This window comes from Paenibacillus sp. FJAT-27812, assembly GCF_001273905.1.
Classification (GTDB): domain Bacteria; phylum Bacillota; class Bacilli; order Paenibacillales; family Paenibacillaceae; genus Pristimantibacillus.
In genome coordinates this window covers 1,808,840-1,866,510 of record NZ_LIGH01000001.1, presented here as the reverse complement: position 1 = coordinate 1,866,510, position 57,671 = coordinate 1,808,840, and the positions used below count along the sequence as shown (strand labels likewise).

Sequence of the window (57,671 nt, the reverse complement as noted above, 5' to 3'; positions counted from 1 at the left end):
TTTAAACCACTAAAGTAAGTGAAGGTGATTATATATGTCCAAACCAAAAGTTTTTGAGAAGCCGACAGGCGTTAAAGATTATTTGCCAAGCGCGGTAGCGAAGCTGCGTCATATAGAGCGTCAGGTGCTGGCCTGCATGCAGGGCTGGGGCTATGAGCAAATTATTACACCAACGATGGAATATTACGACACGGTAGGCGTTGCCAGCTCGACATCGGATCAGAAGCTGTTCAAGCTGCTTAACAACCGCGGAACGACGCTAGTACTGCGCTCCGATATGACGGCGCCTATTGCCCGTGTTGTATCCTCACTATTGAAACAAGCCGATTTCCCGCAGCGCTTGTCCTATCACTCGAACGTGTTCCGCGCTATTGAGGAAGAGGCTGGCCGCGAGGCGGAGTTTTTCCAAACGGGTGTAGAGCTGGTCGGCGATTCATCGGCTGAAGCGGATGCGGAGGTCGTCGCTCTTGCGATTGCTTCTTTGAAAGCAGCTGGCGTCGAACGTTTCAAAATAGCGATCGGGCATGTCGGCTTCCTGAACGGATTAATGGAAGAAGCTCTCCCGGGCCGGGTAGAAGCACAGGAGCAGCTTAAGAGCTGCTTGCTCGGACGTGATTTTGTAGGCTATCGAAAGCAGCTGCGTGAGCTGTCTATCGATGAGTCGGTACAGCAGGAGCTTGAAGGTATTTTGCGTTTGCGCGGCGGCCAGGAGATCTGCGATCAGGCGTTGCAGCTAAGCGTAGACGATAACGCACGCTCATCGATTCGCCATCTATGCGAGATTTGGGATGTGCTGAAGGCGTACGGCGTATGCGAGCATGTACTTATTGATTTAACGATGATTGGGGATTTCTCTTATTATACAGGCATGACATTCGAAGGGTACGCTGCTGATCTCGGATTCCCGGTAGTTAGCGGCGGACGTTACGACAACCTGCTGGCACAGTTCGGCAGACCTGCGCCTGCAACGGGATTCGCGCTGAAGACGACGCGTATTTTGGAGCTGCTGGGCGATAAAGCGGAGAATGAAACTGAGCGTACGCTAATTGTTTACGATACTGCGGGCCGCGGAGAAGCGCTTGTCAAAGCGCAGGAGCTGCGCGCGCAGGGCGTTAGCGTAGTAACGGAGCGTTCGGACGAGAACGGCTCTTTAATAGATGGATTGAAATCGAAGGAGCGGGGCTCGTTTACGCATAAAGGCGTAAATTATACGGCTTTGCTGACGTTTAACGGGAATGGAATTAAAGGAGGCAGCGCCACATGAGCGGAGAGACTAGGGATATTTTGAAAGTGGCGATGCCGAAGGGCCGCATTTATAAGGTGGCATCGAAGCTCTTTCGCGAGGCGGGACTGCCGATTCCGAGTGATTTTGATGATACGCGCAAGCTGATCATTGAACTGCCAGAGGTAGGCATGGAGTTCATTATGGCGAAGCCGGTTGACGTGCCGACTTATGTGGAATACGGCGTAGCGGATATCGGTATCGTCGGCAAAGACGTGCTGATGGAGGAAAATAAGGACGTTTATGAGCTGCTTGATCTGGGCATAGCCAAATGCCGCATGTCGGTTATCGGCATGCCGGATTGGAAGCCAACGATCAACCCGCGCGTTGCGACCAAGTACCCGAATGTAGCGTCCGCTTATTTCCGCGAGCTTGGACAGCAGGTTGAGGTGATTAAGCTGAACGGCTCGATCGAGCTTGCGCCGATGATCGGCCTAGCGGACCGTATCGTCGATATGGTGGAAACGGGCCAAACGCTGCGGGAGAACGGGCTGGTGGAAATGGAATCGATCTTCGGCATTACGAGCCGCCTGATTGCCAATCGCGTAAGCTACCGGATGAAGAACGAAGCGATCCAGAGTCTTTGTGATCGGCTGCAGGCGACGTTGGCGGGACGGGTTTAAGGCTTAGTTAGAGCGAGTGACTTGGAAAGATCGGATGCGGTAACGAGCTAGGGATAGCGATAGATATTAAGTGCAGGGCGAGTATATGGAAGGAGTGGATGATATGCGCATTATGCGAGCGGAGCAGTTTGGATTGAAGCGCGAGGTGGAGTATGGAACACCGGAGCAAAATGAAGCGGCCTTAAGGATCGTCGCAGACGTAAAGGCCGAGGGGGACGCGGCGCTGCTCAGGTATACGGAGCAGCATGACCGCGTTAAGCTGGACGCGGCGTCGCTGCGCGTGACGCAAGAGGAGATTCAGGCGGCGTATGCGCTTGTCGACGCCGACTTCCTCACGGCGATTCGCGAAGCGGCCGTGAATGTTCGGACTTTCCACGAGAAGCAAATGCGGACCTCGTGGATGGATCTGCAGCAGGACGGAACGCTGCTCGGGCAAATTATGCGACCGCTTAAGCGGGTCGGCGTATATGTGCCCGGAGGCAAGGCGGCTTATCCGTCGTCCGTGCTGATGAACGTAATTCCGGCACAGGTAGCCGGCGTGCCGGAGATCGTTATGGTGACGCCGCCTGCAACCGGCGGCACGGAGGGCATCGACCCGTATATTCTCGTTGCCGCCGCGGAAGCGGGCGTCAAGGAGATGTACCGGGTCGGCGGCGCACAAGCCATTGCCGCGCTTGCGTACGGCACGGCGAGCATTGCCCCGGTCGATAAAATTTGCGGACCGGGCAACATTTACGTTGCGCTGGCTAAGCGCGCCGTATTCGGTGCCGTCGATATCGACAGTATCGCCGGGCCAAGTGAAATCGTCGTGCTTGCTGACGATTCAGCAGATCCCGCGTACGTAGCCGCGGATTTGCTGTCGCAGGCAGAGCACGATGAAATGGCGTCGGCGATTCTTGTGACGCCGTCGCAGCAGCTTGCGGAGGCGGTTGCAGCGGAGGTGGAGCGGCAGCTGTCCACTCTGCCGCGCCAAGACATTGCCCGCAGCTCCATAGACAGCTACGGGGCGGTGCTGCTCGTCGATTCGCTTGAAGCGGGAATCGACGTCGTGAACCAGATCGCGCCAGAGCACCTTGAGGTGCTGACGGTTGATCCGATGCGTCTGCTTGGCTACATTCAGAACGCGGGTGCTATTTTCCTCGGGCCTTACAGCTCGGAGCCGGTTGGGGATTATTTTGCAGGGCCAAATCACATCATTCCGACAAATGGCACGGCACGCTTCTCTTCGCCGGTCAATGTCGATGATTTTCTTAAAAAATCTAGCCTGATCTACTACAGCAAGGAAGCTCTGCTTGCCAATGGCGAAAAAATTATGACGCTGGCGCGCCACGAGGGATTGGAAGGCCATGCCCGCGCGATTGAGATCCGTCTGGAGAAGGAACGGGAATAGCGTCTCCCACAGCAATCGCAGGCTTTTAAGCGCCAAACAGCAACCAAAATAAAACACATCCAAGGAAGAAGGAATGAAAGTGTCGGAAAATCGGGTACGCGAGGCATCAGTGGCACGTAAGACGAACGAGACGGATATTAAGCTTAAATTTGCAGTCGACGGAACAGGCGAGACCAAAATTGATACGGATGTGCCGTTCCTTAACCATATGCTCGATCTGTTTACAAAGCATGGTCAGTTTAATCTAGAAGTTGAAGCACGCGGCGACATCGACATCGACGATCACCACACGGTGGAGGACATCGGCATTTGCATCGGACAAACGCTTCGCGAAGCACTAGGCGACAAACGCGGCATTAAGCGTTATGCCAGCGTATTCGTTCCTATGGATGAGGCGCTTGCTCAGGTTATTATCGACGTCAGCAACCGTCCGCATTTTGAATACCGTGCAGAATATCCATCGGCTCAAGTGGGCAGCTTCTCCACGGAGCTTGTACATGAGTTTTTGTGGAAGCTGGCGCTTGAATCGCGCATCACGCTTCATGTCATCGTACACTATGGCCAAAACACGCATCACATGATTGAAGCGGTGTTCAAGGCGCTTGGCCGTGCGCTTGACGAAGCAACGAGCATTGATCCTCGCGTACAAGGAGTGCCTTCGACGAAAGGAGTGCTGTAGCATGATTGCGATCATTGATTACGGCATGGGCAATTTGCACAGCGTAAGCAAGGCGGTTGAACGTCTCGGTTACGAGGCGGTTATTACGGATAATCCGGAGACGATCGCGGCAGCAGACGGCGCTATCCTGCCGGGCGTCGGCGCCTTTGGCGATGCCATGCAAAATTTGCGCGAAACGAAACTTGATGAGGTAGCCAAAGCATATGCAGCCTCCGGCAAACCGATGCTGGGCATTTGCCTTGGCATGCAGCTGCTTTTTAGCGAAAGCGAAGAATATGGCAAAAACGAGGGCTTGAACTTGCTTCCGGGCAAGGTGCTCCGTTTTGCCGGCGATTATAAAATTCCGCATATGGGCTGGAACAAGCTTTCGTTCCTGCAGGAGCAGTCGCCGTTATTTAACGGCTTGACCGAAGGGCATGTCTACTTCGTCCACTCCTTCCACGCGAAGCCGGAGCTCGCTTCCGATCTGCTGGCGACAACGGACTATTACCAGCAGGTGACCGCTATTGTCGGTCGCGGCAATGTTTACGGCATGCAGTTCCACCCAGAGAAGAGCGGCGAGCTCGGGATGCAGCTTCTGGGCAATTTTCTTGCGCTTACAAGCAGCCAAGGCTAAAGCGCTTATAGCTGCATCAAGCCGCATTAAGCTGCAAGCTGGATCAACTTATTCAATAATGGCAGACATATAGATGAGGCCCGTTTAACGGGCATAAAGGAGAGGGCAACATGCTGGCGAAACGTATCATTCCGTGTCTAGACGTGAAGGATGGCCGCGTCGTGAAAGGCGTTAACTTCGTGAACTTGCGCGATGCGGGCGATCCCGTCGAGCTGGCGGCTACCTATGACCAAGAGGGCGCTGACGAGCTCGTATTTTTGGACATTTCGGCTTCCGTCGAGGGACGCGCTACGATGATTGAGGTTGTTAAGCGGACAGCGGGAGAAATCACGATTCCGTTTACAGTAGGCGGCGGCATTTCCCATGTCGATGACATGAAGCGGCTGCTTCGCGCAGGCGCGGACAAAATCGGCATAAACACGGCGGCTGTATTAAACAAAGCGCTCGTGCAAGAAGGCTCGCGCAAGTTTGGCTCGCAGTGCATCGTGGTGGCCATTGACGCCAAGTTTAATGCTGAGTGGGGCGAGTGGGAGGTTTATACGCACGGCGGACGCAAAACAACCGGCATCAAGGCGCTGGAGTGGGCGCGTGAGGTTGAGAAGCTTGGAGCGGGCGAAATTTTGCTGACGAGCATGGATGCGGACGGGACGAAGGACGGCTTTGATATTAAGCTTACGCAGGCGGTATCGGATTCGCTTGGCATACCGGTTATCGCTTCTGGCGGCGCGGGAAGAGTCGAGCACTTTAACGATGTGTTCCAACAGGCGCATGCGGATGCGGCGCTGGCGGCAACGATTTTCCACTATAAAGAAATGACGATCCGTGAAGTGAAGGATGATTTGCGGTTGAAGGGAGTAGAGGTACGATGACGGAAAACAACCAGAACGAGCTGAGCTCAAAAATCAAATGGGATGACGCAGGGCTTGTGCCTGCCATTGTGCAAGACGCGCAGAGCAAAGAAGTGCTGATGATGGCTTATATGAATAAGGAGTCGCTGCAGCTTTCCGTGGAATCCGGCGTAACCTGGTTTTGGAGCCGTTCACGGGGCGAGCTTTGGAACAAAGGAGCGACAAGCGGCCATACGCAGCGAATCGTCTCGATGGCTTACGACTGTGACGGCGACACGCTGCTAGTTAAGGTGGATCAAAAAGGTCCTGCTTGCCACACGGGCCGTTATAGCTGCTTCTTCAATCCGGTTGAAGTCAGCGGAAACGCAGAAGCTTCCTCAGAGGCTGCGGCTGCATCTAGCGACCGCTTCGCTACGCTGGGACAGCTGGAGGGCGTTATCGCAGAGCGTTACGCAGAGCGCCCGGAGGGCTCTTACACAACCTACCTGTTCGACAAAGGGGTAGATAAGATTTTGAAAAAGGTTGGCGAGGAAGCCTCGGAAGTCATTATCGCAGCAAAAAATAAAGATAACGACGAGCTTCGCAGCGAGGTTGGCGATCTTATTTTTCACCTGATGGTACTGCTCCGCGAGCGCGGATTGCCTTTTGATGATGTCATTAGCGAAATCAGCAGCCGCCATGGAAAGCCAACGACGAACAAAATGAGATAGTTGTACGTTTATCTTTAAACTACACCTGTCCCAAAATCCATAAACCTCAAAAATCCATGTAGAAAGGCCGGTACGCACATGTTTATCGATTACCATACCCACCACGCACGCTGCGGTCATGCCGTCGGCGAGCTAGAGGAATACGTTAAGAAGGGGATAGAGATCGGACTCGTGCAGCTCGGCCTTTCCGATCATATGCCGCTGCTGCATGTTGATCCGGCCGCTTATTATCCCGAAATGGCAATGCCTATGGATGAGCTTCCTCGTTATGTGGAAGAATGCCTTCATCTCAAAGAAAAGTATAAAGGGCAAATCGACATCCGCGTTGGCCTCGAAGGCGATTATATTGAAGGCTGCGAGGAGCAGATCGCATCGATCGTAAACGCATATCCTTGGGACTATGTGATCGGCTCGGTTCATTTTCTAGGGGAATGGGATATTACCGATTTCCGTCAAACGGGCGGCTGGGAAGGCCGCGACCGCATGGCTGTGTATGAGCAGTACTATGATGCGGTCGGTAAAGCCGCTGCGACCGGCTTCTATGATTACATCGGGCATATTGACGTGATTAAACGTTTTGGCTATCAGCCGGAGGGGGATGTCACGCATTTGGAAAATGCTGCGCTTGAAGCCGTTAAGCGGAGCGGGGTGGCGATTGAGCTGAATGCTTCCGGGCTTCGCACGCCTGCCGCCGAGATGTTCCCAAGCCGCAGAATGCTGGAATATGCGCGGCAATTAGGCATTCCGCTGACGGTTGGATCGGATGCTCACCAGCCCGAAAGGCTGGGCCAATATCTGGATCAAGCGTACGCTGTGCTCAAAGAAGTCGGATATACGCAGCTAGCGACATTTAATTGTCGAAAATTAGTGATGATTGATTTTTGAAATATTGCAAATTCCATGTATAATATAGATGATCAAACAAGCTTTGTCGAATGATCCGACAAGGACGAGTACTTGTTCCGTAAAATTAATTGGTTTTAACGCTCAGGAGGGTATCATGTTAAGCGACAAGGTGCGTATTTTTTCGGGTTCGTCTAATCCGGTATTGGCTCAGAAAATTAGTGCGGAGCTTGGTCTGACGCTAGGCGCGATCAAGATGTCCCGTTTTAAAAGCGGTGAGATTTACGTGCATTACGAAGAAACGATTCGGAATTGCGACGTTTTCCTCGTGCAATCATTCTCGCATCCGATCAACGAGCATTTTGTCGAATTGCTTGTTATGATTGATGCGGCGAAGCGTGCTTCCGCAAGAACGGTTAACATCATCATGCCGTATTACGGCTATGCGCGTCAGGAGCGCAAAGCAGCACCAAGGGAGCCGATTTCAGCGAAAATGCTGGCGGATGTGCTCACGACAGTTGGAGCGAACCGCGTTATCACAATCGACCTACATGCTCCAGCTATTCAAGGCTTCTTCAACATTCCAGTCGATCATATGACTGCGCTTGATCTAATCAGCGATTATTTGAAGTCCAAAAACATCAAGAACCCGGTTGTCGTATCGCCGGATGCAGGCCGTGCTTCAACTGCAGAGAAACTAGCGAACTACTTGGATACATCGTTTGCGATCATGATCAAGAAACGTCCAGCTCACAATGAATCGGTTATTACACACGTAATCGGCGATGTCGAAGGCCAGACTCCGATTATTATCGAGGATCTGATTGACACGGGATCTACGATTGTCAACGTTGTTGAAAGCTTGAAGGAGCGCGGTGCAGAGGATGTATACGTATGCGCTACGCACCCGTTATTCTCCGGCTCGGCTATTGAGCGTTTGGATCATCCCAATATTAAAGAGGTCATCGTTACCGACTCGATCAGCTTGCCTGAATCGACGCCGGAACGGTTCAAAGTGCTTTCCGTTGCGCCGCTTCTCGCTGAAGCGACACGCATTATTTTGGAAGGCGGATCCATCAGCACGTTGTTCAAAAGCAATGGCGTTTAAGCGTTCGGCTTGATTGCTTAGCATGCGAAATGAATAGTATTGCCGCGAAAATCGCGGGTGGCGCTTCTGCCATCCGCGATTTTCCCACATTTCTTTCGTGTTCTGTTGGGTATGGCTATGGTATAATCGTAGAAAATCGGAAGTAACGGGAGGTGCCTTGCCAGTGAAAGAGAAGAAACGTGTTGCCGTAGATCAACAGACGAAAGTCATACCGGTTCAATGGGACGCTACGTTTTTTTTCGAACGTGCGGTTCGGTCGCTTGATCGATTCCATTATGACAAGGCACTTAAATATTTTCGTCGCGCCGTAGAATACGAGCCGGAAAACCCGGTAAACCATTGCAATATGGCAGGCATTCTTTCTGAGCTTGGCAATTATGAAGAGTCGAATCGTATTTTAGGGTGGATTGTGGATGAGCTCGATCCTACCATGACGGAGTGCCATTTCTATATGGCGAACAATTTTGCCAATATGGAGCAATATGAAGCGGCCGAAGGCTCGCTTATTAAATATTTGGAAGAAGATTCGGAAGGGCAATTTCTTGATGAAGCGGAAGATATGATGGACCTTCTGCATTTTGAACTGGAGCGCCCTACGCGTCTGACGAACATAAAATCGCGTGAAGGCATGGTCGAGCATGACCTGGCCCGTACGCTTCTTGAAGAAGGCAAATTCACCGAGGCTGTTCGCATATTGGAAAAAATAATTGAAGGCCAGCCGGAGTTTCTGGCTGCGCGCAACAACTTGGCGTTAGCCTATTATTACATGGGCATGTTCGATAAAGCCATGGATACGATTCATGAGGTGCTGGAGATCGAATCCGGCAATTTGCATGCGCTGTGCAACCTTGCTATTTTCTATCAGCACAAGAATGATGAGCAAAGCTTGCAGCCGCTTGTTGAGCTGCTTACGAAGACGGTTCCGTTTCATCAGGAGCATGTGTTTAAACTGGCAACCACTATGGGCATCTTAGGAGAGCATGAAGCTGCTCATAAGCACTTCACCAGGCTGCTGAAAGATTCAGAGCTGACCCAGGATCCTAGCCTGTTTCATTATGCGGCTGTCGCCGCTTGCAATATCGGGCGTTATCAGGAGGCCGAGCGGCTGTGGAAGCAGACGATCAAGCTCGATCCGACATCGGGCATTCCTCATTATTATATGGAGCAGCTGGAGCTTGTCCGCAGCGGAGAGCATACCGCGTCCATTAGCTACCACTACCATCTGCCGTTTGAAGAGCAGTTCAAGCTGTGGGAGAAGTCCTCGGACGGCATTCCCGATCATCTCAAGCGTGATCCGCTCGTTCGCTCGTCGTTCTTCTGGGCTTTGCGCCACGGCGACCAGCATACGAAGCTGCAGGTCATCCAAGCGCTTGGCATGATTGCCGACAGTGAAGTGAAGGATGTGCTTCAGACTTTCCTGCTGGAGCGGGACGAGGATGATTATTTAAAGCGCATTGCCATCTTCGTACTGCGTACGATGGGTGTTCAAGAGCCTTTGCGAGTGGTGCTCGAAGGGAAGGAAACGGTCATCGAGCCGAACCGCGTACCTTCAAGGCTGCCTGTGTGGGAAGATAAATGGCAAGCTGTAGTTGAAACGGCTCTGGGCCGCATGAGCAAGCAATATGATTTGGTTCAGCAGCATGATTTGATGACCTTGTGGGTAGAATTTCTGTCGCGCGTGTATCCGGACGTTCCGAAGCTGACCAAGCCGGAGGGCTGGGCTGCTGCTTTGGAATACCTAACGGCGAAGATGCACCGGCGGGCGATTTCCTATCACGAGGTTTCGGTACGCTATGGCACGTCGATTGCTACAGTCAGCAAAAACGTCAAGATGATTGACGAGGTTTGCGGCATCAAAGAGAAGATGAAATCCATTAGCTCTGTATTCGCTACACAGGAAATGCAGGACGAATAAACTTTTACGAGGTGAATGTTATGTACAAATCCATTATTATCGGTACCGGCCCTGCCGGACTTACAGCGGCTATCTACTTGGCTCGCGCCAACATGAGCCCGCTTATTATTGAAGGTCCTGAGCCAGGCGGACAGCTGACGACTACGACCGAGGTTGAGAACTTCCCTGGTTTTCCGGAAGGCATTATGGGTCCTGAGCTTATGGAGAATATGCGTAAGCAAGCGGAGCGCTTTGGCGCTAAGTTTATTACGGGCTGGGTAAACAGCGTGGATATGTCCGAGCGTCCATTCAAGCTTCAAGTGGAAGGTCACGGCGAGCTGGTAGGGGAGAGCATCATTATCTCGACTGGCGCATCGGCAAGATATCTTGGCATTCCAGGCGAGAAAGAAAATGTCGGACGCGGCGTCAGCACATGCGCAACTTGCGACGGATTCTTCTTCCGCGGCAAAAAGATCATCGTTGTTGGCGGCGGCGACTCCGCGATGGAGGAAGCAAGCTTCCTTACGCGCTTTGCCTCGAACGTTGAGCTTGTTAACCGCCGGGATGAGCTTCGCGCTTCCAAAATCATGCAGGACCGCGCTCGCGAGAACGAAAAGATCAGCTGGAGCCTGAACCGTACGCCGGTTGAGGTTGTAGCAAGCGGGATGGGCGTTACCGGACTTAAAGTTCGTGACAATACGACAGGCGAAGAGGATGTTATTGAAACGGACGGCATTTTCATCGCAATCGGCCATACGCCGAATACGAAGTTCCTTGCCGGACAAATCGATACTGACGACCATGGTTACATTGTCGTGAAACCGGGCACTTCCGAAACGAACGTACCGGGCGTATTCGCATGCGGCGACGTGCAAGACAGCAAATACCGCCAAGCGATCACAGCAGCCGGAAGCGGCTGTATGGCAGCTCTAGACTGCGAGAGATACCTTGAAGGCGCGATTACTCATGACTGGAGCAAATCGCTTTAATTGTTGGCGAACAGCTTCATAGGATACAGAGGAGGCTATACCAGCAGAGCGATCTGCTTGAGGGTATAGCCTTTTCAATAGCCGAGAGCGCTTGATTTGCAAGCATTCCGCTATCTTGACCAGAGGGTTAAGGTCGCTTATAGTGTTACAGAGAAGATTAACATATTGATGAGGTGGACTAGTGATGTCTGAAAAGATTTACGTTGGGGTCGATGTCGGCGGAACTGCTATTAAGGTAGGCATTTGCAATGCGGATGGACAATTGCTTCATACGTATGAAGGGCCGACGGAGGCGAGTAAAGGAACGGACACTATCCTTCAAAATATTGCAAAGTACGCGCAGCAAATCGTAGCTGAATCAGACTATGATTGGGAGCAGGTTGACGGTGTAGGCGTCGGTATTGCGGGCTTCCTTGACATTCCAAACGGAATAGTGAAATTTGCGCCAAACTTGAAAATTGAGAACGTCAATTTGAAAGCTTATTTGGAGCAAGAGCTGAACAAAACGGTTAAAGTAAATAATGATGCGAATGTTGCCGCACTTGGCGAAGCTTGGGGCGGAGCGGGTAAAGGCATAGGGCACTGCGTATGCTACACGCTCGGAACAGGCGTAGGCGGCGGCATTATTATAGAAGGTAAAATTGTTGAGGGCTACATGGGAATGGCAGGAGAGCTTGGGCATATGGCAATTGTGCCTGATCTGGAAGCTATTCAGTGCGGCTGCGGGAAAATGGGCTGCTTGGAAACCGTATCATCAGCGACAGGCATTATCCGTATGGCGAAAGACGCTGTTGAACGCGGCGACCGCACATCGCTTTCGCAGGTAGAGGACATTATGGCGAAGGACGTTCTGGATGCGGCGAAAGCCGGAGATGAAGTTGCAACGCGCATCGTTAACCGCGCAGCTTATTATTTGGGCAAATCGATGGCCATGATCGCGATCGTGCTTAACCCGCAATATTTCATTATTGGCGGCGGCGTTTCGAAAGCGGGAGACTTCCTATTCGATCAAATTCGCGAAGTATTTGAAAAATACACGCAAGATCAAGCCAAAGAGAACGTGAAAATCGTTGCGGCTACGCTTGGCAACAACGCTGGTGTAGTTGGCGCGGCTGGACTTATTCTAAGAGGTTAATTGGATAAATAGGCTTGCATTCGCGAGCCTTAGCATATTCTTATGATGTAGGCTTGCATTTGCAAGCCAAGGCATATCCTTACGAAGTAGGTTTGCGTCCGCAAACCTTTTGGGAGGTTTATTCATGGAAACGACAGCAGCAGTAGCAAAGCTTGTCATTATAACCGGGATGTCTGGCGCGGGCAAGACCATTGCTGTCCAAAGCCTGGAGGATCTCGGTTTCTTCTGCGTAGATAATTTACCACCCGTACTTATACCTAAGTTCGCAGAGCTGATAGAGCAGTCGAATGGCAAAATCGGAAACGTGGCGCTCGTTATTGATTTGCGTGGACGTGAATTTTTCACGGCGCTGTCCGAATCGCTTGCTTATATCAAGGAGCATTACACGCTCAGCTGCGAAATTTTATTTTTAGATGCAACCGATGCGGTGCTTGTTCAGCGGTACAAAGAGAGCCGCCGCCGGCATCCGCTCGCTCCGGACGGAATGCCGCTTGACGGCATTCGGAATGAACGCCGCTTGCTGGAGGATTTAAAGGGCTGGGCGTCGCAGGTTATCGATACGAGTATTTTGAAGCCGGCTCACTTGAAGGAACGAATTATTTCGCACTTCACGAATTTGGAGCAAAACAGCCTTTCCATCAATGTAACCTCCTTTGGCTTCAAATACGGCATACCGATTGACGCTGACCTCATCTATGACGTTCGCTTCTTGCCTAATCCGCATTATGTCGAGCATCTGCGCCCGAATACCGGTCAAAACCCCGATGTGTACGAATACGTCATGAAATGGCCTGAAACACAGCAGTTTCTTACAAAGCTCCTAGACATGCTGCAGTTCCTTATTCCGCTATATCGCAAGGAAGGGAAAAGTCAGGTTGTTATCGGTATTGGCTGCACGGGCGGCAAGCATCGTTCCGTTGCCATTGCTGAATATCTGGGACGCATGCTCGGCAGCAGTGATACGGAACGCGTGCGTGTCAGCCATCGCGATGCCGAGCGTGACAAGCATTGACGGGGTGATAGAATGCAGAGTAGACACAAAATTATGAGACGTCCGAAGATTGTCGTCATAGGCGGCGGTACCGGACTCTCTGTCATGCTGCGAGGGCTGAAAGAGAAGCCGCTCGATATTACGGCTATTGTGACGGTTGCCGACGATGGAGGCAGCTCGGGCATTTTGCGCAATGAGCTGCAAATCCCTCCGCCAGGCGACATTCGCAACGTGCTTATGGCACTGGCTGACGCAGAGCCTTTGTTAACGGAGGTTTTGCAATATCGTTTCAAAACGGTTCCAGGGCTTGCAGGACATAGTCTAGGCAACCTAATGCTGGCAGCGATGACTGATATATCTGGAGACTTCGTCACCGGTATCCGAGAGCTTAGCCGCGTCCTTGCGGTTCGAGGGCGGGTGCTGCCCGCAGCGGGGCGATCAATCGTGCTTAAAGCGGAAATGGCTGACGGCTCCATTGTGACCGGAGAATCCATGATTCCGAAAGCGGGCAAAGTGATCAAGCGGGTGTTTTTGGAGCCGGCTGACGTAGAGCCGCTGGAGGAAGCGGTTGAAGCGATCGAGCAAGCAGACGCAATATTAATTGGACCGGGCAGCTTGTATACAAGTATTATTCCGAATCTGCTCGTTCCTAAGCTTGCGAGTGCGATTGTCGAATCGGAAGCCGTTAAGCTATTTGTGTGCAACGTGATGACGCAGCCCGGCGAGACCGATAATTATTCGGTTGGCGATCATTTGGATGCGATTCATTCCCATATCGGCCATCATTTATTTGATTATGTAATCGTGAATGACGGTGAAATTCCGCCGCAGATCGAAAGCAAATATGCGGAGCTTGGCGCGAAGGCCGTTCATCTAGATCTGGATGCGGTGACGCAAAAGGGTTATGAGGTCATTGCAGACCGCCTTGTTTTATTCCGAACTTTTTTGAGGCATGATGCCGAACGTTTAAGCCATCATATATATAAGCTGGTTGAGAATTGGATGTTACGAAAGAGGTGATACACAATGTCATTTGCGGCACAAACAAAGAAAGAGCTGACATTAATTGAAGCGGACAGCTGTTGTGAGCGAGCGGAGCTATCTGCACTCATACGGATGAATGGTTCGGTTAGCGTGTCTAGCCGCAAAGTCGTTTTGGACATCTCAACGGAAAATGCCGCCATAGCCAGAAGAATTTACTCCCTGCTCAAAAAGCATTATGAGCTGCATGTTGAGCTGCTCGTCCGCAAGAAGATGAGGCTCAAAAAAAATAATGTCTATATCGTCCGTATTCCGGCAGGCGTACAGGAAATATTGAGCGAGCTAAAAATTGTATCCGAAGGCTTTATGTTCAACCTTGGCATCGACAAGGAAATCATTCGGAAGCCATGCTGCAAACGTTCCTATTTGCGCGGCGCGTTCCTAGCGGGCGGTTCCGTCAACAATCCGGAAGGCTCCTCTTATCATTTGGAGATTTCGTCGATGTACCAAGAGCATTGCGAGTCGCTCGTCGACCTTGCAAACAAATTTGATCTAAACGCTAGATGCATTGAACGTAAAAAGGGTTTTATCTTCTACATCAAAGAGGGCGAGAAAATAATCGAGCTCCTCAATATTATTGGCGCGCATCAAGCTTTATTCAAGTTTGAGGATGTCCGAATCATGCGCGATATGCGAAATTCGGTAAACCGAATCGTCAATTGCGAGACAGCCAATCTGAACAAAACGATTGGAGCAGCCGTTCGTCAGATCGAGAACATTAAGCTGCTGCAGCGTGAAGTCGGTTTGGATAGCCTGCCTGATAAGTTGAAGGAAGTAGCCGAAATCAGGCTGCAGCATCCGGATATGAATCTGACAGAGGTTGGTGAAATGCTAAGCGGAAAGGTCAGTAAGTCAGGCGTAAACCACCGTTTACGTAAAATTGATGAACTTGCGGAAAAAATCCGTGGGGTCTGAGCTTTTATGCTAGTGCATGAACTGGTATAATGATATAATAATTCAAAATGACTTAATTTAAAAAAGATAAGAAGGCCAAACTATACTTATCTTTGACCGGAAAAGAGCTTTTGCAGCCAGAAGACGGCAATTAGAGCCGTTAACGCTTTTGCCGCATGCTAATGATTGAGTAAAATATAGGGGGTATGGTTTCCATGACAAGGCTTCCGGTTGTTGTTCGTCTTAAGACGGGACTTCATGCAAGACCTGCAGCATTATTCGTACAAGAAGCGAACAAATTTTCCTCCGAAGTATTTGTAGAGAAAGACGACAAAAAAGTGAATGCGAAATCCATAATGGGAATTATGAGCTTAGCAATCAGTTCTGGCACTGAGGTATCCATTAGTGCAGAGGGTTCGGATGCAGAACAGGCTGTAAACGCTTTAGTCGCTTTGGTAAGCAAAGAAGAGTTGGAAAACCAATAAGAAAAAGGGAGAAGTCACGCAGGTTCTTAACGAGCTTGCGGCGACAGCTCTTTTTTTTGTTGAAAAGCGTACAAAAAAACAAAAAGAGCAGGTCTGGAGATTTCTCCGTCGACCTGCTCTTTTTGTTGTGATACTGAATGTCGATTATGCCAGCTTCTCGATGACTTTATCGACCAAGCCGTATTCTTTGGCTTCAGCTGCGCTCATGAAGTAATCGCGATCCGTATCTTTCTCGATACGCTCAAGCGATTGTCCGCTGCGCTCTGCCAAGATGCCGTTCAGCTTGTCGCGCATGCCGATGATGCGTTTCGCGCGAATGGCGATATCGCTTGCTTGACCTTCTGCGCCGCCAAGCGGCTGGTGAATCATGACTTCGCTGTTCGGAAGCGCGTAGCGTTTGCCGATTGCGCCTGCCGTAAGCAGGAAAGCGCCCATGGATGCGGCCATGCCGACACAAATGGTGGACACGTCCGGTTTAATGTACTGCATCGTATCGTAGATAGCCATGCCTGCCGTAATCGAGCCGCCCGGGCTGTTAATATAAAGAGAAATGTCTTTCTCAGGGTCGTCTGCTGCCAGGAAAAGCAATTGAGCGATGATGGAGTTAGCCACAACGTCATTTACACCTGATCCTAGAAAAATAATGCGGTCTTTCAATAGGCGAGAGTAAATGTCATACGCACGCTCACCTCGATTGTTTTGCTCAATAACCATAGGAACGAAATTCATATCCAACGTAAGCCCCCTCCTCAAAAACAATGAATGGTTAAATCGTATTCTCATAATAACGGATGAAAAGTCAAAAGTCAAAGATAGTCAAACAAGTCCGTCAATCCAATAAAAAAACCGTTCCAGCGTATAGGAACGGTTAGTCTGTATCATTATAGGAGTTGCAAGCCTGATCGGCTGATTAGTTGTAATGGCGCGCCCGCAAGGAATCGAACCTAGATCTCAGCCTTCGGAGGGCTGCGTCATATCCATTGGACCACGGGCGCATGTGCATAAAATAGTCGCAAAAATGATTATATGACATTACAGATGGTAAAGCAAGGGGCGTTCAAAAATTAAATTTGTGAAAAATGTGACGGAAATCGTTTTCATAAGCAAAACGGCTCTTGCTTCAATCGAGTATTTCCGATAAACTAAAGGTGGGACTTGAAATGATACCGCGGGACATATTGAGTCCAACGTGTTTAAGCCGATACGCTAGAGGCCGATGGAGTGAAGGATGAGAGATGCGTCAGATCGTTGAACTGCAGCAGCAGCTTGTGCCTGATCTGCTTGACGTCATGAAGAAACGGTATTCGATATTGCATCAGGTGATGTTGTCGGATTTAATCGGGCGTCGCACGCTAGCGTCGACATTATCGATGACGGAGCGCATGCTTCGGGCAGAGACCGATTTTCTGAAAACGCAGGGACTGCTCGAGATTCACTCGGGGGGCATGCGAATTAGCGATTCAGGCAAGCTTTTATTAGAACAGCTTGAGCCTTTCTACAAGACGATGTTTGGTTTATCCGAGCTTGAGGAGACGATACGCAGCCATTATGGGCTTTCGCAGGTCATCATCGTAGCTGGAGATTCCGAAATATCGGCTCAAACGAAGAGAGAGCTTGGCCGGGCGGGAAGCCAGGTGCTTAACAAGGTTATGCAGCCGCATGACGTTGTGGCGGTAACAGGCGGAACGACGATTGCGCAGGTAGCGAATCAATTGGTGAGTTCCTCGCAGCTGAAGACGAACTGGTTTGTACCGGCTAGAGGCGGCCTAGGCGAGAGCTTGGACTATCAGGCCAATACGATTGCTTCTATGATGGCAAAGCGTACAGGAGCGCAATACAGGCTTCTACACGTACCTGATCATTTGGGCGAGGAAGCATTCGCGTCCATCATGCAGGAGCCTAACATTAAGGAAATCGTAGATGTCATCCGCAGTGCTCGCATCGTTGTACATGGAATCGGAGATGCTATGGTCATGGCAAGGCGCAGGCGGCTTGACCGCGAGATCATCGATGCTATGGAAGCAGAAGGTGCGCTTGCAGAATCGTTTGGGTTTTATTTTGACCGCAAGGGCGCTGTCGTGCACAAAATGCAGACGGTGGGGTTACGGCTGGAGGATATTGTGAACACTGAAGTTGTTATAGGCGTAGCCGGCGGAAAGAGCAAAGGCGAGGCAATAGCGGCGATTATGCGCTTCGGACACAATGACGTGCTCGTTACGGATGAAGCTGCGGCACTGGAAATGGTAGCCTTGATCGAGCAAGAGAAGGATTAAACAGCAAGCAAGCTAGTGGAATCATGATGATTTGCAAGGTGCTATGCTCGCAAACCAGCAAAACATCTTGAAATATATTATAAATCTTTCAAAAACGCTTAGGAGGAAACAAAAATGGTTAAAGTTGGTATTAATGGTTTTGGTCGCATCGGCCGTAACGTATTCCGCGCAGCACTGAACAACCCTGATGTTCAAATCGTGGCAGTAAACGATCTTACGGATACTGCAACACTGGCACATCTTCTGAAATATGACACAACACACGGTCAACTTGACGGTACTGTTGAAGCAAAAGAAGGCGCGCTTATCGTTAACGGACGCGAAATCAAAGTTTTCGCAGAGCGTAACCCTGCAGACCTTCCTTGGGGATCCGTTGGCGTTGAAATCGTAGTTGAATCAACTGGTATTTTCACAGCTAAAGAAAAAGCTGAGCTTCACTTGCAAGGCGGCGCTAAAAAAGTTATCATTTCCGCTCCAGCAACGAACGAAGATATTACAGTAGTTATCGGCGTTAACGAAGATAAATACGACCCTGCGGCACACACCATTGTTTCCAACGCTTCATGTACAACTAACTGTCTTGCTCCTTTCGCAAAAGTATTGAACGACAAATTCGGAATCGTTAAAGGTATGATGACAACTATTCACTCATACACAAATGACCAATCCGTTCTTGACGTTCCACATAAAGACCTGCGCCGCGCTCGTGCTGCTGCAGAAAACATCATTCCATCTTCAACTGGCGCAGCGAAAGCTGTTTCACTCGTTCTTCCAGAGCTTAAAGGTAAATTGAACGGTATGGCTATGCGTGTTCCTACGCCTAACGTTTCCGTAACTGACCTTGTTGCTGAGCTTAAAGTTAACGTAACAGTTGAAGAAGTTAACGCTGCATTCAAAGAAGCTTCGGAAGGCGCTCTTAAAGGCATCATGAACTACAACGAATTGCCGCTTGTATCAAGCGACTACAACACTGATCCTGCTTCTTCCACAATCGATGGTCTTTCGACTATGGTTGTTGAAGGCAACATGGTTAAAGTTATTTCTTGGTACGACAACGAGTGGGGCTACTCGAACCGCGTAGTTGATCTTGCTGCTTACATTGCTAGCAAAGGTCTGTAAGCAAAGAAGGCGGACGGACCGCGGCTTTCGCGCATGCGGAGCACAAGGTCTTTGATTTGCGGCTTCTAGGAGTCGTGAATCATGGGGGCGTTTCTTCTTTGAAGGAACGCCCTTCTTTTTTTTGTGGTCCTATATCTATACCTTTCCATAACACAGATTCGGGAGGTTTCATTGATGAATAAGAAAAGTGTACGTGATGTAGCAGAGCTAGCTGGTAAACGGGTATTTGTTCGCGTTGATTTCAACGTGCCGCTTGAGGATGGTAAAATTACGGATGACAAACGGATTCGCGAGACGCTTCCTACGATTAACTACCTTATCGAAAAAGGCGCAAAAGTCATTCTTGCAAGCCACCTTGGCCGTCCGAATGGTCAAGTGGTAGAAGAGCTTCGCCACACGGCTTCCGCTGTACGTTTGTCTGAGCTTCTTGGCAAGCAAGTAACGAAAGCAAACGAAGCAATCGGCGAAGCAGTAGAAGCGCAAGTTGCTGCACTGAACAACGGAGATGTGCTTTTGCTTGAAAACGTACGTTTCTACGAGGGCGAAGAGAAAAACGATCCAGAACTAGCAAAAGCATTTGCCAAGCTTGCTGACCTATTCGTAAACGATGCATTTGGCGCCGCTCACCGTGCTCATGCTTCAACGGAAGGCATTGCACATATTCTTCCGGCTGTTTCCGGCCTTCTTATGGAAAGAGAACTAGAAGTACTAGGCAAAGCACTTAACAACCCTGAGCGTCCTTTCACGGCAATCGTTGGCGGTTCCAAAGTAAAAGACAAAATCGCGGTTATCGACAAAATGCTTGAAATTGCAGACAACGTAATCATCGGCGGAGGCTTGTCTTATACATTCTTCAAAGCACAAGGCCATGAAATCGGCAAATCGCTCGTTGACAACAGCAAGCTTGATTTGGCGCTAGAGTTCATGGAAAAAGCGAAGAAGCTAGGCAAAAACTTCTTGATCCCGGTTGATATCGTAGTTACGGATGATTTCAGCGCTAATGCAAACACGCAAATCGTTGACGTTGACAGCATTCCTGCTGATTGGGAAGGCATTGACATCGGACCGAAAACACGTGAGCTTTATGCGGATGTTATCAAAAACTCCAAATTGGTCGTATGGAACGGACCTATGGGCGTATTCGAAATCGAGCCTTTCTCCCACGGCACGCAAGCGGTTGCTCGCGCATGCGCAGAAACAAATGGCTACACGGTTATCGGCGGCGGCGATTCCGCAGCAGCGGCTGAGAAGTTTGGCCTAGCTGACAAAATGGATTTCATCTCGACAGGCGGCGGCGCTTCCCTAGAGTTCATGGAAGGCAAAGTGCTTCCAGGCGTTGTAGCTCTTAACGATAAATAATAGCTTTATCCCTATAAAATGAAATGAGGAGGATTACGCATGAGCACTAGAACACCAATTATTGCCGGTAACTGGAAAATGTTCAAAACGGTATCCGAGGCTGTTACATTTTTCTCCGAAATTAAAGGCAAGGCTGAGGTTGACGGCGTAGAGAGCGTAATTTGCGCGCCATACACAACGCTTCCGGCGCTTGTTGAAGCTGCAAAAGGAACTTCGATCGCGATCGGAGCCCAAAACGTTCACTTTGAAGACAACGGCGCATTTACAGGCGAAATCAGCGGCGTTATGCTGAAGGATCTTGGCGTTAAATACGTCATTATCGGCCACTCCGAGCGTCGCGCTTATTTTGCGGAGTCGGATGAGATCGTGAACAAGAAGGTCCACGCTTCGTTCAAAAACGGCCTTCTGCCAATCGTCTGCGTAGGCGAGAAGCTTGAAGAGCGTGAAGCAGGACAAACGAAGGACGTATGTAAAGTGCAAACGGAAGCGGCTTTCCAAGGCGTATCCGCAGCACAAGCAGCAGAAGTTGTTATCGCCTATGAGCCAATCTGGGCAATCGGAACTGGCAAGTCTTCAACTTCCGAAGATGCACAGGATGTTATCGGCTATATCCGCGGCGTAGTTGCTGATCTTTACGATCAAGCTACTGCTGATGCGGTTCGCATCCAATACGGCGGCAGCGTTAAGCCTAACAATGTTGCCGAATACTTGGGCCAAAAGGATATTGACGGCGCGCTTGTCGGAGGCGCTAGCCTAGAGCCGGCTTCGTACATCGCTTTGGTGGAGGGGGCCAAGTAATATGGCTGCTCCGAAACCTGTAGCGCTTATTATTCTTGACGGCTTCGGTTTGCGCGATGATGTGACGGGCAATGCGGTTGCACAAGCGAACAAACCAAACTATGACCGTTACTGGTCAACCTATCCGCATACAACACTGACGGCATCTGGCGAGGCAGTTGGTTTGCCGGAAGGTCAAATGGGCAACTCCGAGGTTGGCCACCTGAATATCGGTGCAGGTCGCATCGTATATCAGGATTTGACTCGAATCAGCAAATCGATCCGTGACGGCGAGTTTTACGAGAATGAAACCATTCTTGGCGCCGTGCGTCATGTGAAAACGAATAGCAAGAAGCTTCACCTGTACGGCTTGTTGTCGGACGGCGGCGTACACAGCCACATTGAGCACTTGTTCGCGCTGCTTGATCTAGCGAAGAAGGAAGAGCTTGAGGAAGTGTACATTCATGCTTTCCTAGACGGCCGCGACGTATCTCCTGACAGCGCGAAGGGTTACCTGGAGCGCCTTCAGGCGAAGATCGAAGAGGTTGGCGTAGGCCGCATTGCGACGGTTCAAGGACGTTACTATGCAATGGACCGCGACAAACGCTGGGAGCGTACGGAGAAATCCTACCGCGCCATGGTATACGGCGAAGGCCCTCAATATCTCGATCCGATTCAAGCGGTAGTTGAATCCTACGAGAAATCGGTTTATGATGAATTCGTTATGCCAACGGTTATCGTAGACGGAGAAAACAAGCCGGTAGGCCTTGTTGAATCCGAGGACGCTGTTATTTTCTTCAACTTCCGTCCTGACCGTGCGATTCAATTGTCGCAAGTGTTTACAAATGAGGACTTCCGCGGTTTTGACCGTGGCGAGAACCATCCGGTTAACCTGTATTTCGTCTGCTTGACGCTATTCAGTGAAACCGTTGGCGGATTCGTAGCGTATTCACCAAAGAACCTTGATAATACGCTTGGCGAAGTGCTCGTGCAAAACAATAAGACCCAGCTTCGTACAGCCGAAACGGAAAAATATCCGCATGTGACGTTTTTCTTCAGCGGCGGGCGCGATCATGAGCTTCCTGGCGAAACTCGCGTGCTTATCAATTCCCCTAAGGTCGCAACGTACGATCTGAAGCCGGAAATGAGCGCATATGAGCTTGCCGAGTCGACTGTACGCGAGATTGAATCAGACAAGCATGATGCAATCATTCTGAACTTCGCTAATCCCGATATGGTTGGCCACTCCGGCATGCTGGAACCAACGATCAAAGCGGTTGAAGCGACGGATGAGTGCCTTGGCAAAGTCGTTGAAGCGGTGCTTGCCAAAGGCGGCGTTTGCATCATCACAGCTGACCACGGTAATGCTGATATGGTATTCGATGAGAATGGCCGTCCGTTTACGGCACATACGACGAATCCGGTTCCGCTTATCGTAACGAAAGCAGGAGAAACGCTTCGCGAAGGCGGCATTCTTGCCGATATCGCGCCGACGCTTCTTGATTTGCTTGAGCTGGCTAAGCCGGTTGAAATGACTGGCGTTACTCTAATTAACAAATAAAAAATATTAAAGGAGTGTTTTCTCTCATGTCAATTATCGTTGATGTATACGCACGCGAAGTACTGGATTCCCGCGGGAATCCAACTGTTGAAGTAGAAGTTTCCCTAGAGTCCGGCGGCAAAGGCCGTGCAATCGTTCCATCCGGCGCTTCCACTGGCGCTTACGAGGCTGTTGAGCTTCGTGACGGCGACAAATCCCGTTACCTTGGTAAAGGCGTTTTGAAAGCTGTAGAAAATGTTAACACAGAAATCGCTCCTGAAATCATCGGCCTAGATGCTCTTGATCAAGTAGCGATTGACCGTAAAATGATCGAGCTTGACGGTACGCCAAACAAAGCTAAGCTTGGCGCTAACGCTATCCTAGCTGTATCGATGGCAGTAGCTCGCGCAGCTGCTGACGCGCTTGATGTGCCTCTTTACACTTACCTTGGCGGATTCAACGCTAAGACGCTTCCAGTTCCAATGATGAACATCATCAACGGCGGCGAGCACGCTGACAACAACATCGACGTTCAAGAATTCATGGTTCTTCCTGTCGGTGCTGAAAACTTCAAAGAAGCGCTTCGTATCGGCGCTGAAATCTTCCACAACCTTAAAGCAGTATTGCACGATAAAGGCCTTAACACAGCTGTTGGCGACGAAGGCGGCTTCGCTCCTAACCTTGGTTCCAACGAAGAAGCAATCACAACAATCATCTCCGCTATCGAGCGCGCAGGCTACAAGCCAGGCGTTGACGTATTCCTTGGTATGGACGTTGCTTCGACTGAGTTCTTCAAAGACGGCAAATACGTGCTTGCAGGCGAAGGCAAATCGTTCACACCTGCTGAGTTCGTTGACCTTCTTGCTTCATGGGCAGACAAATACCCAATCCTTACAATCGAAGACGGCTGCTCCGAAGACGATTGGGATGGTTGGAAATTGCTTACCGAGAAACTTGGCGGCAAAGTACAACTCGTTGGCGACGATCTGTTCGTAACGAACACGGAGCGTCTATCCGATGGCATCGACAAAGGCGTAGGCAACTCGATCTTGGTTAAAGTTAACCAAATCGGTACGCTTACTGAAACTTTTGATGCAATCGAAATGGCTAAACGCGCTGGTTACACAGCAGTTATCTCCCACCGTTCAGGCGAGAGCGAAGACAGCACAATTGCTGACATCGCAGTAGCTACAAACGCTGGACAAATCAAAACAGGCGCACCGTCCCGTACGGACCGCGTTGCAAAATACAACCAATTGCTTCGCATTGAAGACCAACTTGGTTCGACTGCTCAATATGCAGGCAAAAAAGCGTTCTACAACTTGAAAAACTTCAAATAAGACGCAGTAAGCGGCTTATTGAGAAGGGTGTGCCCTATGCGGGGCATGCCCTTCTTTTTTTTACAGGGATAGATCGCGGCTGCTCGTCGGACATTAACAGTAGGAAAAGCATTCAGCGATTAGGCGGTGGCAAGCGTGGCGAAACCGGCAATAGGCATTTCGATGTATTCGCTAAGAGATCAGACCGAAATTGATTTTTTGGGGACGCTTGAGAAAGTGGCGGAGATCGGCTATAAAGCAGTTGAATTTACAGGTTTTTTCAAAACGCCGGCGATGGAGCTGAAGAGTAAGCTGGACGAACTCGGCCTCATTGCAAGCTCTGCCCACGTCCCTCTGAATTATAGCGACTCCAAGCATATGGAATCTGATTTTGCGGGGCAGATCGAATACGCGAAGGAGGTTGGCATTCCCTATATCATCACGCCTTGGTCACCGCTTCCGGAGGAGCCATCGATGGATAATGTGCTGCATTTGGTCGAGGTTTTTACGAAATGCGGCGAGCAGGTTAAAGCTTCGGGCATGCAGTATGTTTACCATACGCATGACTTTGAATTTAAGCTGGTCGATAGAATGCCGATTATTGATCATGTTTTGGCACGGGTATCGCCTGATCTGATGAAGGTTCAATTTGATTTGGGATGGATGCATATGGCTGGATATAATCCGGCTGAGTATCTTAAGAAATATAAAGGCCGCGTGCCATTGGTGCACATGAAGGATTTCTTCAAAGGGCGCAAGGATGCGGAGGTTGGAAAAGGCGAGGTCGGTTTCGAGAGGCTTATGAACGAATTCGAGCCGGCGGGCGTATCATTCATGATCGTGGAGCAAGAGCAATTCAATGTGAGCTCGCTCAAAAGCGCGGCAAACAATTACCAATATTTAAAGTCATTCGGATTTGTATAATAAACTTGATTAGCAGCTTGTCCTATTGTAATTAGTGCCCAGCTATGGTACACTCAGACTACGTGTTTTTACGGAGCTCCTATGCTGGAGGTGGAATAAATGGAAATCTTATTGAAGATCGTGCTCGTTATATTTTCTGTCGGCCTGATTGCTGTAGTTTTGTTGCAAAAAGGTAAGAGTGCAGGCTTGTCCGGAGCAATTACGGGCGGCGCTGAGCACCTGTTCGGCAAACAGAAAGCGCGCGGTTTGGATTTGTTCTTGCAGCGTTTAACAGTTGTTCTGGCAGTCGGCTTCTTCATTTTGGCGCTTGTTGTTTCTTACTTCGTAAAACAATAATCGATACACACGCAGAAAGCGAGGATATTCCTCGCTTTTTTTGTATTTTCACCATATTCGCGGATGCGCGGGTTACATTTCGTGTATACTACATGGTATATGATAATCTATCAACCTGTTGCAAAAGACATTAGAGAGCTATCGCAGGTTTATGAGGAGAAAAAATAATAATGATCAATTACGAGCAGGAACTGCTTGATTTTATGAGAGAAACGGCTTATAAGCCGATGACGTACCAAGAGCTTGAGAAGCATTTTGGTATTGTAGATGCAGCGGAGTTTAAGGAGTTCCTTAAACTGCTGAATAAGCTGGAGGACGAAGGGAAGGTCATTCGAACGCCAAATGATCATTACGGTGTGCCGGAACGAATGAATTTGCTGCGCGGCAAGCTGCAATCCCATGCAAAAGGCTTTGGCTTCCTTATTCCGGATGAGAAGGATCATGGCGACGTTTATTTGCATGCCAATGATCTGAAGAGCGCGATGAACGGCGATATCATTCTCGTTCGCGTTACTTCCAGAAGCGAGCACGGCGGACGGATGGAGGGCGAAGTCGTCCGAATTGTAGAGCGCGCCGTAACGCAAATCGTCGGAACGTTCGAGGACCATGAGGTCTATGCGTTCGTAGTGCCGGATGATAAACGGATTAACCGTGATATCTTTATACCAAAGGGCGGTTATCAAGGGGCTGTATCCGGCCAGAAGGTAGTCGTGAAAATTGTATCGTACCCAGAAGGCCGTTCGGCAGCCGAAGGGGAAATTGTCGAAATTTTAGGACATAAGAATGACCCGGGCGTCGACATCCTGTCGATTATTCGCAAGCATCAGCTGCCGGAGGGTTTCCCGGATGAGGTTATGGCCGAAGCTGAAGCTGCGCCGGACTCGATTACGGATGAAGAAATTGTGGAGCAAGGCAGACGTGACCTGCGCGGCGAAGTAATCGTAACCATTGATGGCGAGGATGCGAAGGATCTAGATGATGCGGTACATGTGAAGCGTCTGGACAATGGCAACTATTTGCTTGGTGTGCACATTGCAGACGTCGGCTATTACGTAAAAGAAAATTCGCAGCTTGACCAAGAAGCATACCGAAGAGGCTGCAGCGTGTATTTGGTTGACCGTGTCATTCCGATGCTGCCGCATCGTTTGTCGAATGGCATATGCTCGCTCAATCCGCAGGTCGATCGCCTAACGCTTTCTTGCGAGATGGAATTTGATGCGGATACGCTGAAGCGTGTGCGTCATGAAGTGTTTACGAGCGTAATCCGCACGAAAGAACGTATGACGTATACGAATGTGAAGAAGATTTTGACGGCAAATGAAGAGGAGCCGCAAACGGAGCTTAAAGAGCGGTATGCAGACCTCCTTGATATGTTTGGACTTATGGAGGACCTAGCGATGCGCTTGCGCGGCAAGCGAATGAAGCGCGGCGCGATCGACTTCGACTTCCAAGAATCAAAGGTTATCGTCGATGAGAACGGCAAAGCGGTTGATATTATAAAACGCGAGCGCTCGGTAGCTGAACAAATTATCGAGGAATTTATGCTCGTGGCGAACGAGACGGTAGCCGAGCATTTTCACTGGCTGCGCGTTCCTTTCCTTTACCGGATTCATGAAGATCCAAATCAGGAGAAGCTGCTTAATTTCGTACAGTTCGCTGCAAACTTCGGTTATACGGTAAAGGGCAAAGGCAATTCGGTTCATCCGAAGGCATTGCAAACGCTGCTTGAAGATATTCGCGGCACGAAGGAAGCGACCGTTATTTCGACGGTGATGCTGCGCTCGATGAAACAGGCCAAGTATGATGCAGAGAGCTTAGGGCACTTCGGCCTCGCGGCTGAGTTCTATTCACACTTTACATCGCCGATCCGCCGTTATCCCGATTTAGTGATCCACCGCGTTATTCGCGAGGTGCTGGACGGGGGCGGTCAGCTAACGGAAGCGCGCCACGAAGCTTTATCGGCTCGGATGCCGGAAATCGCGACACATTCATCAGAACGCGAACGGGTGGCGGTCGATGCGGAGCGCGATACGGAGCAGCTGAAAAAATGCGAATTCATGCTTGATAAGGTCGGCGAGGAATTCGAAGGCATTATTAGCAGCGTAACAAGCTTCGGCATGTTCATTGAGCTGGAGAATTCGGTCGAAGGGCTCATTCGTTTGAGCGATATGTCCGATGACTATTACAACTTCCACGAGCAGCATATGATCTTAGTTGGCGAGCGTACGTCTAAAGTTTACCGGATCGGCGATGAAGTGAAGATTCGTGTAACGCGCGTCAGCATGACGGAGCATACGATCGACTTTGAGCTTGTTGATATGAAGCCGCGCAGCGGCTATAAAGGCGTATCGGGTGCTGGCTTTGGCGGCGGAGATCGCGGCGGCAAGAGAGGCAGAAGCGATCGCGGCGGAAACGGCGACCGCGGCAAGGGCGGAGCAAGCGCCGGAGGACGCGGCGGAAAAAGCGACCGTCCAGCAGGAGCGGGCGGCAAAGGGCGTGGCGGAAGCCAAGGCGCACCAAGCGAAGGCAGTCGCGGCGGCAAGGGGCGCGGCGGTAAGAGCGGCGGAGGCCGCGGTGGATTTGGCGGCGGCGTAGACCGCAGCGTAGTCGGCATTGTCGAGCAGGCGAATCCGTGGCGGCTCGATGCACCTGACAGCGGGCGCGGCGGAAGCAAGCGGCGCGGCCGGGGTGGCGCAGGCGGAGCCGGCGCTGGCGCGAGCGGCGGCGGGAATGCGCCGGCGGAGCGTGGGCCGGGGCAAGAGGCGAGTGTGTCGCCGGGCCAAGGCAGTGAGCAGTCGCGCGGAAGCGGCCGCGGTGCGCGTACGGATATGTGGGGCTTGCCCATCCGCGGCGGCGGCGGGCAGGGCGGCAATGGCCGTGGAGCCGAGAAGCGGCGGAGCGAAGGCAGTGGCGGCGGTGCGAAGCGGAAGAATGCGACGCAGAGCGGTGTGTTTAACGGTGGCGAGCGGAAAGCGGAAGCGCCAAGCGTAGAGGGCAGTGAAAGCGGCGGCCAAGGGAAGAGCAAGCGGAAAAAGAAGAGCGGCAGCGGAGGCGGCGGGAACGCTACAGCAGCTTTTGTACGCAAGAAACGCAAATAAAATATAGGGTCGGCGACTTCCGTTCTATGGAATAATTGGAAGTCGCCGAGATCTAGATGTTATGGGAAAAGATATTTAAGCTCGTCACTTGCTTTTTAATTCTGGGTATAGTACACTCAAATCAATCGATAATATGAACCTGAATTCACATATTGAAAAGGGTATCATTATAGTCATGAAACCCTTTCCAATGTGTGAATTTTTTGTTTAAAGACAAACCAGGCGCATATTAATATTATTTTTTTGGAGGTTTTTACACATGCAACAAGGTACAGTTAAATGGTTTAACGCAGAAAAAGGTTTCGGCTTTATCGAAGTTGAAGGCGGCAACGATGTATTCGTACACTTCTCCGCAATCACTGGCGAAGGCTTCAAAACTCTTGAAGAAGGACAACGCGTAGAATTTAACGTTGTTCAAGGCAACCGTGGACCACAAGCAGAAAACGTTGTAAAGCTGTAGTAGCTTACGAACGTTGATAAAACCGCCTTTGACCTTAGGGTTGAGGGCGGTTTTTTTGTGTGCAAAATGGAGACAAGCCGCTCGAGTTGTTAATAATAGCATATCCTTATTTTAGCCAAATGAATACCGCTTCATGGAATAATAAATAGCGGGTTCAAGCAAAATAAGTTTAAGGATGCTTGGGTTAGATTGTAAGGCCAAACTACTGGTCGCCTTGATTTCCGTTCCAGAAGTTGTTACAATGAACACCAGTATAGTGCAACAATATTATAGTTTAATGAAGACGAGGTGACTAGCATGGGTAAGAAAAGTGACGGCAAGCAGCTCGCCCAGAACAAGAAGGCTTCCCATGACTATTTCATTGAGGAAACGTTCGAAGCAGGCATGGTGCTGCTGGGTACTGAAATTAAATCGCTGCGTAATGGCCGAGCGAACATAAGCGATGCGTTCGCGACGATACGCAACGGAGAAATTTTCATACACAATATGCACATCAGTCCGTTCGAGCAAGGGAATATTCATAATCCCACTGATCCAACGCGTGCTCGCAAGCTGTTGATGCACAAGGCTCAAATTCATAAGCTGTTTGGCTTGTCCAAGCAAGAAGGCTATGCGATTGTGCCTTTGAAGATTTATGTGCGTAACGGTTATGCGAAGCTATTGATTGGACTCGGTAAAGGTAAGAAGCAATATGACAAACGGGATACGGCAGCTAAGCGTGACGCTCAGCGCGATATCCAGCGTGTCCTTCGCGAGAAGCAGAAGGTTGCTCGCTAAACCTGTTATATTACCATGGAAGCTAGCGACCAATACTGCCAACAACAATTGTGCACGTAAGCTATCATTCGTGGTATACTAAGACAGTAGCAAACGTGCTATACAATCGGAACGGCCTGCCAGATAATTAATCTGACGGTTGATCCTTAATCCGACGGTTGATCCTTAATCCTAAAGCTTCAATTGAGCTAAACATTAGTGCCGAGCACCTTTTTTTATGAGTGGTGATTAGCAGCTAATCGTTTATGCAAAATTGGGGGCGTTTATGGATTCGACGGGGATTGTACGAGCGCGGGTTGCGGGTAGCAGGGAGTCGTCTGCTTCATCAACGCTAAAGCCTATTAAACGGCAAACAACAAACAAACTACGCTTTCGCAGCCTAAGAAACTGTGTGCGTGCTTCTACCCAGCATCGTCCATGTGACTGGAATAGGGGCTAACAAGTAGTGGAATACGCTGTCTCATCTCCGCCTGGGGTGAGCTGAAGAAGATAATCAGGCTGACCTTAGCGAAAGCCGGTTACGGGGCGTTTGCTTGGGTGACATCAAAACTGTGACTACACCCGTAGAAGCCTGTGTGGCGTGATCTTCGGACAGGGGTTCAAATCCCCTCGCCTCCACCAAACCATGAAAAAAGACACCGTGTCAGGTGTCTTTTTTGCGTTTCAAGGAGCAGATAGAGACTCTTTGCCGTATTAAGATTTATAGCTTTATAGTCATTCATTTTGAGTCGCAACGAAGAGTTGGAGATTATAAAAAAATTCCATTAAAAACATTCATTCTCCCTGAAGACAATATGGTAGAAGTTTGAAGGAGAATAAAGAAATCTGTCGAATGAAGTCTATATAGGTGTCTGTCTATAGATTGCACAGAAGTTTAAAGGAATGAGGTCAAATTATTAATTTGGAGTTTTGACTTCATTAAACGACCTACAGATTATTCTATAGAAATGAAAGGGAAGTGAAGTATTATCAGTATAATCGTTTTTTACATAGCGGTGCTTGTACTCTCTCTAGCTTATTTAAACTCGGAAAATAGACTAGCAGAGCCGAATAATACAAAAACCTTGCCCATCATTAAATTAGTTTATTTTACTGTAGGTATTGCTTTCGTGAGTCCATTGTTCACATTGGGGATAAGCCGTTTGTATGGCACCGAATTGGAAAAAGCAGGTCCTGTCGGTGATTGGTTGGCGGGCTCGACTGTACCATTTTTTACGTTTGCCACTTTCATTACAGCGTACATGGCTTATTCTAATCAAAAGAAAGAGTTAGCGCATTCACGGGATATTATAAGTCAGCAAACAAGATCTATCGAAATTCAAAGGTTTGAAAATACACTCTTTATTTTGTTAAACGAGATGCAAAAACATCATGATCAAGTTGTGCTTGAGTATAAAAAATCCCCAATTATCCCTATAGAGCATATGTACTCAGAGGCACTTGAATCTATGCGCTCAAGCCTTAGAATTACTCTCCTAAAACAAGCCTCAATTCGTAAAAGAATTGATTACCTTATTCAAGGTCATCGAATTAATGAAGAACGAAGGGAATACGAATTTTATATTCGTATTAGAAGGAATTACGTTAATAAGTTTAAGAACCATGCACTGTTCAATAGTGTCTATTTAGAGCATCTTGCCAATTACTTAATTAATATATTTGATCTAATGGAACGATATAATTTAACAAGTGAGGAGTATAAATATTATACAGGACTCTTTTCGATCTATTTATCAGAGGAGGCGTTATTATTAGCCATATATTACTCATTAATTAGGTATGGATCGGATAATCTATTTTTGTACATGTTTAAATACAAAATATTTGACAAGTTAAAATCGAATAAAGCTATCAATAGTCAGTTTGATTATACACTGTTTATTTCCTTAGCAAATTTCTTAACGAAAACCAGATTAGCTTAAATGATTATTGGAGGGTAGGGGCGTTTGCTTGGGTGACATCAAAACTGTGACTACACCCGTAGAAGCCTGTGTGGCGTGATCTTCGGACAGGGGTTCAAATCCCCTCGCCTCCATTCCAACCATGGAAAACCCGACCTCATGAGGTCGGGTTTTTGAGCTGAGTAATCTTAATTGCAGCCTGCCAACACGATCGGATGAACACAATGTGGGCATCAGCGAACATGACCCCCCAAGCCAGAATCGGTGTTCATGGAGCGTTTCTATTTCCATGTTTTTATCCATAAAACCAGATATATGAGCGCAAATAGATTGTAAATAAAAAAAGTTCCCATAAATCTCTAATAAAAGAGATAGTGGGAACATTCATTTATACTTCAATAATAATGGGGAGAATCATTGGTCTTCTCTTTGTTTTAGCAAATAGATACTTGCTGACTGATTCCTTGATTCTATGTTTTAGAATAGACCACTATCCATCGTTTCCATTCTCCTGTAGTTCGTCTATCGTTTTAATTACTAATCGACCAACTTCGCCCAATAGAGCTTCAGATTCTCTAACGTAGACGAAGCCGCGGCTAATGATATCGGGGCCGGATAGTATTGAACCTTCAATACGGCTTAGTGTAAAGACTACCACAAGGATTCCGTCCTCTGCTAGGTGTTTGCGGTCACGTAATACGACGGTTCCAATGTCTCCAATCCCCAAACCATCGACTAGCGTATTTCCAGCAGGTATTCTACGTGTCTGCTGTATACTTCCTTGTTCGATATCAAGGACGTCGCCATTATTTAAAATATAGATATGGTTGCTCTCGACGCCTACCGATTCAGCTAATTTCCGGTGTTGGTAAAGCATTCGATATTCTCCATGGATGGGAATAAAGTACTTTGGTTTCATTAGAGTAAGCATAAGCTTAAGTTCTTCTTGGCTGCCATGTCCGGATACATGCATGCCTGTAGCCACACCCGAGCCATGAATGACGTGTGCGCCTAACAAATATAAATGATCCAACATGTTCGCAACATTTCTTTCATTACCTGGAATTGGAGAGGATGCCAAAATGACCGTATCCCCAGGTAATATTTCGGCATGAGGATAGGTCGAGCTAGCAAGACGGGAGAGTGCAGCCATCGGTTCTCCTTGGCTTCCTGTACAAAGCACAACTACCCTTTCACGAGCAAGCTCATAGGCTTCCTTCGATTCGATTAGCATGCCTTCGGGTATATTTATATAGCCTAGCTCAAGTGCAATTGTCACCACATTAACCATGCTTCTACCAAGCAATAGCAGCTTGCGATTGGTAAGGATAGCTGCATCAACAACTTGCTGCAGGCGATTAATATTAGAAGCGAATGTTGACAAGAAAATTTTATTTTGAGCTTTCTGAAAGGCTTCTTCAATTCGCTCCCCGACTAACTTCTCTGACGGGGTAAAACCTGGCCGCTCGGCATTCGTACTCTCGGAAAGCAAAGCAAGAACACCTTTTTCACCAATGCCCGCCATTCTATGTATATCGGGGAATTGTTTGTTGGAAGGAGACAGGTCAAATTTAAAGTCTCCGGTATGAACAACTGTACCTAACGGTGTATTAAAAACTACACCAACACAATCGGGGATGCTGTGATTTGTTCTGAAAAAAGATAGCTTTATATTTCCTAAATCCACGGATGAGTCTGATTGAATTTCATGAAGGATAGTATCTCTTAGGCGGTGCTCTTTCAATTTTCCTTTAATTAGGCCTAGAGTCAACCGTGTCCCATATATAGGTATATTTAATTGTTTTAAAATATAGGGGATTCCGCCAATGTGATCCTCATGGCCATGGGTAACCACTAACGCACGAACTTTATCTTTATTATTCAATAAATAGGAGATGTCAGGAACAATTAGATCTATCCCTAAAAGGCTTTCATCAGGAAATTTCGAACCGCAATCGATGACGACAATATCGTCAGCGTATTGTAAAACATACATGTTCTTTCCAATTTCATACACACCGCCGAGTGCGAAGATTGAGAGTCTGTTGTTTTCAATATTCTCTTTATTCACGACTGTTTCCTCCGATTCCTTTATTAAAGCACATCTTATTATGTTCATTGTGTTTAGTTAGTATGTGGGGAGAATGCTTGCAGGTTATAAAGATGAATTTCAATAACGATAAATAAAAACGATTGTAATGCGGATCTAGGTTAAAAAAAATAAAACCCTGCATACGAGCTATACAGGGTTTTATGCATGTTGCCTAATGGTGTCTGGAGAGCTGGTTCATTTCTTGTAAATTAATTCATGCATTCATATCGTAAAGCCCAGGACTATGTTCACTCGGTAATTCTGGTAAAAAAGGTAATGGAAAACCTTCGGGAGGCTGCACAACTTCCAAATTACCATTGTTTCGGCTAGGTGTTTGTCCGCTGAATATTTCTCCGATTCGCGTCGGATCCAAACGAAAATTAAATTGAGCGTTATGGTAACCCAACTCAACATATTTACGGCATTCCGGGTATTTGTTTATATCGTAATTCGGAACGGGAAATAAATTGCCCCAATCGACGCCAAGCGTTTCTAGAGCCTTAGCAAATGCGTTCTGATGTGCATTATCACGCACCATAAGAAAGGCTAATGTTTCCCGAAACGTCTTATTTGAACTCATTTCATAAATTCTTGATTTTTGTAAAACCCCAGTAGACTCAAGAACCACATTATCCAATAAATCACTGATTAGATTACCGTGATTATACACGTAATTGCCCAGCCATGGATTACCTGCAGCATCAACAGGCAAAGAGCTTTGGGCACCAACGATATAGTGGTGAGGATTAGCGAGTTTAACGGCTTCATCAAGAGGGGCGGAGTCAACACCGATATTACCAGGTAGCTCCCCTCCGGAACCGTTTAATAATTGGTTAATTGTATGTTGAACTAGTTCAACATGGCTTATTTCCTCTAGAAACACACCACGGATTAAATCACGGTATTGTGTAGCATTACCGCGAAAGTTGCTGCTCTGAAAAAAGTACTGCATCATTGTACGCATTTCGCCAAATTGTCCGCCAAGCGTTTCTTGTAAAACCTTGGCTGCTGCTGGATCAGGTTTGTCCACTACAATGTTGTTGATTAAGTCTTCTTTATAGAAGTACATATAACCTCATTCCATACATTCTTTGCATGAAAATACAAAGGACATATAATTAGTGTGATTAGTGTGAATAGTGATTTACACCAAATGGTTGCTGATTATTCATATTTGAATAGGCATTTATCTGCGAGTTAGTTGTTTGTGCATGTGAAATTTGATTGCAGATATTGGAGATTTGTTGTAATTGTTGTAGTGCCGTTTGATGTCCTTGTAAGGCTGTTTGAATTATTTGTGCAGCTTGTTGTTCACGTTGAGCGATTTGCTCAAGTAGTTTCGCGTTATTTAGCTCTTGATTTAATAACTGTTGATATTGACCTGATGCTTGTTGAGTTTGGTTTACCAATTGTTGAATGAGTTGTTCTGCATGTGCGATTTGCTGAGAAATTTGGTTATTTGGTTGAAATTGATTCATTGTATTGTCTCCTTCTTTTTAGTAATTATTTTTTTCTTGAATATTGTTCCTTAGAACCAAAAATATATACAAAGAGATTTTTTGTTGATTAATAGCTACCAATACATAAAAAAGCTGCATATTCGAATTAAATCGAGATGCAGCATTAGGGAGTGAAACGTTATGTATTTTATCCCACGGAGGAAATTTAATACTTTGACCCAATAAATCATTCAATTTTATACAGTTTTGTTTAGAACAAAATTGTCGCAGCCCATCCCAATTCCACTTTATTTTTTGTATCCAAAATTTATTATAGCGTCTTGATAAAATAAGAAAAATCCTATCCCAAAGGGATAGGATTTACATTAGACGTTAACTGTTTCAGGCCTTTTGATTTGTAATGGAGGAGGAATAAGCCACCCCTTATCTTTACTCATCTCAAGTATTTTTAAGCCTAATGCTGTTTTTGTAATATGGTATTTTGCAAACAAAGCTCCAATATCCTCCCTTATGGATTGACCCATAACTTGACTACAAGCAACTAACMCCATCGAAGTGTCAGCTGCAATCTTAGCTGAAATTTCGGGATCTGTAAATCTTGCACCTACAGGGATATCTTCAAGTTTTACTGACGGTCTTTCAGGCATTACTGGAGTGGCAGCAATCCCGTTATCAGTAAGCAATGCATCTAGTTCCTTAATTTCAAGTTTTGCTTGATCAATGAGTGCGTCCAGCACCTTTTTAAGTTCTTTGTCGCCGGCGTGGTTTAAATAAGCTTGATAGCAAGATATAGCACCTTTTGCCACCGTAGAAGCTTGCCAAACACTAAATACTTCACCGTAATGCATGGGTTCATCTTTTGGGTTGCCGTTTAATATTCCCATTTAGTAATGCTCCTTTTATTCTTAATTTTGACTCGGTTAATATGTCTCCGAGTGGAGATAAATATTACATGGTACTTAATAGCATAAAGGAATCTGTTGAAGATATTTTTTTTCTGTGTTTGTAATCGCACACAAATACCTACCCCCAGTGATAACTGGGGGTGTTTGTGTGATCTAATTCAACACTTAAGCACGATCGCGATCTCGAGCACGATTTCTAGCTCCTGCTAAACCAAGTAAACCTAAGAGACCAAGCCAACCCCAATCAAAACCATCATCATCTGTTGTTGCATTTGTTCTGTAGTTATTTGCGTTCATTGTAGTTCCGTTATTTGAACGGTCATAACTTTCTGCAGATACAGGAATAGCCGAAAACATCATGATACAACCGATTAAGCTAATAACTATCATCACTCTCTTCATTTTAATACCCCATTCACTTTTTGGAATTAAAAACAACTTTATTTTTTGTTTCAATGCAAATATTTATACATTTGGTCAACAGACATTATTTAACCTTATCGAACAAATATCAAGATATTAGGAGGAAATAAAGATAAATAAAAATGTAAGGAATGACATAAGACAAGATTTGTCCGCCTTGGTTAATAGCAATCACATTAGCTAATACTTTGAAGGGGAATGTGCGACAGCACTTCCTGTAATTTTCAAGTGACAAGAACATCGTCAAAACGGAATTTGACGATGTCGTGTACTTGGAAGTAAAAACCATCCCATGAGAGAGTGTGAAACTGGTGATAACACCTGAACCGATAGAGTTGCAGTACATAAAACGACTAAGTGACGAAGAGAATACTCTGATCGAAGCGCTAAGGACGATCCATATGCCTCCAGCTGCTGCTTTGCTATTGGTTAGGAACGAGCTGAAGGGACCGTTGGCAAACGGGCCAATGGCTGAGATTCTGGATGGGTTCTTGGCGAAGCATACAGAAAGAGGTACTAATTAATGAGGTAAAACAGGGAAGGAGTCAATTTCGGATAACTGAGGATACTGCTCGTTTACAGTTAGAAGTGACCAGAAGTAGTTGCTCAAATTGAGTGTAGCCACGATGGCGGTTGTGCTCAAATTGTTCCTGTAGAGAGTGATATTACATTCGATTCAGATGGTATTATTTGACATGAAATTTATGAGTGTTTTAAGTCTTACAGAAAAGGGCCTTTTGGAGTGAGAATGTACTGAGAAAATATTCTGTATTTAAGGGGCGGCGGGCCCCCTCGCCTCCACCAATACCATGAAAAACCCGACCTCGTGAGGTCAGGTTTTTGATTTCTTATTCATGTTAAGGCACTTCTTTTGTTAAGCTACACCAGCTAATAGCTTGTCAACATTACCAGCAAAACAACTCGAGAACTTGTGTTATATTGATTAATGAGCATGCCAAACAACCCTCCAATTTGAGTGGTGTTGGAAGGTTATATCATCAATTGTCTACTATGCTGGACGGAATGATTTCTTACTTTTTAATATGGCATACAACCAGTGAACTAACTTATTCGCACACGCCACTAAAGCCACTTTGTGAGGTTTTCCTTCAGCTCTTTTGCGTTCGTAAAACTCTTTAATTCGAGTGTTGCGAGAGCGGATTAGTCCACACTGTACCGCCATAACTAGTGCGTATCTAAGCTGTCTGGAACCACGTTTAGTGATTCGATTACGTGTTGCTGTAACTTGCCAGAAGCAAAAACGCTGAGGTCTATTCCAGCAAAGGCAACCAGTTTCTTTGGATGATCAAATCTGTCGACTTCTCCAATTTCCGCTAAAATTGTTGCAGCAATTTTAGGGCCAATACCGGGAATCGACTGGATTAATTCATACTCTTCAATCTCAGTAGCCAGGGCATCTATGGTCTGTTCCAACTCAGAAAGATGCTCCTGGTACTGAAGAATAAGGCTGATCAAAATCTTAAGATTAATCAAGTGGCTCGCATACATCGTTTGCTGAAATGGGTTTTGTTTTGCGGCATCGAGCAACCGTTGAACTCGTTCGTTAATCCACCTTTCTGATCGCCCATGTTTTGAAGATAGAAGAGTATTGATTGTAATTTTTAATGTCTCTTCACTGACTTCCAGAACTGAGGATGAAGTCGGAAATTCATGTAAGAAGCGAAGGGACACGTTAGCATACATAGCCCCGAAAACACCTTTGTACGCTGTGAAAACTTGATCAAGAACGGCTTGGAATTGAAGCTTCGTCTGCACGCACATCTTGGAGAAGGACTCGTGTTGTCGCGTCAGATCACGCATATTAAGCAGTTGCACACCTCTTTTTTTGAATGGTTCGAATTCCTCCCTATAGTAAAGCTCGCCCAGAAGATAAGCGCCAGCAGCATCCGTTTTCACTTTACGAAGATTGGTTTTTCGAAGCCGATTAGAAATGAGCGGATTGATAACGAAAAATAAATAGTGATACTCCTCTAGAAATTGGACAACAGGGCTTTGATAGTGCCCGGTTGCTTCCAGAATCACTGTAGGTCGATGACCTGATTCATGTTCGATGTCATGAATAACTTGAAGCAATATCTCGAGACCATCCCGTGTATGTTCGAAATGGAATATCTCGCGGTATGGTTTTCCTCGATCTAAGAAAGCTTGTCCGTGGCTTTCTTCTTTAGAAATGTCTAGCCCTATAACAGGGTTCATTTTTTCACTCCTCGAAGTAGATTTACCGGCAGCCCCTATGAACCTCCTTGTCGCTCCACAGCATCGCATGAGATACGGGATCCACGTCCCAACCAGCCTCAATCATGGTCATGACAAGTAGGGGTGAACATTATAGCGCTCGGGATCAAGTCCCACGGGCAGGTACGTTTGACCCGGCTACTCTAATCCTCGAAGCTAATGCAAAAAGGATCAACCAGAAAGAAATGGATGGTCTCATAATACGAACGGACAGGTTAGCTTAAAAGCAGCATTTTAAAATGTATCACTAAGGTCAAACCGATTGGAAAATGAACGTTGGGCATGTCGGATGAAGCGGTAACTATTTAGAGTGACACTGCATTGTTAAAGGACATGAACATACATCCATGAAGCACCGCGCATAGCGCGGTTTTTTTGTTTTTGTGATTCCTCATTGCGAACAAGAACCTTCACTCATAGGCAAAGTAATCAATTTAAAATACTACCTTGACAGTCACAGTAATGTGTCGTATTATACAAATGCGAGGTGATTACATGAGTGAAAACAAAATTACATCCGACCTGCTGCGCGGACATACCGATACGATGATCTTGCGGCTCTTATCCGAAGCTGACCGCTACGGTTACGAGATCGTCAAGCTGATTGCCGATCGCTCGGGTGGTGAGTATGAATTAAAGGAAGCCACGATGTACTCCAGCGTCCGACGGCTTGAGGCGGACGGTGATATAGAGTGGTTTTGGGGGGATGAATCCCAAGGAGGACGCCGTAAATATTTTAGAATTACCGAAAAGGGTAAGGTTGCGTACGTCCGCAATATAAGCAACTGGGAGTACGCGAAGCGCGTTCTAGAAAACTTATTATAAGGAGAGATGATTTTATGCATCAGAAATTGACGAATTACTTGAACGGCGTATTTACGCCATACGATGGAGTAAAAAGCGTTACCGAATTAAAGGCCGATCTGCACTCCGATTTACAGGAGCGGTTCCGTGAACTCAAAGCGGAGGGCAAGGATGATGAGACAGCGTTTAAGATGACAATTGAGAGTATCGGCGACATCGAGCAAACGATCCTGGAGGTCGCCAACCTCTCCCGCTCGCTGGAACGTCAGGTGGTGACAAACTTTAGCGCAAGCAACCTGGCGAAAAGCGACTTTGCAGGCGTTACGGCCCATAAAGGACTGTTTAAAGGTAGCGCGTTGCACGGCTCCGACTTTTCAGGCGCAGATTTGACCGGCAGTTCGTTTAAGAGCAGCGACGTTCGCGAAGCCAATTTTGACGGCGCGAATCTGACGGACTGCAGCCTATCCGGACTTGACCTGACAAATGCAAGCTTCAATAAGACGATCCTTGTACGAACCAATTTCAGTAAGTCGGGGCTTGACGGAGCCAAATTCACAGGAGTAAGACTGACCGACGTGACGTTAACGCTAACCGATCTAAGCAAAACGATTTTTGAAGGATGTTTATTTGATGGGGTTGACTTCAAGTACTCCGCCTTGGGCGGGCAGCGTTTTGACGGGCAAACCTTTATCGGCGTTAAGTTTGACAAGGCGGAATTAAACGAAGTTTCGTTTAGGGGAGCAACGCTTAAAAATGTGTCTTTTATTTCAGGATTTACGTTAACGAAGAAATACTATCGCGTCATTAAAACGATCTGCTTTGACGGAGCGATGATGGATAAGTTGACTTATGCCTCTCTTAAGGGCATGGAGGCCAATCTGTCTAAGGTTACCGTAATTTAAGGGGGGGACAAAAATATGCCAAACAAATCAATTAAAGTAACCGGGCTCGAAAAGTCCTATAAGGATCTTCAGGTCCTAAAGGGCGTAGATTTTGAGGTGGAAGAGGGCAGTATTTTCGCGTTGCTCGGGTCCAACGGGGCAGGCAAGACTACGGTTGTCAAAATCCTCACCACACTGCTCAAACAAGATGGCGGATCCGTTACCGTAAACGGATTCGATGTTGCTTCAAAACCAGAGAATGTGCGACAAGCGATCAGTCTGACCGGTCAATTTGCCGCCGTTGACGAATTATTGACCGGACGGGAAAATCTTATCTTGATTGCCAAGCTAAGATACCTTAAAAACCCACGACAGGTTGCAGACGATTTGCTTAAAAGCTTCGGCCTGACAGATGCCGCAGACCGCAGAGTATCCACTTATTCGGGTGGTATGCGCCGCAGGCTCGACATCGCCTTGAGCCTTGTGGGAAAACCAAAAATCATATTCCTCGACGAGCCGACCACCGGACTCGACCCTGAGGCACGTATCGAGGTATGGAAGATTGTCAAAGAGCTTGCGGTCGGAGGTACGACGGTTCTTCTCACCACGCAGTATCTGGAAGAGGCAGAGCAGCTTGCCGACAAAATTGCCATTCTGCATGAGGGCAAGATTATTGCCAGCGGCACGCTTTCGGAGCTGAAACAGCTGTTCCCACTAGCAAAAGTGGAATATGTTGAAAAACAGCCGACATTAGAGGATATTTTCCTTGCAATCGTGGGCAAAAGGGAGGGAAAGTAAATGGAGGGAGTAAAAAAGCACTTCTTCAGTGATGTAAGCATTATGCTAGGACGTTCTATGCGTCATATTTCCCGCAGCATGGACACCATCATTACGGTAGCCATCACGCCGATTGCGTTGATGCTGCTGTTCGTCTATGTGTTCGGAGGCGCCATTCAAACCGGAACGGATAACTATGTGAATTACCTGCTGCCAGGCATACTTTTAATCGCCATTGCTAGCGGAATATCCTACACGGCTTTTCGACTGTTCAACGATGTGCAGAAGGGCATATTCGAGCGGTTTCAAACCATGCCTATTTCACGCTCCGCATTTCTTTGGGGACATGTACTCACCTCGTTAGTATCCAACGCTATATCCCTAATTATTATCATTATCATAGCTTTGATTATGGGCTTTCATTCGTCTGCGGGAATACTGTCGTGGCTTGCGGTTGTCGGCATACTCGCTCTGTTTACGCTGGCATTAACTTGGATAGCGGCCATTGCAGGTCTGTCTGCAAAAACGGTCGATGGCGCAAGTGCCTTTTCCTACCCGCTTATCTTCCTACCGTTTATCAGCTCGGCGTTTGTTCCGACCGAGTCGATGCCTGCGGTCGTTCGTGCCTTCGCTGAAAATCAGCCGGTGACCTCGATCGTAGAGGCTATCCGTGCGCTGCTGTCAGATCAGCCTGTGGGCAATGATATATGGGTCGCACTTGCGTGGTGCGTCGGGATTTTGTTCGTAGCCTATTTCTTTGCAATGAGGGTGTACAAAAAGAGAGTGTGAAGAAGGACTTCGGGCAGTAATGATAATCTGGTAGGTGTCTTGCATGTGATGAATCTTCATTTCATGGAAATAAGCAGCAAAAAAGCACTGATGACTTTTCTTCATCAGTGCTTTTTTATGTCGAAAACGAATCTAAGTTATTGTTTTCATTTAAATTGCTTATTGCGTTCTTTTGAATATAACTAGGCGGAAGAGGAATCGATGCCGGAGAAGAAAAATATTAAAGGACAACTATGAGCGAACAAAAAAGCAGAAGCACACATCTGATCAATCAGGAGACTATAAGTGCGATTGATTTAATACCGGCAAACGACCTTTCCGGATACCCATTTTTCGCAAGAAGGCGCCAATTCCAGTGAATACGCCTATAATTGTTTTCGATTGGTAATGTCGCCTATGATGACACTTTGGGTGAAAGTAAATGAATGGTGTTTTTGTAGGGTAGTAAGGACTGTTCGGATTTTTTCTCTTAGTAGTTTGACTACTGAGAAATTTTTACTGCAATCTTACGACCACTATTTACTTTGTGTAGACAATGAAAATTAAAAGCAATTTGTTTCTAGATCTTTACAAGGAAGAGAGGGATATTGTAATTTAATGGTGGTTCTAGATAATGGGTATTCAAGTCGAGGGATGGTGAAATGGTAATGGTAGCTAATTGGTGGCTGGCTCTCATTATTATGGTTGTATTAAACGGCATTTTGGTTTGGACTTTGTTAGTAGGGTCAGAGCCGTTAAGTCGAAGGGCCAAAAAGTGGTTCTTTATCGTCGTGAATGCTATTGGACTCATTCTCGCTATCTCTCAATTTTTTTGGATGGATTTTTAGTCTTGGGAACAATAAGCAAGGCATCTATAAGATCAATTAATTCAATAATTAGCAAGATGGGTGATGCAGTTCTGACTAGGAACTATGCTGTACTTGTCTTGTTTTTTTATTTTAAAGGGGCATGTCCTTGGTCGGGTTTTTGTTATGTGTAGGATAACGTACTGGTATTGTACCAAACAAAATTATTAGGTATTAATGCGGGAATTTGAAGTGCCTCATGCAGGAATCGAGGCATGAGAATTCCGGATTGTAGCAGGCCACGTCATCTCGACAGGATTCGGACTTTATTGAAGAAGTATATCAGATGTCGGAGCAGTCGAATAAATTCTCCCAAAGAATATTGCGCAACTTTTCGGGGCGTTTTCTTGGGTGACATCAAAACGGTGACTACACCCGTATAAGCCTGTATGAAGTGATCTTCGGACAAGGATTCAAATCTCCCCTCGCCTTGTGTTCTAAAAATGTGTTGACACAAAAGTGGTTAGGAGCCATACTATGTGTATGAACAACAATAATAAAAGAATAGATGATATTGACGCTATTCCCTCGCTTGTCCAATCCAAGCGGCAGATTGATCGCTATAACCTAGACATAGACGCACAGGCTATACTCGTCGCGTCTAGGCTAATGGCAGCGGGAGCAAAGCTTGGGCATGCCTCGGAGATTCATTTCTCTAGATTCGGTTTATCAACAGGCCGATATCGTTTATTGGCAGATCTTGAAGATAACGAAGGAGAAGTGTTGCCTTCGCAATTAGCGGAGCATCTAGGCGTTACACGTGCTACAGTGACAGGTCTTATCGACATTCTGGAACGAGATGGGCTAGTATCTCGGCGATCAAGCTCAGACGATGGCCGTCAGAGATCGGTTATTTTGACGGAAGAAGGAGCGAAGAAGCTCCGCGAAATGGCTCCCGAGCATTTCGCTAGGCTAGAAGCAATGGTGGGCCTACTCAGTATCGAGGAGCGCAGCGTATTTCTCGACTTGCTAGGCCGAGTTACACAAGGCATCTCAGCGCTTACGGGCGAGCTAGGCTCGAAACCAAAGGGAAATATCAGTAGTGAGTAGAATGGGCTAGTGAAGCTAGCCTATTTTTATCCTCATATAGTTAGGACGCTAATTATATTCCGCGGAAATCAATCGTTGAGCTATTTCAAAGAAGAAGGGAACAACTAAATGAACAAGATGAAATACCCGAACCAGACAGACGATGTATACGCCATCAAGGCTGTTGGTTTCAAGAAAAAGACATTTGTACTATGGCGTGAGGTTGTAATGGCCTATGCTGCTCCTGCCATCATGGCAGGTATCGGGGGATTGGTTACTACCGATAGGGGGCTTCAAATAGGGGCATTGACCACAATCGGCGGCGCATCGGCCTTGATTGCTTTGATGATTGGCCTTTTGTTGCGCAGCCGAGTGGGCCGTATACGATGGGTCATCGGTGCACCTCACTTGGTTGTGGTAGGGGTGTTTGCATGGGCCGGGTCCTCGTTTGGCTTATATGCCGCATGGTTGACATCTGTTTTACTGGAAAACATGATACCGAGCAATCACTTGGCCTGGGTCGATCGCGTCTGGATCGATTTCCCGTTGTCTGGATTCATAGCAAGCACGATAGTGACATGGCGATGGCTTCTTGCCGTCACAACTAATTTTTCATCCAAAAGGAGAAGAATAAAATGATAGTTATTATGGGAGCAACAGGTACGATAGGCAGTGCGCTTTTGAAACGTTTGGTTGATCTTGGCGTACCCGCCAGGGCGCTGAGCAGAGAGCCAGAGAAGTTGCGTAATCAGATCGGAGAAAAAGGCCGATCGACTATCGAGGTCGCATCGGCGGATGCTTCCGACCCCGAGTCGCTGCGCCGTGCGTTCACAGGTTGTAGCCAGCTATTCCTTGCCATGTCCAACAGTCCAAGACAAATCGAATTGGAAACTTCGATCATTCAGATTGCCGCCGAATCTGGAATCAAACACATCGTAAAAATATCCAGCCCTGCCTTTGAGCAGAGCTCTCCAGTGGCAGTGGCAGGCTGGCATCAAGAAATCGAGAAAACACTGAGGGAATCGGGTCTCGCCCACACCGTATTGCGCCCTTATGCGTTTATGCAAAACTTAATGCGCCTTGCGCCAACGGTTACAACCCAAAATGTTTTCTTCGGCTCCATGGGCGATTCACCGTGTAATTTCATTGACTGTCGCGATATCGCAGATGTTGCCGCAGAAGTTCTGACCAATGGCGAGGTATCAGGCCAAATATATACGCTTACTGGTTCGGAAATTTTCAGTTATCCCCAGGTCGCGAGTCGACTATCCACCCTGCTTAATCGGCCGATAAGCTACATCAACATGGAACCCCGAGTACTACTCCGCTATCTTATCGAGCACGGGCATATGCCTTCTTGGCTCGCGAACCACGTTGTGGAAATTCAAACCATGTCTACGGTGGTGCCAGAAAGCCCAAATGACACTGTGAAGCGATTGCTCGGCAGAGAGCCACGCACGCTAGACGCCTTTCTGCATGAGTGTGTAGAAAATTTCCGGTAGAGGCGGAGTCCACCTATTTTGAAATTTGTGTCGTTGGCAGCATTTTGTTCCGATCCCAGACAAGTCATTGAGCTAACGGATAACGATAGTTCAATATCACACATGGATGAGCAGGCGCTGCAGTGGTCTGCTCATTTTTTATTAAGATAGGGGCAGGATTTTAGAGCAAATTCTAGAATATTTTTACTAGACAGATTGCCAAATAAGGTGTGATAAAGGTGAAAATAAGTATCAGGCTTTTAACTGAAGTGATTAACAATTGGGACCCTATCGGTCTGTTAGCTGGAGGTGCTCCACAGAACGAGTATGATATTGAGATCAATCAAATTGCACAAAAGTCTATAACATGTACAAATGAAATAGAATTAGCAAAACTTATATACAGAGTGTTCAATGATATGATGGGTGTGAAGCTAGACCATCTAAGTTGCTTAAAGCAGGCATTTAAAATAACTGATCGTAATAACAATACATTATTCAACTAACGAGGGACGATAGTTCAATAAAAACACGGAAGCAGCCGACCACATTGATCGGTTGCTTCATTACGCTAACTGGCAGGATTGATTAGTCAATTTCGCGAATACGTTGAGCTGAGAGAGGTGTTATTGAATGAAATATACTTGTCCCTGTTGCGGATATAAAACACTAGACGAAGAGCCACCAGGTACTTACGATATTTGTGATATTTGCTTTTGGGAAGATGATGGAGTTCAATTTGTTAACCCTGATTATGAAGGAGGAGCTAATGTTCCATCATTACGACAAGCACAAAAAAACTTTATAAAATTTGGTGCAAAAGAACTTCGAAAAATAAAGTATGCAAGAAAACCTTTTAATGATGAAATTGACCCTGAATGGAAACCACTTGCTTAATTAATTTTATTAAGCTAACAGGGAACGATAGTTCAATAACACACATGGATGAGCAGGCGTTGCAGTGGCCTGCTCATTTTATTAAGCGAACTGGCAGGTTAGGGTGGAAAAAGTTGTGATTTAGACGAAGTTGAACTGCTTAGGGAAGGAGCTTGAAAAATAGTGAGAGTACAATGTCCATGTTGCGACTTTTTTACTTTCGGAAGCAAAGAAGAGGCTTTTTTTGAAATCTGTGAAGTATGCTTTTGGCAGTATGACGAAGTGGCTCACGACAAGCCTGAAATAAACATCGGCGCAAACCATATATCTTTGAACCAAGCAAAGGGAAATTATAGGGATTTCGGGGCATATGAGAGAAAATTTAAAGATTCGGTTAGAGAACCGTACAAGGAAGAGTATCCCGAAAATAATTTACCTCGTTGATAAAATGAGTGAAGGAAAAACGACTGTTGCACTAACGGGAAACGATAGTTCCACCATGTGGTACTTGCTGTTAAAATTTACGTTTAATATAGTAAGATGGACTAGAGAACAACCAGAGTAGTGAGAAGAGATTAGGAGGCTTAATATAATGAGTACTGAAAAAGGGATTGAAGAGTACATAGTTAGAATTCAAGAGGTGCTTGACAATGATTATTACAAATGGACAAAGGATGATCTATTTTGGAATGCAAATGTAGATGGAAATGAAGATTTCTGCCAGTTGATAAGTTTAGGTTCTCATATTCAAATGATTTTTTACACTCGTAACCATATTAACGTCTCTAACAATCCTTACTACCGTTCCATAGAAGAAGGTTTATACAAAGACTATATGCACGTAGATAATATATTTCCAAACCAAAATCAATTTACAAATTCCACACCTGGATTTGGAGTTGTGGTAAAAAGTTTGGTTGATAGTGTTGCATGGTTTGGTGGAGTTAGAGATGTTTCTGTTAAAGATTTTGTAAAAAAGAGTCGTGAGATTTTTAAAGAATTAAACTATTATAGTAATGCTGAGAATAAAATAAAAATTACAAACTTTTAGAAAATAGCTATTATGTTGAAACAGGAAACGATTTCAAGTCAAAATTTTAAAATCAAAGTTCAGTTCTCGGAACCACTTCAGATTATAATCTTCAATCGAGAAAGCAAAGCCCCGCTATCTATGCGGGGCTTTCTATCTTCATAATATTCATAAACGGAATTTTTGTTATTGCTCCATTTGTTTAACGTGGACTAACTTAGTCCTTGGATCTAACTTTTCGATCGTTACACGGGCTGGCATATCCCAATTCCTAACTGTTATCTGCAGCTCTGTTTCCTCATGATATCTTCTACTATTTGTTCGCCTAACTTCTCTAGCTAGATTAATGTATATGAAAAATGATTGAACTAACGGGAAACGATAGCTCAATAAAAACACGGAAGCAGCCGACCACAATGATCGGCTGCTTAATTACGCTAACGGGGAGGTTTGCGTGGTTGCAGTGTAGCGCGGCTTCGCTCTCATCTAGGCAGGCAGATAGCGATTTGCATTAGATTTAAACGAAATTTAAACTATAGCCTCACCGGAACTTAACCTCCACCCGCTAAAATTATGAAAGTCGGTCGCTTAGGCGAACCGACATTGAAGCGGAGGGATTGCGGGATGAGAAGTATTGAAATGGTATTGGTTCTGTGCGGGGCGCTGCAGCTGCTGACGCTGATGTTACGCACGCGGAAGGCATCCAGAGCAGCCGGGCTGGTGGGCGCTGGGGCATTGGCGGCTCACCTGATTTTCGAGGGATACAGATGGCAGATGGTTGTCCCTTATACGCTGACTTTGGCCGGCATACTGATCGTTATCCTTAGACGCGCGCAAGACGAGAACGGCAGCAAGGTTTGGAAGCCGCTCCGATACCTTGGTTACGGGACGGGCTGCCTTCTGCTGGTCGCATCCGCACTGCTGGCATCTGCGATGCCTGTAGTTCGGATGCCTGAGCCGGAGGGAGAGTATGCGGTCGGTACGGAGACCTTTCACCTCGTTGACGGTAAACGCGAGGAGACGTTCACGGAGGATCCGGACGATAAACGCGAGCTGATGATTCAGATCTGGTACCCGGCGCAGCAGACGCATCCCGCGGGCAATAGAGTTTCGTTATTCCCGGAGGATCGACAGCTGTTCGAGGCATATACCAAGGTGTACGCAGCGGAAATGAACCTACCTGCCTACGTGTTTGATTACTGGAAGTACTTCCAGACGAACGCATACGAACGGACGCCGATTGCTTCCTCGGGCAAGCCTTTCCCTCTCGTGCTGATCAGTCATGGGGAGGGGACCGCCGGTAGGCTGCTGCATGTCTCGCAAGCGGAAAATTTGGCTAGCCATGGCTATATCGTCGTCGGCATCGACCATACGTACAGCACTCTGGCCACCGCTTTTCCGGATGGCCGGGTGATCGGATATACGGGCCACAGCGGTGAGACGGTCGAAGATTTATTTGACCGGGCCGAACGGGTCGGCGCCGTTTGGACGCAGGACATTGCGTATGTCATCCGCAGCTTGGAGCAGCTGAATGAAGGTGCTTTCAGAGGGAGGATCGACATGAACCGGATCGGCTTGTTGGGCCATTCGTTCGGCGGGGCGACGGCATTCCGGGCAGTAAACGACATTCCAAATATCCGCGTAGGCATCAATATGGACGGCACGCTATATGGAATTCGGGAACGGGATGGTATGGACAAACCGTTCCTTTTCTTGGAATCAGAGGATTTTCTGACGTGGAAAACGAAGCTCGAGCAGGGAGAGATCACCGATCCCACCATTCAGAAGCGTCTGTCGGCCGAACTGGCAGCGATCGGCCGCGCGGTTGACCATGGGGGGACGATGATCGCGGTGAAGGGAGCCAGCCATTATAACTTTACGGATATGCAGCTCTTTACGGAGATGCTCGACCTGACCGGTATGACCGGCCCGATCAAGGGGAATCGCGGGACCCGACTGGTCAATGCATATGTGCTGGATTTCTTCGACAAGCATCTGAAGGGAACGGGCAACGGGGAACTGCTGAAAGGTCCGAGCCCGCAGTACCCGGAGGTGAAGTTCCCGTGAACTTGTTGGAAAGCGTGATAGCAGACGCTGTAAAAACTCCGAAGGGTCACCGGAGAACAGGTAGTTCTGGGGGATGGTGTATTTATCACACTGGAATCGTCCAATTTCGAAAGGAATAATGATTTAACAATCACGAGGAAGAGGCTGCTGGCATAGAACGGCAGCCTCGTTAAGCTAACGGGCAGCATTCCTATTATGAAGAGATACGAAGTTCGCGAATAAGATGTTAGAGAAGATCGGTGGAAAATCAATCTAAACCATTAAAGACCAAGATATTAGAATTTTAAGAAGGTCGGGTAAGCTTGAAATATAATGAACTTTCAAAAATATTTGTTAATGATTTCCCGAAATTCAGGCTTAACCTTATTGAACATGAAGCATTATATAAGGAAGTTCTTAACCATGTGTTTTTTGGTGACTTAAATGATTTTTTGATCGAATTACTAAGAAAAGATATAGAAACCGGGTTACTAATACGATTGTTTGAATTTTATGAGAGGATGGAATTAAAGGGGGATACTTTAGTTAAAGAAGTTTTGTCTTGCACTATTCTAGAGAGGCTTGGGGACGAAAAGGAAATACTAGAAATTGCTTATAGATATATGGGTAAGGAAACAAGAAAAGCATCGGATAATATTGAAAGAGCATGGGGGAGATTATGAGAATTTCTATGTATATCTCCGAAGCCACCAACAACCTCTAACACCGCATTTAAACATCGAGCTATTCGGCAAGATTCATTATGCTAACTGGGAACGTTAGTTCAATGACTCGTTGAACAGATTTCTATAGCGGGTTGAGTATACAACAATAAACTGAATACTGCAGTGCGTACTAAAAATAAAAAAGCTCCTCAAAATGAAGGAGCTTGGGTACATTATTGGGCATTCAAGCTTTCCACATCGCTGTCGAATGCTTTACTATATTGCTTGAACAACCCGGTTTCGAATTCATATTCAGAATCAGTTGCATGGGGTGGATTTTCTTTTAGCTTCGCATACAGTGTGTCGATCTCATTTGATAGTTTGGTCCATACTTGTTTTATATCATCATATTCCGAGTCTAACCCCGCTATATAAGAATTATATTCCGCTTTCTTCTCCATAGCTTTGCCTAGACGATCGATAGTGAATTCGATATCCAATTCATTACCTGTGCTGTCTGTTCCGCTGCTGGCATACCAGCTAATGTTTACAAAAGCTTCATTCCAAATATCAATAGTTACAAAATTAACAATCTCGCTGAGTGTTGACTCCACAGTAGGCTTTTCGGCCTTATTCGAGGCTTCTCCACCAATCGAAGAATCTTTAACAGCTTCCTGAATGGCTTCGACTAGCTTCTCCTCTTCTGTCTTTTCATTACTTGCACATCCTGAGAGAATAAACAAAACCATAGACAATCCAATCAAGAAACCCCATTTTCCTTTTTTACACATGCTCATACTTCCTCTCGCTTTAATTGTTATTTTTTTCCTTAATTAATATCGGTTTCCTTATCCGAATTCTGAATAGCTCATCAACAATAGTGAGAGACGAAATTCATCGCAAGGTTCATTTAGGACAATCGTAAAATAAAGGGATACCAGACACTGACCGGCCTGCTCATTTTTTTGCTCACGGGCAGGATAATTTCACGACAACCGTGTAAGAACATCGGATACCTTGATAAAAAACGACTTGACATTGAAGTGCACTCCAATGTTAATTTAAATTTATGGAAAAACTTTATTCAATACAAGAGGTTTCTCGGATGCTTGGGATCCCGAAGGATACGCTTCGGTACTATGACCGGATTGGCATCGTATCACCGTCCCGGGAGGACAATCGGTACCGTAAGTATTCGAAGAACGACCTCATCGACTTAATGAATATTCAAATCATGCAGTATGCGGACTTTTCGCTTGACGAAATCAAGGGTAAGTTTGGGTTCCACAGGATGGAGAATATAGACCCTGCTTATTGCCAGGAGGTTGCTGCGTTCCTCGATGACAAGAATGCACAAACACGCATGAAGATTGCCCATCTACAAAAGGTCAGTCAGTTGCTCGACGTAGCATCCGAAACGTTAAGGGACTTTAATCATGTAAGAGACCAGCGGCTGGCAGAGATCGTTCGCGAGATTTACCAGGCTATTCGAAAGGAGGAAACCGAAATATTCGAGGAGGGATGTCATGAACGTTAAGGTTAGGAATTTTTACTATCTGATTGCGGGTATTCTTGCGATACTGTTTGCTGTTACGCATGCATGGAACGGGCAATCCGCTGTGCTGCCGACGGTTCAAGTGAGTGCGATAGCCACGGATACCCAGACAGTATTCACGTATGTCTGGCACATCATCACGGCGGAAAATCTGGTCTTCGGCATCGTATTCATTTCCATGTCCTTCCAAAGCGATCGATCGAAGATCCGGCATGTTGCATGGACGATCGTGTCGCTTCTGATCGTTCGATTGATGGTCATTCTTGGCATAACGGCATTTCATGACATTTCGGCACTTGCAGATACGTTAATCGATTCTATTGCCATCGTAATTTATGTCGCCTTCATCGTATTAGGCATAAGAATGAGGGAAAAAGAGACCGGTGGTCAGTCGCCAACAGTAAAATAGTGGGAGTGATTCATTGAAGCTTTACTTCGTACTACAGCATAGTAAGGAGCAGTAAGCTTCGAATATCTGTTATGTAAATCGTAGTTGGTAAGGGGAAATAAAGTTTTTTAATCAGCCGCAGTTGATATGCAGGGTATAAGTCACATCAAAATAAGTTAAGGGTACCCCTGAAGAAGCTCGAGCACGCGTCTTCACTTACAACATAATCTCTTACAATTCAGAGGCAGTGGGCATAAAAAAGATGACCCTGATGAATTCAAGGGCCATCTACTGGCAGCGTAATGCCGCAGTGGTTTATTTAAACTGTCCCAAAGCCGGGTCAGTGTTTAGCTCCGCAGGAGGGCAATATAAAAAAGATTGAACACAAAATAACACTATGATATAATCGATAGCGTCATTGACAAATTAGAACATTAAGTGTATCCGTAATATTCCCTACTTTAATTTTACATCGAGCACTTTGATTTGTCAATGCTCTTTTTAATTCCATAAAAAGGAAAAAGGAGAGTGTTCAGAGAGAGATGGAAACGAAGGATTGGCGGCAGGAACGGGAGCGGTTGGAACGAGTCAGGAACAAACTGCAGGCGAGAATTGAAGAACTGGAGCCGGAGGTGGCCGGACTGAGCGATCAGGCTACGGACATCCGCAGGCGGTTTTGGGAAGAAGTTACGATCAACACAAGCACGTATGAGGATTTCGAAGAGACCTTCTACACGATTAACCAGCAGTCCGCGGTACTTGCCGAACGGGAGCGCGGTCACAAGCTGTTGACGCAGCAATGGAAGAGCATGAATCGTCTGCTCCCATCTCCTTATTTCGGACGCATCGACTTTCAGGAGAATGGCCTGGACTTTAGCGAGCAGATCTATATCGGCGTATCTTCCTTCGTCGACGAAGACGGATTGAGCTTTCTGATCTATGACTGGCGTACGCCAATTGCTAGCCTGTACTACGACTGCTCCCCCGGCCTGGCGTCTTATGTCACGCCGGTCGGTCGAGTCGAAGGGTCGATGGAACTCAAACGGCAGTTTCAGATTCAAAACGGGCAAATCCGCAACATGTTTGACGCGAGCGAAACGATCGGAGACGAATTGCTGCAGCAAGTGCTCGGCAAAGGTGCGGACTCGCAAATGAAGAGTATCGTGGCAACCATCCAGAAGGAACAAAACGCCATCATACGCAATGACAAAAGCCGGATGCTTATCGTACAAGGGGCGGCTGGCAGCGGTAAGACTTCCGCGGCATTGCAGCGGGTAGCGTACTTGCTGTACAAACACCGACTGACGATCAAGGCTGATCAGATCGTTCTTTTCTCACCGAATCCGATGTTTACCAGCTATATCTCCACCGTCCTTCCTGAGCTCGGTGAAGAGAATATGCAGCAGACGACTTTTCAAGAATATCTCGACTATTGGCTAGGTTCCACGTTACGGCCGGAGGATCCCTTTGATCAGATCGAATATGTACTAACCGCACAAGGAGCGCCGGAGTATGAAGCTCGTCTTCAGGGGATCGAGTATAAAGCCTCCGAGGCTTTCCTGCAAGCCCTGCAGAGCTTTGGAATGTGGTTGGGACGGAAGGGTATGCGATTCAATGGTATTCGGATTCGGGACCGCGATTTGATTACCGCGGAGCGAATGAGAGTGAAATTTTATAGTTATGACCATTCCCTGCCGTTGCTCAATCGTGTCGTTCTTTTGCAGGAATGGCTGCTGAATGAACTGGCTTCGCTGGAACGCATAGAACGGGAGGCGCCTTGGGTACAGGAGGAGTTGAATTTTCTCGACACCGAGCAGTACATGGAAGTCTTCGAAATGCTGCATAAAGAGAGGGAAGTATTTGACGTTGCGGAACAATACGCTTTAGTTCGCGAGAGGATTAAAAACAAGCGCCGGGAAGATGAAGGCGACTTTGACTTCGCCCAAAGGGAGGAAGATCTGCTCCGCCGAAGGATTGTGAAAGAAAGCTTTAAACCGCTAAGGAAGAGTGTGAAAAGATTTTCGTTTGTTGATGTCAAAGGCATATATGGCCAATTGTTTGTCGACGAAGCTGCTTATCGGGAGAGAACGAATGGGGCCGTCATCCCCCCGCTGTGGCCTGAAATATGCAGGCAGACCAAGGAAAAGCTGCTCCGGAACGAGTTGTTCTACGAGGATGCGACTCCGTATTTGTATATAAAAGAACTGATCGAAGGTCTCCGGACGAACACGGAAATTCGGTATGTCTTCGTTGATGAGGGCCAGGATTATTCGGCGTTTCAATATGAATATCTGAAAAAGCTGTTTCCCCGTGCGAAGATGACGGTGCTAGGCGATTACGGGCAAGCGATCTTCATGCAGGCTACAAGTTTGGCCGCATCCGATTCGCCGCTGGTCCGCCTCTTCGGCGAAGCAGAAACAAGCCTTGTCTGTCTTGTACGCAGTTATCGCTCAACCAGGGAAATTGTTGAATTTACGAAATCGATGCTTCCAGGTGGAGAAGAAATTGCGCCGTTTGAAAGGAGAGGGCCAAAGCCCCTTTTGTCGAGACTGGACGGCGGAGAGAAGCGTGATGCGAAAGTTCTGGCAGACATTGCGGCGCTCAGGGCCGAAGGCTTCGATTCCATTGCCATCATTACGAAGACCGCAGCCGAAAGCCGGAAGGCTCATGAATCGTTACGGATTCTAGGAGGCGAAGCTCTGCAGCTCATTACGAAGGAGACGCTGGACTTTGAAAAAGGAGTGATGGTCATTCCTGTGTATCTCGCCAAGGGTGTCGAGTTTGATGCGGTCTTGGTCTATGATGCTTCGCCCGTAGCTTACAGCCGGGACAACGAACGCAAGCTTCTTTATACGGCGTGTACGCGGGCTATGCACCGGCTTCAGCTTTACACGACGGGCAATTGGTCACCGTTCTTGCAGACATTGCCTGCGAATTTGTACGAGAGTGCGCCATATTGACGGATCGGGTGTGATGTCTGCCGCGATATGCCGCGTTCATGATTCAGCATATATTCGGACTCATCCCGTAGCCCGTCATCAAGGCCGGTTGTGAGCAAGAATTCCACGAAGACCCCTATTTCTGCATGTCGGCCTCTATCGAAGAACAGATCAATCTGTTCCTCGACCATTATTTTCACCCATATACAGCTCGATGAGCAGAAAGCAGGGACCTATGTCAGCTCCTACGCAAACAAAACCGATTGCAGCCGGCGGGGACGGCTTCTCGCTGAAAGCCATTCTGCCGCCGCTCATGGCGATTGTTGTCGCCATGATTATGGTTATTCTGGATAGCACCGTCGTCAATAATGCTATTCCGAAACTCGTTGAATACTTCGACACCGATTTGAAGACGATCCAATGGACCGTCACCGGCTATACGCTGGCACTATCCGCTGTAATTCCGCTTGCAGGCTGGATGACCGATAAATTCGGCTCCAAGCAAATTTTCATGATTACGATTGCCCTGTTCACGATCGGCTCCGTACTGTGCGGCATTGCGCAAACGCCGGAACAGCTGATCATTTACCGCATCATTCAAGGCTTGGGCGGCGGCATGGTTGCCCCGATCGGGATGACTATGGTGTTCAAGCTCGCGCCTCCAGAGCGCCGCGGGTCCATCATGGGCGTACTCGGCATTCCAATGCTGATGGCGCCGGCGTTCGGTCCGGTGTTATCCGGCTGGCTGGTTGATTCTGTCAGCTGGCACTGGATTTTCATCATCAATCTACCGATCGGCATTATCGCCTTCATTCTCGGTTATAAATATTTGCCGAAGTCCGACCGCCATGCGGCGCCGCATTTGGATCTCATCGGCATGTGCCTCGCGCCGATAGCCTTCTCTATGCTGGCGTATGGCGTAAGCGAAGGAGGCACCAGTTGGTCCAGCGCTTCGACGATCACGGGCTTGACTGTAGGCGGTATTGCGCTCATCCTTTTCATCTTTGTGGAGCTGGCACAGAAGCAGCCGCTGCTGGAGCTGAAAGTGTTCAAGTCGTCCGACTTTACACGCAGCATCATTTTGACGTGGATCGTACAGCTCGCGATGTTCGGCGCAATGCTGATCGTGCCGCTGTACCTGCAAGGCGTCATGCACTACACCGCGCTTGATACGGGCTGGATTCTGATGCCTTACGCGATATGCGCGGGAATCGGCATGCCGATCAGCGGCCGGTTGTTCGATAAGATCGGCGCGCGTCCGCTCGCCTTCGCGGGTCTTACCGTCGTATCCATTTCCCTGTTCATTTTGTCTGGCATATCAATTGATACCTCGCTGTGGGTTATCATCCTGTGCATCTGCATTATGGGTCTCGGCATGGGCTTCTCCATGATGCCGCTCAACACGCATGTCCTGAACTCTGCGCCTCGCCGTCTGGTGAGCCGCGTTACGCCTTTGACAACAGCAGCTCAGCAAGTCGTCGTTTCGTTCGCGGTCGCGGGATTGACGGGTTATCTGACTTCGCAAATCACTTCCCACGCCGCAAGCTCGGGAGCGGACGCAAATCCGCTGAGCGCCGTCGTCGCAGGTTACGGCGACACGTTCTTTCTGTCCGCGTGCCTCGCAACCGCGGGTGTCGCACTGTCGCTCCTACTGCGTAAACCGAAGCAGCAGGAAGAAGCCGGAAACGCCGACGGAGACAATCCGGACTCGGCGATGATGATGGGCCACTAATCGCGAATCAGCTCGGATTCGCTTGTTTGAAAATAGCCTTGGCCGTTAGTCGGCCAAGGCTATTTTTGATTTTTCTAAGGCACTTCTTTTATTAAGCTAACGGCAGGATGAATCAGGGAATCTTCGGGGAAAATATCCCAAAACCATTTGGGGCTCCGGTCATTAGAAAATTATTGATTATAATGTTGATCGTTTATTGTCAAATGAGTGGTCTTAATGATGATAACGTCTGGGCAGATGAAAGACCTAGAAAAGAAAATAGATGAGATATATTCAAACAAATTGAATTACTCGCCTGAAGTTTATCCTTACTTTGTAAATGTTACAAACGTGCAACGGGTAAATGGATTTAGAGGATTTCATTTTTTAATATGCCTTGAGGTGGTTCCGACAGTTGGTCCACATATTCCCGTCGGTAAGGACAGTCTTACATTCGATATATCTCCTGTAAATCCTAATAATGTGAAGTTAATAAGCTGGAAGCATTTAAAAGATCCGAAGAAGGCCGATTTCCCGCCGAACTGGATGGACGTTATCAATTGGAACTTTTAGGTTTTGCAACGTATTATCATTAAAAGAATGTCGAATCGCAAGCGATGAAGAGGAGGGAGTAAGCATGAACTTGACTGAACTGCAACAATCGGTCTTATTGGCATTAACCACTGAATGGCAGACGCCGGTGCAGATTGCTGGCCAGCTTCCAAAAGCCCCGGAGGATCCATCTGACGTAAATCAGTCACTAAATGAGCTTTTGAGCGAAGGATTGGCGCAAGCTAATTCAGTTGTTTTCGGTCTGTATCGATTAACCACGCTCGGCACGACCATCAAGACGACGGAACTGGGTCGGAATGAATAAAGTGAGTCCTTGAATCCCGGCCTTTGCTGAACGGGAACGATAGCTGAAACACCGACGAGAGGAGGGGCAAGCGGAACTCCTTCTAACGGGGAAGTTGAAGAGCAGGCGCTGCGTGATATGCTCCCCCTACAGTAGACAGGTGAAATAATAAAACCTGATTACTGTAAGGGGAGCTTTTTCATGGCTAAAGGAAAATATAATGCACTAGAGAAAGTTACGATTCTCGAAGAAGTGTCAAATGGGGAAATTGGTTTTTTAGCTGCGACTAAGAAGTATGAGATCAACAAAACAACGTTGATGAAATGGCAGCGTCGCTACAAGCTGTATGGTTATGAAGGACTGGAGCACCGTACACATAATCGAAGTTATAGTGCAGAACTTAAGCTCCAAGCGGTGAAAGATTACCTTGAGGGTGTATGGTCTAAGTACCA

52 protein-coding genes, 1 tRNA gene, 1 other RNA gene and 3 pseudogenes are annotated in these 57,671 nt (G+C 47.2%); 48 read left to right on the top strand and 9 right to left on the bottom strand.

Going from position 1 to position 57,671, the window contains the following annotated elements; genetic code table 11:
• The first annotated feature begins 34 nt into the window (after positions 1-34).
• From ADU23_RS07945 to ADU23_RS07870, 16 genes are all read left to right on the top strand, one after another.
• The gene (locus ADU23_RS07945) at positions 35-1,264 is read left to right on the top strand and encodes an ATP phosphoribosyltransferase regulatory subunit (RefSeq protein ID WP_053373250.1); all 1,230 of its coding nucleotides are present in this window, start codon (positions 35-37) and stop codon (positions 1,262-1,264) included.
• Entirely contained in the window at positions 1,261-1,905 is a 645-nt protein-coding gene (gene hisG / locus ADU23_RS07940; protein WP_053373249.1) for an ATP phosphoribosyltransferase, read from the top strand. The genes ADU23_RS07945 and hisG overlap by 4 nt, the downstream gene beginning before the upstream one ends.
• A gap of 103 nt (positions 1,906-2,008) precedes the next feature.
• Entirely contained in the window at positions 2,009-3,295 is a 1,287-nt protein-coding gene (hisD, locus tag ADU23_RS07935; RefSeq protein ID WP_053377528.1) for a histidinol dehydrogenase, read from the top strand.
• Positions 3,296-3,368: 73 nt separating this feature from the next.
• On the top strand, positions 3,369-3,974 hold the full coding sequence (gene hisB, locus ADU23_RS07930; protein WP_053373248.1) for an imidazoleglycerol-phosphate dehydratase HisB: 606 nt from the start codon (positions 3,369-3,371) through the stop codon (positions 3,972-3,974).
• Position 3,975: 1 nt separating this feature from the next.
• Positions 3,976-4,590: an imidazole glycerol phosphate synthase subunit HisH gene (hisH, locus tag ADU23_RS07925; RefSeq protein ID WP_053373247.1), complete on the top strand. Its 615-nt coding sequence runs from the start codon at positions 3,976-3,978 to the stop codon at positions 4,588-4,590.
• Between the two features lie 110 nt (positions 4,591-4,700).
• Positions 4,701-5,459: an imidazole glycerol phosphate synthase subunit HisF gene (gene hisF, locus ADU23_RS07920; RefSeq protein WP_053373246.1), complete on the top strand. Its 759-nt coding sequence runs from the start codon at positions 4,701-4,703 to the stop codon at positions 5,457-5,459.
• Positions 5,456-6,148 carry a bifunctional phosphoribosyl-AMP cyclohydrolase/phosphoribosyl-ATP diphosphatase HisIE gene (gene hisIE, locus ADU23_RS07915; RefSeq protein WP_053373245.1) on the top strand — a complete coding sequence of 231 codons (693 nt, stop codon included), beginning with the start codon at positions 5,456-5,458 and terminating at the stop codon, positions 6,146-6,148. Before hisF ends, hisIE begins: the two co-directional genes overlap by 4 nt.
• A gap of 78 nt (positions 6,149-6,226) precedes the next feature.
• Positions 6,227-7,033 (top strand): histidinol-phosphatase HisJ, encoded by an 807-nt coding sequence (gene hisJ / locus ADU23_RS07910; protein WP_053373244.1) that lies wholly within the window; start codon positions 6,227-6,229, stop codon positions 7,031-7,033.
• Between the two features lie 115 nt (positions 7,034-7,148).
• Positions 7,149-8,099 (top strand): ribose-phosphate diphosphokinase, encoded by a 951-nt coding sequence (locus ADU23_RS07905; protein WP_053373243.1) that lies wholly within the window; start codon positions 7,149-7,151, stop codon positions 8,097-8,099.
• 163 nt (positions 8,100-8,262) lie between these two features.
• A complete protein-coding gene (locus tag ADU23_RS07900) occupies positions 8,263-10,014 on the top strand; it encodes a tetratricopeptide repeat protein (protein ID WP_053373242.1) in 1,752 nt (583 codons plus the stop codon).
• Between the two features lie 20 nt (positions 10,015-10,034).
• Entirely contained in the window at positions 10,035-10,982 is a 948-nt protein-coding gene (gene trxB / locus ADU23_RS07895; protein WP_053373241.1) for a thioredoxin-disulfide reductase, read from the top strand.
• Between the two features lie 184 nt (positions 10,983-11,166).
• Positions 11,167-12,117, top strand: coding sequence for an ROK family glucokinase (locus ADU23_RS07890; protein ID WP_053373240.1), 951 nt, complete (start codon positions 11,167-11,169; stop codon positions 12,115-12,117).
• A 124-nt stretch (positions 12,118-12,241) separates the two neighbouring features.
• Entirely contained in the window at positions 12,242-13,129 is an 888-nt protein-coding gene (gene rapZ, locus ADU23_RS07885) for an RNase adapter RapZ (RefSeq protein WP_053373239.1), read from the top strand.
• 12 nt (positions 13,130-13,141) lie between these two features.
• The gene (locus tag ADU23_RS07880; protein ID WP_053373238.1) at positions 13,142-14,128 is read left to right on the top strand and encodes a gluconeogenesis factor YvcK family protein; all 987 of its coding nucleotides are present in this window, start codon (positions 13,142-13,144) and stop codon (positions 14,126-14,128) included.
• A gap of 6 nt (positions 14,129-14,134) precedes the next feature.
• Positions 14,135-15,064 carry a DNA-binding protein WhiA gene (whiA, locus tag ADU23_RS07875; RefSeq protein ID WP_053373237.1) on the top strand — a complete coding sequence of 310 codons (930 nt, stop codon included), beginning with the start codon at positions 14,135-14,137 and terminating at the stop codon, positions 15,062-15,064.
• Between the two features lie 194 nt (positions 15,065-15,258).
• A complete protein-coding gene (locus tag ADU23_RS07870; protein WP_028609180.1) occupies positions 15,259-15,528 on the top strand; it encodes an HPr family phosphocarrier protein in 270 nt (89 codons plus the stop codon).
• Positions 15,529-15,672: 144 nt separating this feature from the next.
• Here ADU23_RS07870 and clpP read toward each other — a convergent pair whose 3' ends face one another.
• Both clpP and ADU23_RS07860 read right to left on the bottom strand, forming a co-directional pair.
• Complete coding sequence (clpP, locus tag ADU23_RS07865; protein WP_169091151.1) at positions 15,673-16,257, bottom strand: ATP-dependent Clp endopeptidase proteolytic subunit ClpP; 585 nt, start codon at positions 16,255-16,257, stop codon at positions 15,673-15,675.
• A 191-nt stretch (positions 16,258-16,448) separates the two neighbouring features.
• Positions 16,449-16,523: transfer RNA gene (locus ADU23_RS07860), tRNA-Arg, on the bottom strand.
• 240 nt (positions 16,524-16,763) lie between these two features.
• On the opposite strand from ADU23_RS07860, the gene ADU23_RS07855 reads away from it, so the two are divergent.
• The 13 genes from ADU23_RS07855 (at position 16,764) to ADU23_RS07800 (ending at position 31,432) form a co-directional block, all read left to right on the top strand.
• The gene (locus tag ADU23_RS07855) at positions 16,764-17,801 is read left to right on the top strand and encodes a sugar-binding transcriptional regulator (protein WP_053373235.1); all 1,038 of its coding nucleotides are present in this window, start codon (positions 16,764-16,766) and stop codon (positions 17,799-17,801) included.
• Between the two features lie 114 nt (positions 17,802-17,915).
• On the top strand, positions 17,916-18,920 hold the full coding sequence (gap, locus tag ADU23_RS07850) for a type I glyceraldehyde-3-phosphate dehydrogenase (protein WP_053373234.1): 1,005 nt from the start codon (positions 17,916-17,918) through the stop codon (positions 18,918-18,920).
• 174 nt (positions 18,921-19,094) lie between these two features.
• Positions 19,095-20,279 carry a phosphoglycerate kinase gene (locus ADU23_RS07845; RefSeq protein ID WP_053373233.1) on the top strand — a complete coding sequence of 395 codons (1,185 nt, stop codon included), beginning with the start codon at positions 19,095-19,097 and terminating at the stop codon, positions 20,277-20,279.
• Positions 20,280-20,318: 39 nt separating this feature from the next.
• The gene (gene tpiA, locus ADU23_RS07840) at positions 20,319-21,077 is read left to right on the top strand and encodes a triose-phosphate isomerase (RefSeq protein ID WP_053373232.1); all 759 of its coding nucleotides are present in this window, start codon (positions 20,319-20,321) and stop codon (positions 21,075-21,077) included.
• A 1-nt stretch (position 21,078) separates the two neighbouring features.
• Positions 21,079-22,617 carry a 2,3-bisphosphoglycerate-independent phosphoglycerate mutase gene (gpmI, locus tag ADU23_RS07835; protein WP_053373231.1) on the top strand — a complete coding sequence of 513 codons (1,539 nt, stop codon included), beginning with the start codon at positions 21,079-21,081 and terminating at the stop codon, positions 22,615-22,617.
• Positions 22,618-22,643: 26 nt separating this feature from the next.
• Positions 22,644-23,936, top strand: a complete 1,293-nt coding sequence (gene eno / locus ADU23_RS07830; protein ID WP_053373230.1) for a phosphopyruvate hydratase — start codon at positions 22,644-22,646, stop codon at positions 23,934-23,936.
• 135 nt (positions 23,937-24,071) lie between these two features.
• Positions 24,072-24,839: a sugar phosphate isomerase/epimerase family protein gene (locus ADU23_RS07825; RefSeq protein ID WP_053373229.1), complete on the top strand. Its 768-nt coding sequence runs from the start codon at positions 24,072-24,074 to the stop codon at positions 24,837-24,839.
• A gap of 99 nt (positions 24,840-24,938) precedes the next feature.
• The gene (gene secG, locus ADU23_RS07820; RefSeq protein WP_053373228.1) at positions 24,939-25,175 is read left to right on the top strand and encodes a preprotein translocase subunit SecG; all 237 of its coding nucleotides are present in this window, start codon (positions 24,939-24,941) and stop codon (positions 25,173-25,175) included.
• A 170-nt stretch (positions 25,176-25,345) separates the two neighbouring features.
• Positions 25,346-28,273, top strand: a complete 2,928-nt coding sequence (gene rnr, locus ADU23_RS07815; RefSeq protein ID WP_053373227.1) for a ribonuclease R — start codon at positions 25,346-25,348, stop codon at positions 28,271-28,273.
• 259 nt (positions 28,274-28,532) lie between these two features.
• Complete coding sequence (locus ADU23_RS07810; RefSeq protein ID WP_028609190.1) at positions 28,533-28,733, top strand: cold-shock protein; 201 nt, start codon at positions 28,533-28,535, stop codon at positions 28,731-28,733.
• Between the two features lie 297 nt (positions 28,734-29,030).
• Entirely contained in the window at positions 29,031-29,510 is a 480-nt protein-coding gene (gene smpB / locus ADU23_RS07805; RefSeq protein WP_053373226.1) for an SsrA-binding protein SmpB, read from the top strand.
• 255 nt (positions 29,511-29,765) lie between these two features.
• Positions 29,766-30,131: a transfer-messenger RNA gene (gene ssrA, locus ADU23_RS31770) on the top strand.
• 521 nt (positions 30,132-30,652) lie between these two features.
• Positions 30,653-31,432: a hypothetical protein gene (locus tag ADU23_RS07800; RefSeq protein WP_053373225.1), complete on the top strand. Its 780-nt coding sequence runs from the start codon at positions 30,653-30,655 to the stop codon at positions 31,430-31,432.
• Positions 31,433-31,799: 367 nt separating this feature from the next.
• Here the strand turns inward: ADU23_RS07800 and ADU23_RS07795 are convergent.
• The 6 genes and pseudogenes from ADU23_RS07795 to ADU23_RS07770 all read right to left on the bottom strand — a co-directional run bounded on the left by ADU23_RS07795 (position 31,800) and on the right by ADU23_RS07770 (position 38,508).
• Positions 31,800-33,407, bottom strand: a pseudogene (locus ADU23_RS07795) (ribonuclease J).
• 310 nt (positions 33,408-33,717) lie between these two features.
• Complete coding sequence (locus ADU23_RS07790) at positions 33,718-34,572, bottom strand: manganese catalase family protein (protein WP_053373224.1); 855 nt, start codon at positions 34,570-34,572, stop codon at positions 33,718-33,720.
• Between the two features lie 58 nt (positions 34,573-34,630).
• Entirely contained in the window at positions 34,631-34,981 is a 351-nt protein-coding gene (locus ADU23_RS07785) for a hypothetical protein (protein WP_053373223.1), read from the bottom strand.
• A 347-nt stretch (positions 34,982-35,328) separates the two neighbouring features.
• A complete protein-coding gene (locus ADU23_RS07780) occupies positions 35,329-35,847 on the bottom strand; it encodes a DUF3231 family protein (protein ID WP_053373222.1) in 519 nt (172 codons plus the stop codon).
• Between the two features lie 186 nt (positions 35,848-36,033).
• Positions 36,034-36,270, bottom strand: a complete 237-nt coding sequence (locus tag ADU23_RS32015) for a WGxxGxxG family protein (RefSeq protein ID WP_082198134.1) — start codon at positions 36,268-36,270, stop codon at positions 36,034-36,036.
• 1,030 nt (positions 36,271-37,300) lie between these two features.
• Positions 37,301-38,508, bottom strand: a pseudogene (locus ADU23_RS07770) (IS110 family transposase).
• Between the two features lie 534 nt (positions 38,509-39,042).
• Between ADU23_RS07770 and ADU23_RS07765 the strand changes: the two are divergent.
• From ADU23_RS07765 to ADU23_RS07700, 12 genes are all read left to right on the top strand, one after another.
• Positions 39,043-39,372, top strand: a complete 330-nt coding sequence (locus ADU23_RS07765; protein WP_053373220.1) for a PadR family transcriptional regulator — start codon at positions 39,043-39,045, stop codon at positions 39,370-39,372.
• 14 nt (positions 39,373-39,386) lie between these two features.
• Positions 39,387-40,253 carry a pentapeptide repeat-containing protein gene (locus ADU23_RS07760; RefSeq protein ID WP_053373219.1) on the top strand — a complete coding sequence of 289 codons (867 nt, stop codon included), beginning with the start codon at positions 39,387-39,389 and terminating at the stop codon, positions 40,251-40,253.
• Positions 40,254-40,268: 15 nt separating this feature from the next.
• Complete coding sequence (locus ADU23_RS07755) at positions 40,269-41,030, top strand: ABC transporter ATP-binding protein (protein ID WP_053373218.1); 762 nt, start codon at positions 40,269-40,271, stop codon at positions 41,028-41,030.
• The gene (locus ADU23_RS07750; RefSeq protein ID WP_053373217.1) at positions 41,031-41,798 is read left to right on the top strand and encodes an ABC transporter permease; all 768 of its coding nucleotides are present in this window, start codon (positions 41,031-41,033) and stop codon (positions 41,796-41,798) included.
• Between the two features lie 1,328 nt (positions 41,799-43,126).
• The gene (locus tag ADU23_RS07740; RefSeq protein WP_053377527.1) at positions 43,127-43,693 is read left to right on the top strand and encodes a MarR family winged helix-turn-helix transcriptional regulator; all 567 of its coding nucleotides are present in this window, start codon (positions 43,127-43,129) and stop codon (positions 43,691-43,693) included.
• A 108-nt stretch (positions 43,694-43,801) separates the two neighbouring features.
• Entirely contained in the window at positions 43,802-44,311 is a 510-nt protein-coding gene (locus tag ADU23_RS07735; protein WP_197286048.1) for a hypothetical protein, read from the top strand.
• On the top strand, positions 44,308-45,174 hold the full coding sequence (locus ADU23_RS07730) for an SDR family oxidoreductase (RefSeq protein ID WP_053373215.1): 867 nt from the start codon (positions 44,308-44,310) through the stop codon (positions 45,172-45,174). Before ADU23_RS07735 ends, ADU23_RS07730 begins: the two co-directional genes overlap by 4 nt.
• A 612-nt stretch (positions 45,175-45,786) precedes the next feature.
• The gene (locus ADU23_RS07720; RefSeq protein WP_053373213.1) at positions 45,787-46,050 is read left to right on the top strand and encodes a CPCC family cysteine-rich protein; all 264 of its coding nucleotides are present in this window, start codon (positions 45,787-45,789) and stop codon (positions 46,048-46,050) included.
• A gap of 162 nt (positions 46,051-46,212) precedes the next feature.
• Positions 46,213-46,473, top strand: coding sequence for a CPCC family cysteine-rich protein (locus ADU23_RS07715; RefSeq protein WP_231637337.1), 261 nt, complete (start codon positions 46,213-46,215; stop codon positions 46,471-46,473).
• A 148-nt stretch (positions 46,474-46,621) separates the two neighbouring features.
• Positions 46,622-47,080, top strand: a complete 459-nt coding sequence (locus tag ADU23_RS07710) for a hypothetical protein (protein WP_053373211.1) — start codon at positions 46,622-46,624, stop codon at positions 47,078-47,080.
• 603 nt (positions 47,081-47,683) lie between these two features.
• Complete coding sequence (locus ADU23_RS07705; protein WP_053373210.1) at positions 47,684-49,126, top strand: alpha/beta hydrolase family protein; 1,443 nt, start codon at positions 47,684-47,686, stop codon at positions 49,124-49,126.
• Between the two features lie 302 nt (positions 49,127-49,428).
• Complete coding sequence (locus ADU23_RS07700) at positions 49,429-49,788, top strand: DUF7674 family protein (protein ID WP_063845967.1); 360 nt, start codon at positions 49,429-49,431, stop codon at positions 49,786-49,788.
• A gap of 215 nt (positions 49,789-50,003) precedes the next feature.
• On the opposite strand, the gene ADU23_RS07695 is transcribed toward ADU23_RS07700, so the two are convergent.
• Positions 50,004-50,561: a hypothetical protein gene (locus ADU23_RS07695; RefSeq protein WP_053373209.1), complete on the bottom strand. Its 558-nt coding sequence runs from the start codon at positions 50,559-50,561 to the stop codon at positions 50,004-50,006.
• A 278-nt stretch (positions 50,562-50,839) separates the two neighbouring features.
• Here ADU23_RS07695 and ADU23_RS07690 point away from each other — a divergent pair, with 278 nt between their 5' ends.
• From ADU23_RS07690 to ADU23_RS33140, 7 genes and pseudogenes are all read left to right on the top strand, one after another.
• On the top strand, positions 50,840-51,307 hold the full coding sequence (locus ADU23_RS07690) for a MerR family transcriptional regulator (RefSeq protein WP_053373208.1): 468 nt from the start codon (positions 50,840-50,842) through the stop codon (positions 51,305-51,307).
• Positions 51,297-51,734: a hypothetical protein gene (locus tag ADU23_RS07685; protein ID WP_053373207.1), complete on the top strand. Its 438-nt coding sequence runs from the start codon at positions 51,297-51,299 to the stop codon at positions 51,732-51,734. The genes ADU23_RS07690 and ADU23_RS07685 overlap by 11 nt, the downstream gene beginning before the upstream one ends.
• Before the next feature lie 521 nt (positions 51,735-52,255).
• Entirely contained in the window at positions 52,256-54,673 is a 2,418-nt protein-coding gene (gene helD / locus ADU23_RS07680) for an RNA polymerase recycling motor HelD (protein WP_053373206.1), read from the top strand.
• Positions 54,674-54,887: 214 nt separating this feature from the next.
• On the top strand, positions 54,888-56,384 hold the full coding sequence (locus ADU23_RS07675) for an MDR family MFS transporter (protein ID WP_053373205.1): 1,497 nt from the start codon (positions 54,888-54,890) through the stop codon (positions 56,382-56,384).
• A gap of 216 nt (positions 56,385-56,600) precedes the next feature.
• On the top strand, positions 56,601-56,936 hold the full coding sequence (locus ADU23_RS07670) for a DUF3888 domain-containing protein (RefSeq protein WP_053373204.1): 336 nt from the start codon (positions 56,601-56,603) through the stop codon (positions 56,934-56,936).
• Positions 56,937-57,000: 64 nt separating this feature from the next.
• The gene (locus ADU23_RS07665) at positions 57,001-57,240 is read left to right on the top strand and encodes a hypothetical protein (RefSeq protein WP_053373203.1); all 240 of its coding nucleotides are present in this window, start codon (positions 57,001-57,003) and stop codon (positions 57,238-57,240) included.
• 180 nt (positions 57,241-57,420) lie between these two features.
• Positions 57,421-57,671, top strand: a pseudogene (locus tag ADU23_RS33140) (helix-turn-helix domain containing protein); the annotation flags it as partial.

Excerpts from the sequence above, each read along its gene's own strand:
- ADU23_RS07945 (WP_053373250.1), top strand. The coding sequence starts at position 35 with ATGTCCAAACCAAAAGTTTTTGAGAAGCCGACAGGCGTTAAAGATTAT.
- hisG (WP_053373249.1), top strand. The coding sequence starts at position 1,261 with ATGAGCGGAGAGACTAGGGATATTTTGAAAGTGGCGATGCCGAAGGGC.
- hisD (WP_053377528.1), top strand. The coding sequence starts at position 2,009 with ATGCGCATTATGCGAGCGGAGCAGTTTGGATTGAAGCGCGAGGTGGAG.
- hisB (WP_053373248.1), top strand. The coding sequence starts at position 3,369 with ATGAAAGTGTCGGAAAATCGGGTACGCGAGGCATCAGTGGCACGTAAG.
- hisH (WP_053373247.1), top strand. The coding sequence starts at position 3,976 with ATGATTGCGATCATTGATTACGGCATGGGCAATTTGCACAGCGTAAGC.
- hisF (WP_053373246.1), top strand. The coding sequence starts at position 4,701 with ATGCTGGCGAAACGTATCATTCCGTGTCTAGACGTGAAGGATGGCCGC.
- hisIE (WP_053373245.1), top strand. The coding sequence starts at position 5,456 with ATGACGGAAAACAACCAGAACGAGCTGAGCTCAAAAATCAAATGGGAT.
- hisJ (WP_053373244.1), top strand. The coding sequence starts at position 6,227 with ATGTTTATCGATTACCATACCCACCACGCACGCTGCGGTCATGCCGTC.
- ADU23_RS07905 (WP_053373243.1), top strand. The coding sequence starts at position 7,149 with ATGTTAAGCGACAAGGTGCGTATTTTTTCGGGTTCGTCTAATCCGGTA.
- trxB (WP_053373241.1), top strand. The coding sequence starts at position 10,035 with ATGTACAAATCCATTATTATCGGTACCGGCCCTGCCGGACTTACAGCG.
- ADU23_RS07890 (WP_053373240.1), top strand. The coding sequence starts at position 11,167 with ATGTCTGAAAAGATTTACGTTGGGGTCGATGTCGGCGGAACTGCTATT.
- rapZ (WP_053373239.1), top strand. The coding sequence starts at position 12,242 with ATGGAAACGACAGCAGCAGTAGCAAAGCTTGTCATTATAACCGGGATG.
- ADU23_RS07880 (WP_053373238.1), top strand. The coding sequence starts at position 13,142 with ATGCAGAGTAGACACAAAATTATGAGACGTCCGAAGATTGTCGTCATA.
- whiA (WP_053373237.1), top strand. The coding sequence starts at position 14,135 with ATGTCATTTGCGGCACAAACAAAGAAAGAGCTGACATTAATTGAAGCG.
- ADU23_RS07870 (WP_028609180.1), top strand. The coding sequence starts at position 15,259 with ATGACAAGGCTTCCGGTTGTTGTTCGTCTTAAGACGGGACTTCATGCA.
- clpP (WP_169091151.1), bottom strand. The coding sequence starts at position 16,257 with ATGAATTTCGTTCCTATGGTTATTGAGCAAAACAATCGAGGTGAGCGT.
- ADU23_RS07855 (WP_053373235.1), top strand. The coding sequence starts at position 16,764 with ATGCGTCAGATCGTTGAACTGCAGCAGCAGCTTGTGCCTGATCTGCTT.
- gap (WP_053373234.1), top strand. The coding sequence starts at position 17,916 with ATGGTTAAAGTTGGTATTAATGGTTTTGGTCGCATCGGCCGTAACGTA.
- ADU23_RS07845 (WP_053373233.1), top strand. The coding sequence starts at position 19,095 with ATGAATAAGAAAAGTGTACGTGATGTAGCAGAGCTAGCTGGTAAACGG.
- tpiA (WP_053373232.1), top strand. The coding sequence starts at position 20,319 with ATGAGCACTAGAACACCAATTATTGCCGGTAACTGGAAAATGTTCAAA.
- gpmI (WP_053373231.1), top strand. The coding sequence starts at position 21,079 with ATGGCTGCTCCGAAACCTGTAGCGCTTATTATTCTTGACGGCTTCGGT.
- eno (WP_053373230.1), top strand. The coding sequence starts at position 22,644 with ATGTCAATTATCGTTGATGTATACGCACGCGAAGTACTGGATTCCCGC.
- secG (WP_053373228.1), top strand. The coding sequence starts at position 24,939 with ATGGAAATCTTATTGAAGATCGTGCTCGTTATATTTTCTGTCGGCCTG.
- rnr (WP_053373227.1), top strand. The coding sequence starts at position 25,346 with ATGATCAATTACGAGCAGGAACTGCTTGATTTTATGAGAGAAACGGCT.
- ADU23_RS07810 (WP_028609190.1), top strand. The coding sequence starts at position 28,533 with ATGCAACAAGGTACAGTTAAATGGTTTAACGCAGAAAAAGGTTTCGGC.
- smpB (WP_053373226.1), top strand. The coding sequence starts at position 29,031 with ATGGGTAAGAAAAGTGACGGCAAGCAGCTCGCCCAGAACAAGAAGGCT.
- ADU23_RS07790 (WP_053373224.1), bottom strand. The coding sequence starts at position 34,572 with ATGTACTTCTATAAAGAAGACTTAATCAACAACATTGTAGTGGACAAA.
- ADU23_RS07785 (WP_053373223.1), bottom strand. The coding sequence starts at position 34,981 with ATGAATCAATTTCAACCAAATAACCAAATTTCTCAGCAAATCGCACAT.
- ADU23_RS32015 (WP_082198134.1), bottom strand. The coding sequence starts at position 36,270 with ATGAAGAGAGTGATGATAGTTATTAGCTTAATCGGTTGTATCATGATG.
- ADU23_RS07765 (WP_053373220.1), top strand. The coding sequence starts at position 39,043 with ATGAGTGAAAACAAAATTACATCCGACCTGCTGCGCGGACATACCGAT.
- ADU23_RS07760 (WP_053373219.1), top strand. The coding sequence starts at position 39,387 with ATGCATCAGAAATTGACGAATTACTTGAACGGCGTATTTACGCCATAC.
- ADU23_RS07755 (WP_053373218.1), top strand. The coding sequence starts at position 40,269 with ATGCCAAACAAATCAATTAAAGTAACCGGGCTCGAAAAGTCCTATAAG.
- ADU23_RS07750 (WP_053373217.1), top strand. The coding sequence starts at position 41,031 with ATGGAGGGAGTAAAAAAGCACTTCTTCAGTGATGTAAGCATTATGCTA.
- ADU23_RS07740 (WP_053377527.1), top strand. The coding sequence starts at position 43,127 with ATGAACAACAATAATAAAAGAATAGATGATATTGACGCTATTCCCTCG.
- ADU23_RS07735 (WP_197286048.1), top strand. The coding sequence starts at position 43,802 with ATGAACAAGATGAAATACCCGAACCAGACAGACGATGTATACGCCATC.
- ADU23_RS07730 (WP_053373215.1), top strand. The coding sequence starts at position 44,308 with ATGATAGTTATTATGGGAGCAACAGGTACGATAGGCAGTGCGCTTTTG.
- ADU23_RS07720 (WP_053373213.1), top strand. The coding sequence starts at position 45,787 with ATGAAATATACTTGTCCCTGTTGCGGATATAAAACACTAGACGAAGAG.
- ADU23_RS07710 (WP_053373211.1), top strand. The coding sequence starts at position 46,622 with ATGAGTACTGAAAAAGGGATTGAAGAGTACATAGTTAGAATTCAAGAG.
- ADU23_RS07705 (WP_053373210.1), top strand. The coding sequence starts at position 47,684 with ATGAGAAGTATTGAAATGGTATTGGTTCTGTGCGGGGCGCTGCAGCTG.
- ADU23_RS07695 (WP_053373209.1), bottom strand. The coding sequence starts at position 50,561 with ATGTGTAAAAAAGGAAAATGGGGTTTCTTGATTGGATTGTCTATGGTT.
- ADU23_RS07690 (WP_053373208.1), top strand. The coding sequence starts at position 50,840 with ATGGAAAAACTTTATTCAATACAAGAGGTTTCTCGGATGCTTGGGATC.
- ADU23_RS07685 (WP_053373207.1), top strand. The coding sequence starts at position 51,297 with ATGAACGTTAAGGTTAGGAATTTTTACTATCTGATTGCGGGTATTCTT.
- helD (WP_053373206.1), top strand. The coding sequence starts at position 52,256 with ATGGAAACGAAGGATTGGCGGCAGGAACGGGAGCGGTTGGAACGAGTC.
- ADU23_RS07675 (WP_053373205.1), top strand. The coding sequence starts at position 54,888 with ATGTCAGCTCCTACGCAAACAAAACCGATTGCAGCCGGCGGGGACGGC.
- ADU23_RS07670 (WP_053373204.1), top strand. The coding sequence starts at position 56,601 with ATGATGATAACGTCTGGGCAGATGAAAGACCTAGAAAAGAAAATAGAT.
- ADU23_RS07665 (WP_053373203.1), top strand. The coding sequence starts at position 57,001 with ATGAACTTGACTGAACTGCAACAATCGGTCTTATTGGCATTAACCACT.